57 protein-coding genes (2 of these 57 cut by a window edge) are annotated in these 55,751 nt (G+C 63.7%); 17 read left to right on the top strand and 40 right to left on the bottom strand.

Translation table 11 applies throughout. The features are described 5' to 3' along the window. Positions 1-403, bottom strand: the 5' portion of a protein-coding gene (rsmD, locus tag FQ746_RS18365) for a 16S rRNA (guanine(966)-N(2))-methyltransferase RsmD (protein WP_144111006.1). The gene continues 212 nt to the left of window position 1, outside the view; only the first 403 of its 615 coding nucleotides appear in the window; the start codon lies at positions 401-403; the stop codon falls past the left edge of the window. 237 nt (positions 404-640) lie between these two features. Between rsmD and ftsY the strand changes: the two genes are divergently transcribed. After that, on the top strand, positions 641-1,852 hold the full coding sequence (gene ftsY, locus FQ746_RS18370; RefSeq protein WP_144111008.1) for a signal recognition particle-docking protein FtsY: 1,212 nt from the start codon (positions 641-643) through the stop codon (positions 1,850-1,852). 71 nt (positions 1,853-1,923) lie between these two features. Here ftsY and maiA read toward each other — a convergent pair whose 3' ends face one another. Continuing rightward, positions 1,924-2,568, bottom strand: a complete 645-nt coding sequence (maiA, locus tag FQ746_RS18375) for a maleylacetoacetate isomerase (RefSeq protein WP_144111010.1) — start codon at positions 2,566-2,568, stop codon at positions 1,924-1,926. A gap of 28 nt (positions 2,569-2,596) precedes the next feature. After that, positions 2,597-3,295, bottom strand: coding sequence for a fumarylacetoacetate hydrolase family protein (locus FQ746_RS18380; RefSeq protein WP_144111012.1), 699 nt, complete (start codon positions 3,293-3,295; stop codon positions 2,597-2,599). Between the two features lie 354 nt (positions 3,296-3,649). Between FQ746_RS18380 and ybiB the strand changes: the two genes are divergently transcribed. Further along, positions 3,650-4,621: a DNA-binding protein YbiB gene (ybiB, locus tag FQ746_RS18385; RefSeq protein WP_144111014.1), complete on the top strand. Its 972-nt coding sequence runs from the start codon at positions 3,650-3,652 to the stop codon at positions 4,619-4,621. Between the two features lie 66 nt (positions 4,622-4,687). Here ybiB and FQ746_RS18390 read toward each other — a convergent pair whose 3' ends face one another. After that, entirely contained in the window at positions 4,688-5,071 is a 384-nt protein-coding gene (locus tag FQ746_RS18390; protein ID WP_144111016.1) for a nuclear transport factor 2 family protein, read from the bottom strand. 43 nt (positions 5,072-5,114) lie between these two features. Next, positions 5,115-5,678: an acyloxyacyl hydrolase gene (locus tag FQ746_RS18395; protein WP_144111489.1), complete on the bottom strand. Its 564-nt coding sequence runs from the start codon at positions 5,676-5,678 to the stop codon at positions 5,115-5,117. 362 nt (positions 5,679-6,040) lie between these two features. On the opposite strand from FQ746_RS18395, the gene rpoH reads away from it, so the two are divergent. The 5 genes from rpoH (at position 6,041) to cydX (ending at position 10,433) form a co-directional block, all read left to right on the top strand. Next, positions 6,041-6,976, top strand: a complete 936-nt coding sequence (rpoH, locus tag FQ746_RS18400) for an RNA polymerase sigma factor RpoH (RefSeq protein WP_144111018.1) — start codon at positions 6,041-6,043, stop codon at positions 6,974-6,976. 302 nt (positions 6,977-7,278) lie between these two features. After that, positions 7,279-7,539, top strand: a complete 261-nt coding sequence (cydP, locus tag FQ746_RS18405; protein ID WP_144111020.1) for a cytochrome oxidase putative small subunit CydP — start codon at positions 7,279-7,281, stop codon at positions 7,537-7,539. Next, complete coding sequence (locus FQ746_RS18410; protein ID WP_144111022.1) at positions 7,529-9,133, top strand: cytochrome ubiquinol oxidase subunit I; 1,605 nt, start codon at positions 7,529-7,531, stop codon at positions 9,131-9,133. Before cydP ends, FQ746_RS18410 begins: the two co-directional genes overlap by 11 nt. A gap of 31 nt (positions 9,134-9,164) precedes the next feature. Then, on the top strand, positions 9,165-10,301 hold the full coding sequence (cydB, locus tag FQ746_RS18415) for a cytochrome d ubiquinol oxidase subunit II (protein ID WP_144111024.1): 1,137 nt from the start codon (positions 9,165-9,167) through the stop codon (positions 10,299-10,301). A gap of 12 nt (positions 10,302-10,313) precedes the next feature. Next, positions 10,314-10,433, top strand: coding sequence for a cytochrome bd-I oxidase subunit CydX (gene cydX, locus FQ746_RS18420; protein ID WP_144111026.1), 120 nt, complete (start codon positions 10,314-10,316; stop codon positions 10,431-10,433). A gap of 62 nt (positions 10,434-10,495) precedes the next feature. Here cydX and nagE read toward each other — a convergent pair whose 3' ends face one another. The 5 genes from nagE to FQ746_RS18445 are packed head-to-tail and all read right to left on the bottom strand — an operon-like array spanning position 10,496 to position 17,870. Further along, the gene (gene nagE / locus FQ746_RS18425; protein ID WP_144111028.1) at positions 10,496-12,307 is read right to left on the bottom strand and encodes an N-acetylglucosamine-specific PTS transporter subunit IIBC; all 1,812 of its coding nucleotides are present in this window, start codon (positions 12,305-12,307) and stop codon (positions 10,496-10,498) included. A 31-nt stretch (positions 12,308-12,338) separates the two neighbouring features. Then, a complete protein-coding gene (gene ptsP / locus FQ746_RS18430) occupies positions 12,339-14,963 on the bottom strand; it encodes a phosphoenolpyruvate--protein phosphotransferase (protein WP_144111030.1) in 2,625 nt (874 codons plus the stop codon). 11 nt (positions 14,964-14,974) lie between these two features. Then, positions 14,975-15,982 (bottom strand): SIS domain-containing protein, encoded by a 1,008-nt coding sequence (locus FQ746_RS18435; RefSeq protein WP_144111490.1) that lies wholly within the window; start codon positions 15,980-15,982, stop codon positions 14,975-14,977. Then, the gene (gene nagA / locus FQ746_RS18440; protein ID WP_144111032.1) at positions 15,975-17,078 is read right to left on the bottom strand and encodes an N-acetylglucosamine-6-phosphate deacetylase; all 1,104 of its coding nucleotides are present in this window, start codon (positions 17,076-17,078) and stop codon (positions 15,975-15,977) included. The genes FQ746_RS18435 and nagA overlap by 8 nt, the downstream gene beginning before the upstream one ends. Positions 17,079-17,135: 57 nt before the next feature. Continuing rightward, positions 17,136-17,870 carry a GntR family transcriptional regulator gene (locus tag FQ746_RS18445; RefSeq protein WP_144111034.1) on the bottom strand — a complete coding sequence of 245 codons (735 nt, stop codon included), beginning with the start codon at positions 17,868-17,870 and terminating at the stop codon, positions 17,136-17,138. Positions 17,871-18,243: 373 nt separating this feature from the next. Here FQ746_RS18445 and FQ746_RS18450 point away from each other — a divergent pair, with 373 nt between their 5' ends. Continuing rightward, the gene (locus tag FQ746_RS18450) at positions 18,244-19,170 is read left to right on the top strand and encodes a helix-turn-helix domain-containing GNAT family N-acetyltransferase (protein ID WP_144111036.1); all 927 of its coding nucleotides are present in this window, start codon (positions 18,244-18,246) and stop codon (positions 19,168-19,170) included. 40 nt (positions 19,171-19,210) lie between these two features. Here FQ746_RS18450 and FQ746_RS18455 read toward each other — a convergent pair whose 3' ends face one another. From FQ746_RS18455 to FQ746_RS18480, 6 genes are all read right to left on the bottom strand, one after another. Beyond that, positions 19,211-20,026 carry a MetQ/NlpA family ABC transporter substrate-binding protein gene (locus FQ746_RS18455; RefSeq protein WP_144111037.1) on the bottom strand — a complete coding sequence of 272 codons (816 nt, stop codon included), beginning with the start codon at positions 20,024-20,026 and terminating at the stop codon, positions 19,211-19,213. A gap of 244 nt (positions 20,027-20,270) precedes the next feature. Further along, entirely contained in the window at positions 20,271-20,888 is a 618-nt protein-coding gene (locus tag FQ746_RS18460) for an SCO family protein (RefSeq protein ID WP_144111039.1), read from the bottom strand. A 5-nt stretch (positions 20,889-20,893) separates the two neighbouring features. Next, positions 20,894-21,799, bottom strand: coding sequence for a heme o synthase (gene cyoE / locus FQ746_RS18465; RefSeq protein ID WP_144111041.1), 906 nt, complete (start codon positions 21,797-21,799; stop codon positions 20,894-20,896). 5 nt (positions 21,800-21,804) lie between these two features. Next, positions 21,805-22,914, bottom strand: a complete 1,110-nt coding sequence (locus tag FQ746_RS18470) for a COX15/CtaA family protein (protein WP_144111043.1) — start codon at positions 22,912-22,914, stop codon at positions 21,805-21,807. Between the two features lie 33 nt (positions 22,915-22,947). Continuing rightward, entirely contained in the window at positions 22,948-23,628 is a 681-nt protein-coding gene (locus FQ746_RS18475; protein ID WP_144111045.1) for an SCO family protein, read from the bottom strand. A 70-nt stretch (positions 23,629-23,698) separates the two neighbouring features. Beyond that, positions 23,699-24,415, bottom strand: a complete 717-nt coding sequence (locus tag FQ746_RS18480) for an SURF1 family protein (RefSeq protein ID WP_144111047.1) — start codon at positions 24,413-24,415, stop codon at positions 23,699-23,701. 111 nt (positions 24,416-24,526) lie between these two features. Here FQ746_RS18480 and FQ746_RS18485 point away from each other — a divergent pair, with 111 nt between their 5' ends. Continuing rightward, a complete protein-coding gene (locus FQ746_RS18485; RefSeq protein ID WP_144111049.1) occupies positions 24,527-24,736 on the top strand; it encodes a twin transmembrane helix small protein in 210 nt (69 codons plus the stop codon). 119 nt (positions 24,737-24,855) lie between these two features. Here the strand turns inward: FQ746_RS18485 and FQ746_RS18490 are convergent, their stop codons facing one another. The 8 genes from FQ746_RS18490 to FQ746_RS18520 form a co-directional block, all read right to left on the bottom strand. Further along, the gene (locus FQ746_RS18490) at positions 24,856-25,713 is read right to left on the bottom strand and encodes a cytochrome c oxidase subunit 3 (protein ID WP_144111051.1); all 858 of its coding nucleotides are present in this window, start codon (positions 25,711-25,713) and stop codon (positions 24,856-24,858) included. Between the two features lie 133 nt (positions 25,714-25,846). Further along, positions 25,847-26,008: a DUF2970 domain-containing protein gene (locus FQ746_RS18495; protein WP_144111491.1), complete on the bottom strand. Its 162-nt coding sequence runs from the start codon at positions 26,006-26,008 to the stop codon at positions 25,847-25,849. Positions 26,009-26,183: 175 nt separating this feature from the next. Then, entirely contained in the window at positions 26,184-26,822 is a 639-nt protein-coding gene (locus tag FQ746_RS18500) for a cytochrome c oxidase assembly protein (protein ID WP_144111053.1), read from the bottom strand. A gap of 42 nt (positions 26,823-26,864) precedes the next feature. After that, positions 26,865-26,999: a cytochrome oxidase small assembly protein gene (locus tag FQ746_RS35035; protein WP_222105887.1), complete on the bottom strand. Its 135-nt coding sequence runs from the start codon at positions 26,997-26,999 to the stop codon at positions 26,865-26,867. Between the two features lie 28 nt (positions 27,000-27,027). Further along, the gene (gene ctaD, locus FQ746_RS18505; protein WP_144111055.1) at positions 27,028-28,641 is read right to left on the bottom strand and encodes a cytochrome c oxidase subunit I; all 1,614 of its coding nucleotides are present in this window, start codon (positions 28,639-28,641) and stop codon (positions 27,028-27,030) included. Positions 28,642-28,684: 43 nt separating this feature from the next. After that, on the bottom strand, positions 28,685-30,352 hold the full coding sequence (gene coxB, locus FQ746_RS18510) for a cytochrome c oxidase subunit II (protein ID WP_144111057.1): 1,668 nt from the start codon (positions 30,350-30,352) through the stop codon (positions 28,685-28,687). A 68-nt stretch (positions 30,353-30,420) separates the two neighbouring features. Beyond that, positions 30,421-30,894 (bottom strand): DUF2244 domain-containing protein, encoded by a 474-nt coding sequence (locus FQ746_RS18515; RefSeq protein WP_144111059.1) that lies wholly within the window; start codon positions 30,892-30,894, stop codon positions 30,421-30,423. Positions 30,895-31,213: 319 nt separating this feature from the next. After that, positions 31,214-32,179, bottom strand: a complete 966-nt coding sequence (locus FQ746_RS18520; protein ID WP_144111061.1) for a methyltransferase domain-containing protein — start codon at positions 32,177-32,179, stop codon at positions 31,214-31,216. An 84-nt stretch (positions 32,180-32,263) separates the two neighbouring features. On the opposite strand from FQ746_RS18520, the gene FQ746_RS18525 reads away from it, so the two are divergent. Further along, positions 32,264-33,076: a ComF family protein gene (locus tag FQ746_RS18525; protein WP_222105888.1), complete on the top strand. Its 813-nt coding sequence runs from the start codon at positions 32,264-32,266 to the stop codon at positions 33,074-33,076. A gap of 32 nt (positions 33,077-33,108) precedes the next feature. Beyond that, a complete protein-coding gene (gene trmL / locus FQ746_RS18530; RefSeq protein WP_144111063.1) occupies positions 33,109-33,579 on the top strand; it encodes a tRNA (uridine(34)/cytosine(34)/5-carboxymethylaminomethyluridine(34)-2'-O)-methyltransferase TrmL in 471 nt (156 codons plus the stop codon). On the opposite strand, the gene FQ746_RS18535 is transcribed toward trmL, so the two are convergent. The 5 genes from FQ746_RS18535 to FQ746_RS18555 all read right to left on the bottom strand — a co-directional run bounded on the left by FQ746_RS18535 (position 33,552) and on the right by FQ746_RS18555 (position 36,562). Beyond that, positions 33,552-34,100, bottom strand: a complete 549-nt coding sequence (locus FQ746_RS18535) for an O-acetyl-ADP-ribose deacetylase (protein ID WP_144111065.1) — start codon at positions 34,098-34,100, stop codon at positions 33,552-33,554. The genes trmL and FQ746_RS18535 overlap by 28 nt on opposite strands. 111 nt (positions 34,101-34,211) lie before the next feature. Next, positions 34,212-35,210: an NAD(P)H-dependent glycerol-3-phosphate dehydrogenase gene (locus FQ746_RS18540; protein ID WP_144111067.1), complete on the bottom strand. Its 999-nt coding sequence runs from the start codon at positions 35,208-35,210 to the stop codon at positions 34,212-34,214. Between the two features lie 22 nt (positions 35,211-35,232). After that, positions 35,233-35,703 (bottom strand): protein-export chaperone SecB, encoded by a 471-nt coding sequence (gene secB, locus FQ746_RS18545; RefSeq protein WP_144111069.1) that lies wholly within the window; start codon positions 35,701-35,703, stop codon positions 35,233-35,235. Positions 35,704-35,879: 176 nt separating this feature from the next. After that, positions 35,880-36,140 (bottom strand): glutaredoxin 3, encoded by a 261-nt coding sequence (gene grxC / locus FQ746_RS18550; protein WP_144111071.1) that lies wholly within the window; start codon positions 36,138-36,140, stop codon positions 35,880-35,882. Continuing rightward, on the bottom strand, positions 36,137-36,562 hold the full coding sequence (locus tag FQ746_RS18555; protein ID WP_144111493.1) for a rhodanese-like domain-containing protein: 426 nt from the start codon (positions 36,560-36,562) through the stop codon (positions 36,137-36,139). The genes grxC and FQ746_RS18555 overlap by 4 nt, the downstream gene beginning before the upstream one ends. 137 nt (positions 36,563-36,699) lie before the next feature. On the opposite strand from FQ746_RS18555, the gene gpmA reads away from it, so the two are divergent. From gpmA to FQ746_RS18570, 3 genes are all read left to right on the top strand, one after another. Further along, the gene (gpmA, locus tag FQ746_RS18560; RefSeq protein WP_144111073.1) at positions 36,700-37,446 is read left to right on the top strand and encodes a 2,3-diphosphoglycerate-dependent phosphoglycerate mutase; all 747 of its coding nucleotides are present in this window, start codon (positions 36,700-36,702) and stop codon (positions 37,444-37,446) included. A 291-nt stretch (positions 37,447-37,737) separates the two neighbouring features. Then, positions 37,738-39,330, top strand: a complete 1,593-nt coding sequence (locus tag FQ746_RS18565; protein WP_144111075.1) for a S41 family peptidase — start codon at positions 37,738-37,740, stop codon at positions 39,328-39,330. 105 nt (positions 39,331-39,435) lie between these two features. Continuing rightward, complete coding sequence (locus FQ746_RS18570) at positions 39,436-40,194, top strand: HesA/MoeB/ThiF family protein (RefSeq protein ID WP_144111077.1); 759 nt, start codon at positions 39,436-39,438, stop codon at positions 40,192-40,194. Between the two features lie 131 nt (positions 40,195-40,325). Here the strand turns inward: FQ746_RS18570 and ptsP (FQ746_RS18575) are convergent, their stop codons facing one another. The 7 genes from ptsP (FQ746_RS18575) to FQ746_RS18605 all read right to left on the bottom strand — a co-directional run bounded on the left by ptsP (FQ746_RS18575) (position 40,326) and on the right by FQ746_RS18605 (position 47,983). Beyond that, positions 40,326-42,074, bottom strand: coding sequence for a phosphoenolpyruvate--protein phosphotransferase (gene ptsP, locus FQ746_RS18575; protein ID WP_144111079.1), 1,749 nt, complete (start codon positions 42,072-42,074; stop codon positions 40,326-40,328). Positions 42,075-42,366: 292 nt separating this feature from the next. Beyond that, complete coding sequence (locus FQ746_RS18580; protein ID WP_144111081.1) at positions 42,367-42,636, bottom strand: HPr family phosphocarrier protein; 270 nt, start codon at positions 42,634-42,636, stop codon at positions 42,367-42,369. A gap of 95 nt (positions 42,637-42,731) precedes the next feature. Further along, positions 42,732-43,259 carry a PTS sugar transporter subunit IIA gene (locus tag FQ746_RS18585; RefSeq protein ID WP_144111083.1) on the bottom strand — a complete coding sequence of 176 codons (528 nt, stop codon included), beginning with the start codon at positions 43,257-43,259 and terminating at the stop codon, positions 42,732-42,734. A 238-nt stretch (positions 43,260-43,497) separates the two neighbouring features. After that, entirely contained in the window at positions 43,498-44,454 is a 957-nt protein-coding gene (gene gshB / locus FQ746_RS18590) for a glutathione synthase (protein WP_144111085.1), read from the bottom strand. A 113-nt stretch (positions 44,455-44,567) separates the two neighbouring features. After that, positions 44,568-45,857, bottom strand: coding sequence for a glutamate--cysteine ligase (gene gshA / locus FQ746_RS18595; RefSeq protein ID WP_144111087.1), 1,290 nt, complete (start codon positions 45,855-45,857; stop codon positions 44,568-44,570). 235 nt (positions 45,858-46,092) lie between these two features. Continuing rightward, positions 46,093-47,601, bottom strand: a complete 1,509-nt coding sequence (locus FQ746_RS18600; protein WP_144111089.1) for an ammonium transporter — start codon at positions 47,599-47,601, stop codon at positions 46,093-46,095. 43 nt (positions 47,602-47,644) lie between these two features. After that, a complete protein-coding gene (locus tag FQ746_RS18605; protein ID WP_144111091.1) occupies positions 47,645-47,983 on the bottom strand; it encodes a P-II family nitrogen regulator in 339 nt (112 codons plus the stop codon). A gap of 420 nt (positions 47,984-48,403) precedes the next feature. On the opposite strand from FQ746_RS18605, the gene FQ746_RS18610 reads away from it, so the two are divergent. Beyond that, positions 48,404-48,661, top strand: coding sequence for an accessory factor UbiK family protein (locus FQ746_RS18610; RefSeq protein WP_144111093.1), 258 nt, complete (start codon positions 48,404-48,406; stop codon positions 48,659-48,661). 130 nt (positions 48,662-48,791) lie between these two features. Further along, positions 48,792-50,414, top strand: coding sequence for a YifB family Mg chelatase-like AAA ATPase (locus FQ746_RS18615; protein ID WP_144111095.1), 1,623 nt, complete (start codon positions 48,792-48,794; stop codon positions 50,412-50,414). Positions 50,415-50,747: 333 nt separating this feature from the next. On the opposite strand, the gene FQ746_RS18620 is transcribed toward FQ746_RS18615, so the two are convergent. Continuing rightward, positions 50,748-51,434: a hypothetical protein gene (locus FQ746_RS18620; RefSeq protein WP_409932408.1), complete on the bottom strand. Its 687-nt coding sequence runs from the start codon at positions 51,432-51,434 to the stop codon at positions 50,748-50,750. A gap of 191 nt (positions 51,435-51,625) precedes the next feature. Here FQ746_RS18620 and FQ746_RS18625 point away from each other — a divergent pair, with 191 nt between their 5' ends. After that, positions 51,626-52,156: a peroxiredoxin family protein gene (locus tag FQ746_RS18625; protein WP_144111097.1), complete on the top strand. Its 531-nt coding sequence runs from the start codon at positions 51,626-51,628 to the stop codon at positions 52,154-52,156. A 100-nt stretch (positions 52,157-52,256) separates the two neighbouring features. Here the strand turns inward: FQ746_RS18625 and FQ746_RS18630 are convergent, their stop codons facing one another. The 3 genes in view from FQ746_RS18630 to FQ746_RS18640 are tightly spaced (at most 52 nt apart) and all read right to left on the bottom strand, a layout consistent with a single transcriptional unit that may run on beyond the window. Beyond that, complete coding sequence (locus tag FQ746_RS18630) at positions 52,257-53,606, bottom strand: sigma-54-dependent transcriptional regulator (protein ID WP_144111099.1); 1,350 nt, start codon at positions 53,604-53,606, stop codon at positions 52,257-52,259. A 7-nt stretch (positions 53,607-53,613) separates the two neighbouring features. Further along, positions 53,614-55,602: an ATP-binding protein gene (locus tag FQ746_RS18635; RefSeq protein WP_144111101.1), complete on the bottom strand. Its 1,989-nt coding sequence runs from the start codon at positions 55,600-55,602 to the stop codon at positions 53,614-53,616. Positions 55,603-55,654: 52 nt separating this feature from the next. After that, on the bottom strand, positions 55,655-55,751 hold the end of the coding sequence (locus FQ746_RS18640) for a dicarboxylate/amino acid:cation symporter (protein ID WP_144111103.1). Its footprint extends 1,184 nt past the window's final position; 97 of the gene's 1,281 nt are visible here — the last part of the coding sequence; its start codon lies beyond the right edge, outside the window; the stop codon is at positions 55,655-55,657.

The raw sequence follows: 55,751 nt of genomic DNA on the forward strand, positions 1-55,751 counted from the left end.
CCACGTCGAACGAGCCGGGCGCGAGGCTCGCCGCCAGCCTCAGGCCGTCGGCCTCGACGATTTCGATACTGCGTGCCGCGAGCCGCTCCTGATTGGCGCGCAACTGGCGGGCCGCGCGGGCATTGCGCTCGACCATCACCACTCGCGCCGCGCCGCGCGAAGCCGCCTCGAAGCCGAGCGCGCCGCTGCCGGCGAACAGGTCGAGACAGCGCTGGCCGTCGAGACTCTGACCGAGCCAGTTGAACAGCGTCTCGCGCACCCGGTCGGGCGTGGGGCGCAGGCCGTCGAGATCGAGCACGGGTAACGGAGTGCGCTTCCAGTCGCCGCCGATGATACGGATGGCGTGCGGCTTGCCGCCTTTGGACGAAGCGCCATGGGCGCGTGATGGTGCGTGACGGGGCATGCAGTTTCGATGAAGTGGATGAAATCCGGCCTCGATACGGGCAGATCGGAGCGCCAACGTTACCACAGGGGCGTTGGGCGTCCAGCCTGGCCGTTCGGCCTATAGGCCGGCTGACGGCGCGCCTGATAAAATGTGCCGCTTCCAGCGCCTTGCATCCCGCATTGCAACGCTGCCTGCCGCACCCACCGGGCCCGTCCCGGCCGCGCGCATCGGCGCGCGCACTCACCACGCCAGAACATGTTCAGCTTTTTCAAACGATTCAAGGGTTCGAAAGAGTCCGACACCGCGCCGGACGAAGCGCAAACGGCGCCGGAAGCTCTGGCGCCCGAGCGCGTCGTCGAATCGCCGGCGGCGCCTCTTGCGCCTCTTGCGCCCCTGCCACCCGTCGCGCCGGTCGCCGCTCCCATCGCTCCAGCGCCCGAATTCGAGCCGGACGGATTCGTGCCGGACGACGAAGAACTCGAGCGGCAAGCCGTCGAATCGGTCGAATTGGTCGAATCCATTGAATCCGTTGAAATCCTGCCGCCGCCGCTGCAGGACGCGGGCGCAAAACGCTCGTGGCTCACGCGCCTCAAAACGGGGCTCTCCAAAACCAGCTCGAATCTGACCGGTATTTTCGTCGGCACGAAGATCGACGAGGACCTTTACGAAGAGCTGGAAACCGCGCTCCTGATGTCCGACGCCGGGGTCGACGCCACCGAGTTCCTGCTCGAATCGCTGCGCGAAAAAGTGCGCACCGAACGTCTGTCCGATCCCCAACAGGTCAAAGCGGCACTGCGCGCGCTGCTCATCGACCTGCTCAAGCCGCTGGAAAAGTCGTTGATGCTCGGGCGCGCCCAGCCGCTCGTCATGATGATCGCCGGCGTCAACGGTGCCGGCAAAACCACTAGCATCGGCAAGCTGGCCAAACATCTGCAGAGTTTCGACCAGTCGGTGCTGCTGGCCGCCGGCGACACGTTCCGCGCCGCGGCCCGCGAGCAGTTGGCCATCTGGGGCCAGCGCAATAACGTCACGGTGGTATCGCAGGAAAGCGGCGACCCGGCCGCGGTGATCTTCGACGCAGTAGGCGCGGCGCGCGCGCGCAAGATCGACGTGATGATGGCGGATACCGCCGGCCGCTTGCCGACCCAGCTGCATCTGATGGAAGAACTGCGCAAGGTGAAGCGCGTAATCGGCAAGGCGCAGGACGGCGCGCCGCACGAAGTGCTGCTGGTGATCGACGCCAACACCGGCCAGAACGCGCTCACCCAGGTGAAGGCGTTCGACGACGCGCTCGGCCTCACCGGTCTGATCGTCACCAAGCTCGACGGCACCGCGAAGGGCGGCATTCTCGCGGCGATTGCCCGGCAGCGGCCGATTCCGGTGTATTTCATCGGCGTCGGCGAGAAGGTGGAGGACTTGCAGCCGTTCAGCGCGGAAGAATTTTCGGACGCGTTACTTGGCAGCTAAGTCCGCCCGCTCGTGGGATTGCGACAAAAAAGGGGCGCTCATTCGAGCGCCCCTTTTCATTCATCGCTGCGTCACTCCGCGTCGGGCTGCGCGCCGGGCGCGGCTTTGGCGAACGCGTCGATCTGCATCGCGTGATCGTAAATACGCTGGATCGTCGGGTACTTCGCCGTGTCCACCTTGAACCGCTGCGCGTTGAACACCTGCGGAATCAGGCACGCGTCGGCGAGCGTCGGGGTGTCGCCGAAACTGAGCTTGCCGGTCCGTGCGCTGCCTGCGAGCCGCGCCTCGAGCGTCGCAAAGCCTGCCTCGACCCAATGCCGGTACCACGCGTCCTTCGCATCGTCGTCCACATGCAGCGTGTGTTTCAGATACTTCAGCACGCGCAGATTGTTGATCGGATGGATTTCGCACGCCACCTGCAATGCCAGCGAACGAATATAAGCGCGATCGGCCGGCGTGCCCGGCAGAAGCGACGGCTCGGGATGCGTCTCGTCCAGATACTCGATGATCGCGAGCGACTGCGGCAACGCCTCTTCGCCGTCGATGAACGTCGGCACGATGCCGTCCAGATTCACCGCGCGATACTCGGGTTTGAGTTGCTCGCCGCCATCGCGCACGAGATGCACGGGCAAGCTCTCGTACGGCAGGTTTTTCACGTTCAGCGCGATGCGCACGCGGTACGACGCCGAACTGCGGAAGTAGGTATAAAGCTTCATGTTTTTCGATCTCCTCCGATGCCGTCCTTCAGACGACGCGCACGCTGAGCTCGCCCAGACCGTCGACGCCGCCCTTCATCAGATCGCCCGCCACCACGGCGCCGACGCCCTCCGGCGTGCCGGTGAAGATCAGATCGCCCGGCTGCAATTCGAATAACGTCGACAGATACGCAATCGTCTCGGCCACCGACCAGATCAGTTGCGACACGTCCGAGCGCTGCTTTTCAGCACCGTTCACCGACAGCCAGATCGCGCCTTGCCCGACGTGGCCGACGCTCGCCACGGGATGAATCGGGCCGAGCGGCGCCGAGTGATCGAAGCCCTTGGCGGTGTCCCATGGACGGCCGAGTTTCTTCGCTTCCGCCTGCAGGTCGCGTCGCGTCATGTCGAGGCCCAGCGCGTAGCCGTACACGTGATCGAGCGCGCTCTGCGCCGGAATGTCCCGGCCGCCTTGGCCGATTGCTGCCACCAGTTCCATCTCGAAGTGGACGTTTTTCGATTGCGACGGGTACGGGAACTCGCCGGTGGCGCCTGGCGCGACGTACAGCACGGCGTCGGCGGGCTTGCCGAAGAAGAACGGCGGTTCCCGGTCGGGATCGTGTCCCATCTCGCGCGCGTGCGCCTCGTAATTACGGCCAACACAGTAGATACGACGCACCGCGAATTGCTCGCTCGAACCCACCACCGGCACTGCGACGACTGCCGGCGGGGCAAACACGTAACTCATCCCGTTCTCCGTTATTGATGGATCCCACCGGCGCGGCGGGAAAGCGTCGAGTTTAACGCGCGGCAAAGGCGCGTGCCCGCGAGTCGGGTGCGAGTCGGGTGCGAGTCGGCGCGTGAGCCGGGCGTGAGCCGGGCGTGAGCCGGGCGTGAGCCGGGCGTGAGCCGGGCGTGAGCCGGCACGTGGCTGCGCAGGGCGGCCCGATCGCCGATCCCGGCCAGCGCCCCCCGGCGCCGCGCCAACGAATCGCCGATCCGCTGGAGATGCGATACTCACGTGGATCCGCTTCCCATGAATGCCGTGGCCGGCCGCACGATCTCCCGATCGCGACCCGTCGCCCGCCCCCACTTGCGCCCGATGACCGACTCTCCCGACTCCGCCTCCGCTTTCCCCTGTGCCCGCTTCATCAAGGAAATCGGCCGTGGCCCGAACGGCGCGCGCGCACTCACCGCCGACGATACTCGCGAGCTTTACAGCGCGATGCTCGACGGCCGCGTCGGCGATCTCGAACTCGGCGCGGTGCTGCTCGCCTATCGCGTGAAAGGCGAAACGGCCGACGAACTCGCGGCCATGCTCGGCGGTGCACACGCTTCGTTCGACCCTGTGCACTCGCCTCACGGCCCGTTCCGGCCGGTGTCGATCCCGAGCTATAACGGCGCGCGCAAGCAGCCGAACCTGGTGCCGCTGCTGGCGCTGCTGCTCGCGCGCGAAGGCGTGCCGGTGCTCGTGCATGGCGTGACCGAAGATCCCGGCCGCGTGACCAGCGCCGAAATCTTCACGCATCTGCGAATTCCGCAGGCGCGCGCGCATGCCGAGATCGAAGACGGCCTGGCCGAGCGCCGTCTGGCCTTCGCGCCGATCGACGTGCTGGCGCCGAAGCTCGCCCGGCTGCTGTCGCTGCGTCGGCGGATGGGCGTGCGCAACTCGACGCATACGCTGGTGAAAATTTTGCAGCCGTTTGCGCCGGCAGGATTACGGCTGGTGAATTACACGCACCCGCCCTATCGGGACAGTCTGACGCAACTGTTCAACACTCACCTGGACGCCGCCGCGGGCGGCGCATTGCTCGCGCGTGGGACTGAAGGCGAGGCGGTCGCCGATACGCGGCGCCAGGTGCAGGTGGACTGGTTGCACGACGGCGTCTGCGAGACGCTGGTGGCGCACGAACGCTCGTCGGCGGATGCGCCGGAGGTGGAGTTGCCCGAAGCGCGCGATGCGCCGACCACCGCGCTATGGATCGCCGCCGTGCTGCGCGGCGAAGCGCCGGTGCCGAGCGCGATTGAAAGGCAGGTGGAATTGATCGTCGATGTGGCGAGAATAGCGGGCTGAACCGCGTCGCGGGCTAGCGGGCCGCCGATTCCCTCCTGGACAGGCCGTCAGGACCGCCCTTCCAGCTCATTCGATCGCGCAGCGTGTCGCTTGCCATGCGATCAGCCGCCATTGCCCGTCGTGATGAAGATGCACCGCCGTATAGGCAATCGGAAACAGCAGCGCTCCGTTGTTGGTTTCCATCTCGATCAGCACCCGGCCGGTCACGACGCACGTCTCGCTGCCCGCCGGCAACACGTCCTGGGTCTGAACCTCGATCTGACGATAGCGCCGGCGGCCCCCGCTGATCCCGTCGATGAACTGCCGCTTCGTCTCACGCTTGCCGCTCGTGTGGACGTAGCTGACGTTGTCCGCGAGCAGTGTGTCGAGCAGGGCAGCGTCGCCGTCGACCATCGCACGAAAACGCTCCCGCTCGAGTCCGCGAATCGCTTCGATCAGTTTTGCCGCCATCGCTCAGCCCCTTGCACCGGCGGGCCGTTGGCGGCTGCGGTGATCAAAAGTTGTATTGCAGATATAGCTCGTGGAAATTTATACCAGGATTGGGCTCTTTGATACCGCCGTTGGAAATATGCTGGAACCGGTAGCCGACCTGATACTGCTGGTGATTCCCGATCTGCAGCCCGACACCCGCAGTCGGCGTGAACTGGAACGCCGTGGCGTAGGTGTAGTCGGAAGCGATGCGGGGGCTGGTGAGAAGTCGCACCCCCACGCCCGCCTCGATGAACGGACGGACCGATCCCGTCGCCCGGATGAAGCGAATGAGCGGTGTCACACCGAATTCGCCGATGTTGTCGTGCACATTGCCTTCATCGGTATGCCACCAGGCGGCATGTGCCTCGCCGATCAGCGAGAAATGCCATGCGCCGATTTGCCACCATGTCAGATCCGGGTCCCACGCAAGCCCGAGATCGAGCTTCTTGACGTGGTGATCACCCGTGCCGCCGGTCACCTGAAACCCGAACTGGTCCGCTGAAGCCGTTCCCGAGGCCGCGCACAGGAGGGCGGCGATTGCGCCAGACAGAGCCAGACCACGAAAGCCATTCTTTTTGTTGTCCATCAAAGCCCCGAACTCGCCGAAAGTTGAACAATCTGTAACAGTTTTCCCTATTTTAAAGACAAACTGGAATTGGCGGATCGTGGGAAGAAATGTATTTTTTAGCAATTACTCACTTCGAAAACAGAAAATATCGGTCATTTATCTTGATGAAGGCGGTTTGTTAGGTAAATTGTACGCATCACACGGCGACAGGAGAAGGAGCGTAAGATGGCTATCGGAACTGAAATTTCAATAGGAATTTTCGGAACTTGGATGGCCCTACAGCCTCTAAGTATTAGCACTCGGTAAATCAGAGTGCTAACATCCAACGCTGGAGTCGTTACCTGAGTACGCTTTTGTCTGATTCCAAAGGAGTTTTCCACGTGAGCCATGCAATGACCCTTCCGAGTATTCTGAGCCCGTCGTCGGCTAAGGCCGCTTCGGCAGGTGCACTGGCGCTCTCGCATTCCTCGCTGCTGCCCGGTCAACTGGGCAATATCGACGCCTACATCCAGGCCGTTAATCGGATTCCGATGCTGACGCCGGCAGAAGAACGCCAGTTCGCCACCGAATTTCGCGAGCAGGACAACCTGCAGTCCGCACGCCGCCTCGTCCTGTCGCATCTGCGGCTGGTCGTTTCCATCGCGCGCAACTATCTGGGTTATGGACTGCCGCACGCCGACCTGATCCAGGAAGGCAACATCGGCCTGATGAAGGCCGTCAAGCGCTTCGATCCGGAGCAGAACGTGCGTCTGGTGTCGTACGCAATGCACTGGATCAAGGCTGAGATCCACGAATACATTTTGCGCAACTGGCGGATGGTGAAGGTCGCCACCACCAAAGCGCAGCGCAAGCTGTTCTTCAACCTGCGCAGCCACAAGCAGGGTTTGGGCGCCTTCACGCCGGACGAGATCGAAGGTCTCGCGCAGGAACTGAATGTGAAGCGCGAAGAAGTATCCGAGATGGAAACGCGTCTGTCCGGCGGCGACATCGCGCTGGAAGGCCAAGTGGAGGACGGCGAAGAATCGTATGCGCCCATCGCCTATCTGGCCGACTCGCACAGCGAGCCGACCGCGGTGCTGGCTTCGCGGCAACGCGACAAGCTGCAAAGCGACGGCATCGCGAGCGCGCTGGACGCGCTGGACGCCCGCAGCCGCCGCATCATCGAGGCACGCTGGCTGAAGGTGGAAGACGATGGTTCGGGCGGCTCCACGCTGCACGAACTGGCCGACGAATTCGGCGTGTCGGCCGAGCGTATCCGCCAGATCGAAGCCAGCGCCATGAAGAAGATGCGCGGTGCGTTAGCCGAGTACGCATAACTCGGAGCACCAAGCCTCAAAAAAGCCCCGCCCTCGCAAGAACGGCGGGGCTTTTTTCGCCCCGCGGCCGCGCCTTCGCGCCAGCCCACGCCTTAGTAGCCCATGCGGTTCAAACAGTCGTTTCTTGACGTATCACAAACCACCTATCAATACTGTTTGAACAGGATCGATTTCGCGACCGAATGTCGCAGCGACGCGCCCATCGGCGCCGGGTCCTGCTCCTAGAATCGGTATGCATTCGCCAGACCCGAAACCGCCTGGCGCCGCCGGATTCACCGGTATGAAGTCACCTTCGACCGATCATGACCATCGCCATCAAGCGTAGTAACGCGCCCCGCCCGAGCCTGCGTCGACGTCTCGCAGGCTGGGTGCGTGGCCCCACGCTGGCCCGCGACATCGCCATCGTCCTCGCCATCAAATTCGTTTTGCTGATGGCGCTCAAGTACACGTTTTTCAATCATCCGCAGGCGGACCATATGTCGCTGCCGCCTGAACAGGTCGCGCAAGCGCTCCTGTCCGTACCTGTCGCGCATTCGTCCCAAGGTGATCGCCATGCCCGTTAGCGAAGTCGTCGAACTCTCGCGTCTCCAGTTCGCCATCACGGCGCTCTATCATTTTCTCTTCGTGCCGCTCACGCTCGGTTTGTCCTGGCTGCTCGTCATCATGGAGTCGGTCTACGTGATGACCGGCAAGCCCATCTACAAGGACATGACGCAGTTCTGGGGCAAGCTGTTCGGCATCAACTTCGCCATGGGCGTGACCACCGGACTGACACTGGAATTTCAGTTCGGCACCAACTGGTCGTATTACTCGCACTACGTCGGCGATATTTTCGGCGTGCCGCTCGCGGTGGAAGGCCTGATGGCGTTCTTCCTAGAATCCACCTTCGTGGGCCTGTTCTTCTTCGGCTGGAACCGGCTCTCGCGCGTCCAGCACGTGATGGTCACGTTCCTCGTCGCACTCGGCTCGAACCTGTCGGCACTGTGGATCCTGGTCGCCAACGGCTGGATGAACAATCCGGTCGGCGCGACGTTCAACTACCAGACCATGCGCATGGAACTCGACAGCATCTTCTCCGTGCTGTTCAACCCGGTCGCGCAGGTCAAGTTCGTGCACACGGTCTCGGCCGGCTACGTCACGGCGTCGATGTTCGTGCTCGGCATTTCCTCGTGGTATCTGCTCAAGCGGCGCGATACCGAGTTCGCGCTGCGTTCGTTCGCGATTGCCGCCGGCTTCGGTCTCGCTTCCACGTTGTGCGTGATCGTGCTCGGCGACGAATCCGGCTACCGCACCGGTGAAGTCCAGCAGGTCAAGCTCGCGGCGATCGAATCCGAATGGGAAACCGCGCCCGCGCCGGCACCGTTCACGATCATCGGGATTCCCAACCAGAAGGAAGAGCGCACCGACTACGCGATCCGCATTCCGTACGCGCTCGGCATTATCGCGACCCGCTCGATCGACGAGCCCGTGGTCGGGCTGAAAGACCTGATGGCGCACAACGAAGTGCGCATCAAAAACGGCATGCTGGCCTACGCGGCGCTGCAAAAACTCAAGCAGGGCGACGTCACGGACGAAGCCAAAGCCGCGTTCGACGCCCACAAGCAGGACCTCGGCTACGGTCTGATGCTCAAGCAGTTCACGGCCAACGTCACCGACGCCACGCCGGAGCAGATCGCCCAAGCCGCCAGGAAAACGATTCCGCCGGTCGCGCCGGTGTTCTTCTCGTTCCGCCTGATGGTGGGACTCGGCATGCTGTTCCTCCTCACCTTCGTGCTGGCGTTCTACTTTTGCGCGCAACGCTCGCTGTTGCTGGAAAAGCGCCGCTGGTTCCTGCGCTGGGCCTTGTGGGCAATTCCGTTGCCGTGGCTCGCCGCCGAGTTCGGCTGGATCGTCGCCGAGGTGGGCCGTCAGCCATGGACCATCGCCGGCATTCTGCCGACCAACCTGTCGGCCTCCAGCCTGCAACCGCGCGACCTGTACCTGAGTATTGCGGGCTTCGTGGTGTTCTACACGGTGCTGTTCATCATCGAAATCACGCTGATGTTCAAGTACGCGCGGCTCGGCCCGTCGTCGCTTCACACGGGCCGCTATTACCACGAGGTCGAGCAAAAGAGCGCGCCGCTGAATGCGCCGCTGCCGACTCACCCCGCCGCCTGACCGGCACCACAGCGTTCAAGGGAAAATCATCATGGATTATGCAACCCTCAAACTGATCTGGTGGGTGTTGATCGGCACGCTGATCATCGGCTTCGCGCTCACCGACGGCTTCGACATGGGCGCGGCGATTCTGCTGCCGTTCATCGGCAAGAGCAACGACGAGCGGCGCATCGTCATCAATACGGTCGGCGCGACGTGGGAAGGCAACCAGGTCTGGCTCATCACGGCCGGCGGCGCGATGTTCGCCGCGTGGCCGCTGGTGTACGCCGCGTCGTTCTCCGGCTTCTACTTCGCGATGCTGCTGGTGCTGTTCTCGCTGTTCTTCCGGCCGGTCGGCTTCGACTATCGCGGCAAGCGCGACGATCCGCGCTGGCGCACCGCGTGGGACTGGGCGCTGTTCGTCGGCGGCTTCGTGCCGGCGCTGGTGTTCGGCGTGGCGTTCGGCAACCTGCTGCAAGGCGTGCCGTTTTCATTCGATACCGATCTGCGCGTCACCTACCACGGCGGCTTCTTCGCGCTGCTCAACCCGTTCGCGGTGCTGTGCGGACTCGTGAGCGTGGCGATGCTGGCCGCGCACGGCGCAGCTTTCGTGAAGATGAAGACCGACGGCGTGATCAACGCGCGCGCCTCGTTCGCGCTGCGCGTCGCGGCGTCGAGCGGCGTCGTGCTGTTCGTCGCGGCCGGTGCGCTGATCGCGACGCTGATCGGCGGCTACCAGATCGTCGATGCAGCGCCGCTCGACACGGTCGCCAATCCGCTCATGAAGAACGTGATCGGCGCGCCGGGCTTGTGGCTCGCCAACTACGCGACCTATCCGTGGATGGTCGTCGCGCCCGTCGCGGGCCTCGCAGGCGGCGTGCTCGCCCTGTTGCTCGCCCGTTCGCGCTTCGAAAAGAGCGCGTTTCTCTCGACCTCGCTGATGGTGATCGGCGTGATCCTGACGGCCGGCTTTTCGATGTTTCCGTTCATCATGCCGTCCTCGCTCGATGGCCGCAGCAGCCTCACCGTGTGGGACTCGACCTCCAGCCGCATGACGCTGCAGATCATGCTGGTGGCGGTGGCCATTTTTCTGCCGCTCATCCTCATCTATACGAGCTGGGTGTATCGCGTGATGCGCGGTAAAGTCACCGCCGCCGCGCTCGAGGAAAACCATCATTCGATGTATTAACCGGAGTTTGCGATGTGGTATTTCACCTGGATTCTTGGGATTGGTGTGGCGCTGGCGTTCGGCATCGTCAACGTCATGTGGCTGGAGTCGAACGCTTCGAATGGCGCGGAGAAGCGCAGTAAAGCCCGTTGAAATAGCGACGACATAAAAAAAACGGCACCTTGAATTCAAGGTGCCGTTTCTGTTTCAACGCATCACGCAGGTAAAGGCGCGGCGCCGCCGGTACTGCTGCCGACTGGCGTCAGGCGTGTCGACAGTTGCGCTGCGTAACGCGGCGCTGCTTCACCGACCACGACATGGAACGTATCCGCCGCGACCCACGCGGTATCGAGCGAGGCCAGACGTTGCCGATCCACCGCCGAAGGATCGCGCACCACGAGCCGCAAACGCGTCGCGGCGACTGCATCCAGCGACACCACGTTGCCCGCGCCGCCGAACACGGCGAGCCAACGCAAGGGCTCGGGATCGAGCGGGCCAACACCAGCGCCAGCGCCCTGCTGCAAGCCGGCAGTGTTTGCCACCGGCGTGTCGGCGGCAACAGCGACAGTCGCAACGGGCGCCTTCACCGCCTCACCACCACCCTGTGCGATCACCGTCCGGATTTCGTCCGCGATGATGTCCGCTTCCGGCCCGATGATCACCTGCACGTTCTTCGCATCGCGCTTGAGCACGCCGCGCGCGCCGGCCGACTTGAGTTCGCCTTCCGACACCTTGCCCGAATCGACCACCGACAGACGCAGACGCGTCGTACACGCATCCACCACCGACAGATTCGCGGCACCGCCCAACGCCGCGATATAACGCTGCGCACGCGGCAGCGCCAGACCCGCGACCGGCGAGCCGACACCAGCGGCGCCGGACGCATCCGGCGTACCGGTCTGCTCGTCGGCCGACACCGGCTCGCGGCCCGGCGTCGCCATGTTGAACTTGCGGATGAAGAAACGGAACAACCCGTAATACACGACCATGTACACGAGACCGATCGGAATCGCCCACCAGCCGCGCGTCGACAACCCGTAGTTCAGCACGTAGTCGATCGCACCCGCCGAGAACGTAAAGCCGAGGTGAATGCCGAGCGCCGAACAGATCGCCAGCGACAGCCCAGTGAGCAACGCGTGAATCACGTAGAGCACCGGCGCGAGGAACATGAAGCTGAATTCGATCGGCTCGGTAACGCCCGTCAGAAACGACGTCAATGCCATCGAGAACAGCAAACCGCCGACCACCGCGCGGCGTTCCTTGGGCGCTTCGTGGAACATCGCGAGACACGCGGCCGGCAGGCCGAACATCATCACCGGGAAGAAGCCCGTCATGAACGTGCCGGCACTCGGATCGCCCGCGAAGAAGCGGTGCAGGTCGCCCGTCACGGCCGCGCCGCCCGGCGGCGTGAACGTGCCGAACACGAACCACGTCAGCGAATTCAGAATGTGATGCAGCCCGGTGACGAGCAGCAACCGGTTCAGCACGCCGAACACGAACGCGCCGAGCGCCCCGGCGGTGGTCAGCCAGTGACCGGCCGTATCGATCACGCCCTGCACCGGCTGCCAGACATAGCCGAACACGATGCCGAGCGCGAGACACACCACGCCGGTGACGATCGGCACGAAGCGTTTCCCTCCGAAGAACGCGAGGTAGTCGGGCAGCTTGATGTCCTTGTAGCGGTTGTACAGCAGCCCCGCGACGATCCCCGCCACGATCCCGGACAGCACGCCCATGTTGAGCTTGTCGTTGATGTCCTTCATCACCGCGATCTCGACCAGATAACCGATCGCGCCGGCAAGACCCGCCACGCCGTTATTGTCTTTCGCGAAGCCGACCGCCACGCCGATCGCGAACAGCAGCGGCAGGTTGTCGAAGATTGCGCCGCCCGCATCGGCGATCATCTTGATGTTGAACACATCGGGCTGACCGAGGCGCAGCAGCAGACCGGCAACCGGCAGCACCGCGATCGGCAGCATCAGCGCGCGACCCAGCCGCTGAATTTTCAGAAACGGATTTCCATCCATCGTTATCTCCAATCCTTGTCTTGTTGTGAATTCAATCCAGCGGCCAGGTCGTGCGGCTCAGCGCGCGCACGGCCTGTGCCGACTCGAGCGCCAGCGCATCCTGAGCACGTTGACGACACAGCTGATAATCGAGATTGCGCACGCGCGCCTTGATACCCGGCACGGACACCGGATCCACCGACAACTCGGTGATGCCTAGCCCGACGAGCAAGGGCATGGCGAGCGGATCGCCCGCCAGCGCACCGCACACGCCGACCCATTTGCCATGTTGGCCCGCGCCGTGGACGGTCGCGGCGATCAGCCGCAGCACGGCCGGGTGCAAGCCGTCTGCCTGCGCGGCCAGATCGGCCTGACAGCGGTCCATCGCCAGCGTGTATTGCGTCAGATCGTTGGTGCCGATCGACAGAAAATCGGCGTGTCGCGCGAGTTGATCGGCCAGCAGCGCGGCCGACGGCACCTCGATCATCACGCCCACTTCGATGGGCTCCGTGCGCCCCGACTCGCGCGACAACTCGTCGATGCGCTGGCGAATCCGGATCAACTCACCCACGTCGGTCACCATCGGCAACAGAATGCGCACGGCGCCCAGCGGCCGCACCGCCAGCAAGCCGCGCAACTGCTCGTCGAGCAGATCGGGGCGCACCTGCGCGAGACGGATACCGCGCAGACCGAGCGCCGGGTTCGGCTCGGGCGGCAGCGTCAGGTAATCGACTTCCTTATCCGCGCCGACGTCGAGCGTGCGGATGATCGCCGTGCGTCCGCCCAGCGCATCCACGATCGACTGATAACTCTGACGATGCTCGTCCGTACTCGGCGCCGACGCGCGGTGGATGAACAGCAGTTCGGTGCGCAGCAGACCGACGGCATCGGCACCGTGATCGACGGCGGTCTTCGCGTCGTCGAGCGTGGCGATATTGGCCGCGACTTCGATCGCGCGGCCATCGGTGGTCGCCGCTGCCTGTTGCGATGTGCGGCGGTTGGCTTCGCGCACGTCGGCGAGACGCGAACGCTCCACCCGCGCGCGCTCGATGTCGGGCCCGGTCGGCGCGAATTCGAGCCGGCCGGTCGTCGCGTTCACGACCACCTCGGTGCCTTCGGGAATGGCATGCAGCGCATCGCCGATGGCGACCAAAGCGGGGATGCCGGCTTGCCGCGCGAGAATTGCCGCATGCGAAGTGGCACCGCCGCGCGCCATCACGAGCGCGGTCACCCGCGTGCGATCCAGCGACGACAGGTCGGACGGCGTGAACTCGTCGGCGGCCAGCACGGCTTCTTCGGGCAGCGTGCGCGCCGCAGAGTTCGTGTAACCCAGCGCGCGCAGTACGCGCTTCTCGATATCGCGCAGATCGGCGGCGCGTTCAGCCAGCAACGCGTCGTCGATGTTCGCGAGGATCGCGGTCTGCGCGCGGATCGATTCGCGCCACGCGAAGCCCGCGCTCTTGCCGAGGCTGATCAGATCGCGCGCGGCGTCGAGCAGCGCGGGGTCTTCGAGCAGCACGCGATGCACGGCGAAGATGCCGGCTTCGCCTACCGCGCCGCGCTGCGACGCATCGCGCACGACCGTGTCGAGATCGGTGTCGACGGTTGCGATGGCTTTGTCGAGCAAGCGGCTCTCGGCCGCGGACGTGCCGCCCGCCTGCTCGGGTGGATCGAGATCGGCGTCGTCCCAGCGCAGCAGTTTGCCGACCGCGATACCCGGCGATGCGCACACGCCTGCGAGCGTGTTCGGCGCGGGAGCTTGCGCGGCTGCCGGCGGCGTCATGGTCGCGTTCGAGGACGGCGGCGATGGCGGCGATGGCGGCGCAAGCGATGCGGTACGCGCCGGTTTCGTCTCGACTTCACCGTGCGCTTCACGCGTCAACTCATGCGCGATGGCATCGATCGCGGCCTGCGCTTGCGGCCCGACACCGAGCAGTTCGACCGTCGCGCCTTCGCCCGCGCCCAGGCCGAGCAAACCGACCACGCTTTCGATCGCCGCCTTGCGGCCTTCGTAGCGCACTTCGACGCGCGCATCGAAACCGCGCGCCGCTTCACGCGCACGCGCCGCCGGCCGGGCATGCAGCCCGCCCGCCTGGACCAGCACGACCTGACGGCGTGCTTCTTCGGTGACATTGGTGGCGCTCGCGCGACGCGACGCCTCGGCCTGCGCACCATCGCGAGCGCGCAGCACCAGCAAGGGCGTGTTCCCGGCCAGCACGCGCGCGCCTTCGACGCGCTCGACAATCTCGAACGCATCCGAATTGGCGATGGCGATCACCGAAATCAGACTCGGCGCGTGCAAAGCAATCTGGTCCTGATCGAACTCGATCAACACCTGGCCCGCGCGCACGTGCTCGCCTTGAGCGACCATCGGCGCGAAGCCCTTGCCGTTCAGCTCGACCGTATCGATGCCGATATGCAGCAGGATTTCCGCACCTTCGGCCGTAGCCAGCGTCACGGCGTGACCGGTGCGCGCAAGATGGGTAACGGTGCCGTCGCAAGGTGCGACGAGCCGCCCTTCGAGCGGATCGATGCCGATACCGTCGCCGAACATGCCGCCCGAAAACACCGGGTCGGGGACGTCGGCAAGCAGCACGACCGGACCGGTCAGCGGGGCAAGCAGCACTACATGGCCTTCGGAATGGCTCTTCAAGCGGGACTCCTCGACACGTCTCATCGGCTTTCTCGTCAGTGAGTTTCGGTGACTTTGTTGAGATGGCGCGGCGCGTCGGGATTGCGCCCGCGCGCGGCAGCGAGGCCGGCGGCCATCACGTAGAAAGACAGGATGGCGCCGATCGGATCGAGCGCCGCGTGAGCCGTGTTCGCGAGCGGCAGCGTGGCTTCGGGCACGTCGTCCGGCGCCGCGAGCAACACGCGCGCGCCGCGCGCCTGCATGTCGCGGGCGAGTTGCAGCAGACCGGCCTGTTCAGGTCCGCGCGGCGCGAACACCAGCAACGGATAGTCGCGATCGATCAGCTCCATCGGACCATGCCGCACTTCCGCGCTCGAAAACGCTTCGGCCTGAATGCCGGAGGTCTCTTTCAGTTTGAGCGCCGCTTCCTGCGCGATGGCGAGGCCCAGACCGCGGCCGATCACGATCATTCGCTCGACGCCGCGCAAGGCTTCCACCGCCGCCGACCAGTCGAGCCGGCCCGCCACGCGCAGTGCGTCGGGCAAGGTGTTCAATGCGCCGAGCAGCGCGGCGTCGTTCTGCCAGTGCGCAACGAGTTGCGCGCCGATCGACAGCATCGCGATATAGCTCTTGGTGGCGGCGACGCTGAGTTCGGGACCGGCAACCAGCGGCAGATCGAACTCGCACGCGTCGGCGAGCGGCGAGCCCGGCACGTTCACCGCGGCCACCGTCAGCGCGCCGGCGTTGCGCAGCGCCTGCATCGTGCCGATCAGGTCCGGGCTCTTACCCGACTGCGAGAAAGCCAGCGCGAGCTGATCGCGCACCTGCAACGGTGCTTGCTGCAACGTCGCGACCGACATCGGCAACGACGCCACCGGCACACCTAGCCGGCTCATCGTCAGGCTCGCGAAATAACTGGCAGCGTGGTCCGAACTGCCGCGCGCGACCGTCAACGCGACATGGCGCGGCTGCTGCGCGAGCTTCGCGGCCAGCGCCTCGACGCGCGAGGTGTCCGTGAGTTGCGCGGCGACCGTCTCGGCGGACGCCAGCGCCTCGTTAAGCATGTTCGACAATTGCTTCTCCTTCGACGTAAGTTGCACACAGCGCCAGTTCGCGATCGAACACGACCAGGTCGGCCCACGCGCCGCGGGCAATGCGGCCGCGGTCTTCGATGCCAAGATAGTCGGCGGCGTAACGCGACAAACGGTTCGATACGTCGGCCATCGGCAAGCCGAGCGACACCAGATTGCGCAGCGCCTGATCCATCGTCAGCGTGCTGCCGGCAAGCGTGCCGTCGGCGAGACGCACGCCGCCGAGACACTTCGTCACGTGCTGGCTGCCGAGGCGATATTCGCCGTCGGGCATGCCGGTGGCGGAAGTGCTGTCCGTCACCACGTACAGACGCGGAATCGCGCGCAGCGCGGTGCGGATCGCGCCCGGATGAACGTGCAGCAGGTCAGGGATGATTTCGGCGTATTCGGCATGCGCGAGCGCGGCGCCGACCAGTCCCGGATTGCGATGGTGCAGCGGCGACATGGCGTTGAACAGATGCGTGAAGCCGCAGGCGCCATGCTTGAGCGCGGCGACGGCGTCGTCGTAGGTGCCGAGCGAATGGCCGAGCTGCACGCGCACACCGCGCGCCGCCATCTCCGAAATGATGTCCATGTGACCGGCGATTTCGGGCGCCAGCGTGACCACGCGGATCGGCGCGATCGACAGATACTTCTGCACTTCTTCCAGCACCGCCGAGACCGCCGCGTCCGGCTGCGCGCCGAGTTTGCCGGGGTTGATGTACGGACCTTCCAGATGCACGCCCAGTACGCGCGCGCCGCCGGGTGTGCGCACCCGCGCGAGATCGCCGAGACCGGCGACGACGCTCATCAGTTCGTCGCGCGGCGCGGTCATGGTGGTGGCGAGCAGGCTCGTCGTGCCGTAGCGAGCATGCGTGCGCGTGATGGTGTGAATCGCGTCGCCCGCTTCCATCACGTCGGCGCCGCCGCCGCCGTGCACGTGCAGGTCGATGAAGCCCGGCAGGATGTACGGCGAATCGTTCGTCGACGGATCGACGGGGTCGCCGGTCAGCGCAACGATGCGGCCGTTTTCGTATTCGAGCGTGCCGTGAATCCAGCCGTCGGAGGTGAGTATGTTTCCGTTGAGCATGAGTCTCTCTGGTAAGACGTGATGCGAATAGGGGCGAACGAGGCGTGGCTCGCCGGGTCAGGTCCGCAGTTCAGCCACGAAGTCGTAGTAATCGTCGCGACAGTACGTGTCCGTGAGTTCGATTGCGCGCTGGTCGGCGCTATAACCGATACGGGTAATGACCAGCAGCGCCGAGCGTGGTTCGACATCCATCAACGTTGCGATCTCGCTCGACGCGTTGACCGCGCGAAAGTGCTGCAACGCGCGCACGACCGCCGCGCCGCGTTGTTCCAGATAACTGTAGAGCGAGATGCCGATAGCCTGCGGCTCGGGCACAACGGCCACCGGTAAGGCCGAGTGCTCGACCGCCATGACGATGCCGTCCGCGCGCCGCAACCGCCGCAAACTCGCGACCGCCGCGCCTGGCGACAAGCCCAGGTGAACGAGTTCGTCGCGATTCGCCGCGCGGATCTCGCGCTCGAGCCAGACGGAGTCCGGCTGGAAACCTCGTTGCTGCATCTTCTTCGTGAAACCGGTGAGCCGCGAAAGCGGATCTTCGACACGCGGCGTGATGAAACTGCCTGCGCCACGCGCGCGCCGGATCAAGCCCTGCTCGACCAGCAATTCGATGGCCTTACGCGCCGTAATGCGCGACACGCCGATCGCGTCCGACAACGTGCGCTCCGAAGGCAGTGCCTCGCCCGCCGACCACACGCCGCAGTGAATTGCAGTAGCCAGATTGCGGGCGAGTTGCAAATAGAGCGGCGTAACGTTGCGAGCGTCGGGCGTCAGCGCGGACCAGCGTGTCTCCATGGGGCTCCACCGGACGAATGGGGTGAGTACGACCAAAAAAAACGAGAGCCCATTATATAACCACAACAATACCAGTCAACCACCGCATTCCGTTTTGGTATGATGTTTCTCAAAGTCTTACTGGACGGCCTTTACAGCCCTATTCGCCCAGCTTTTTCACAACAAAGAAACACTCGGTATTTACCCTGACTGGTCTGGTATAAAAACGAATTTCAGGACGACTGGTATTCATCCATGACTAACACTCGCCTTACGGTAAATACCTGTCGAATACCAGTTTGCGAACCCGGTGATTCGCCTGTGCTTTTTTAAAAGAACCCCTTCCCATATAGTGCTGTGTACTAAACGATCAAAAATTTCGAGAGAGCCGCAGGTGACCGATTCCGAAGCGCTAAAACGCGCACATGCCGTCCGTCATTTCAATCGTTTTTACACGCAGTACATCGGCGCGCTCCATGAGGGCCTGGCCAGCAGCGAATTCTCGCTGACGGAAGTGCGCGTGCTGCACGAGTTGCATCGCAAGGACGGCCAGACCGCGTCGGCACTCGGGCGCTCGCTGGGACTCGACAGCGGTTATCTCAGCCGCCTGCTGACCAGCTTCGAGCGGCGCGACCTGATTACCCGCCGCCCGTCCGAAACGGATGCGCGACAGTCGCTGCTAGGTCTCACCGAACATGGCCGGACGGTATATGTCCCGCTCGATAACGCGGCGCTGTGCGAGGTCTCGGCATTGCTCGAAGGCCTGAGCGCACTCAGCCAGGAACAGATGATCGTCGCGATGAAGTTGATCGAGCGCATGCTCAATCCGGCGCCGAGAGTCGGGGCCGTGACGTTGCGGCAGCCGCGCGCAGGCGAGTGCAGCTGGCTCGTCCACCGGCAGGCGCAGTGGTTCGCCGCGAAGTATGGTTGGGGCGCTTCGTTCGAAGGATTGCTGGCGCGCATCGTCGCCGATTACACGCAGCGCGACGACTCGCCGCGCGAGACGTGCTGGGTGGCCGATCAGGGCGGCATGGTGGTCGGCTCGGCGTGCGTCGTCGCGGTGTCGGCGACGGTGGCGGGCGTCAAGCTGTTATGGGTCGAACCGGACGTGCAGCGCTCCGGCATCGGTACGCAACTGCTCGGCGAGTGCGTGGGCTTCGCGCGCCGCGCAGGCTACACGAAGCTCACGCTGACCACGGCGAGCGTGCTGGATGGACTGCTGCGACTGTTCGAGCGCGCCGGGTTCCGGCAGGCGGGCAAGGCGCCCGCGCATCGCTTCGGTCAGGAGATGACGATCGAGCGCTGGGAACTGGACCTTTGAAGCGGCTGTTCCGTCGCGCCCGATCACGATCGCGCCGTCGTTAGAACGACGGCACCACCGCACCCTTGAACTGCGTCTTGATGAACTGACGCACGTCTTCCGACTGGTAAGCCGCCACGAGTTTCTTCACCCAGGGCTTGTCCTTGTCCTGCGCGCGCACGGCAATCAGGTTCGCGTACGGGCTGTGAATGCCTTCGAGCGCGATGGCGTCTTTGGTCGGCTGCAGACCGGCGGCCAGCGCGAAGTTCGTGTTGATCGCCGCGGCGTCCACGTCCGACAGCGAACGCGGCAGTTGCGCGGCGTCGAGTTCGACCAGCTTGATCTTCTTCGGATTGGTAGCGACGTCGAGCGGCGTGGCGTTATTGCCGTCGGTACCGGCGCCCGCCTTCAGCGTGATCAGGCCTTGCGTTTGTAGCAGCAGGAGCGCGCGATTTTCGTTCGACGGGTCGTTGGGCACCGCCACCCTGGCGCCTTGCGGCAGATCCTTCAGCGACTTCAGCTTCTTCGAATAGATGCCGAGCGGCGAGATATACGTGAGGCCCGCGCTGACGATCTTGTAGCCGCGCTGTTTGACCTGGCTGTCGAGATACGGCTGATGCTGGAAGCTGTTCGCGTCGAGATCGCCGGCGTCGAGGGCGGCGTTCGGCTGCACGTAGTCGTTGAATTCGACGACCTTCACGTTCAGGCCTTCGCGTTTGGCCACCTTGGTGACCACTTCCCAGATTTGTGAGTCCGGGCCGCCGATCGTGCCGACCTTGATGACCTTGTCGTCCGCATGTGCGCCGAGGCTGGCGACGAGCGTCGCGCTGGCGAGTGCGAGGGTAGAAAGGGCTTTGAGGATGTTTCTGCGCTGCATGTGATTCTCGCTTTTTCTGATCGATGTCAGATTGGGTGGAAGCCGGCGGCCGCTGCGCTCGTGACGCAGGGCCACCAACTGGACCGCCATGCTCTCATACGCCCTACAGGACGGGAAATATCAAAATCGAATAGGGATATGCCGGCTCGACGTCGATCGATCCTGACGGGGCGGCCATGAGAACAGTGGCGGGGAAATTCGAAGAACGGCCGCGCGGCAGACGCGCGCGGCGTTCGTTTGTCGCTCAGTCGAGCAACAGCTTGAAGTCGTGCACCCACGGCGTCGCGCCCTGGCCGTCGCGCGCGAAGAGTCGCAGTTTGCCGTCCGTGTCGAACACGAAGCTCGCCGCCGTGTGGTCCATCGTGTAGCTGTCCGGCGTTTTACCGGGCACCTTCGCGTAATACACGCGGAAGTCTTTGGTCACCTTGGTGAGTTGGGCCTGGTCGGCCGGATGCAGGCCGACGAACGTCGGGTTGAACGCCGACGTGTATTGCCCCAGCAAAGCCGGTGTATCGCGTTCGGGATCGACGGTGACGAACAGAACCTGCACGCGCTTCGCGTCGTCAGGACCGATTTGCTGCAGTGCCTGCGACAGTTCGGCCATGGTGGTCGGGCAGACATCCGGGCAATGCGTGTAGCCGAAGAACAGCACGACCACCTTGCCCTTGTAGTCCGCGAGTGTGCGGACTTTGCCCGTCGTATCCGGCAGCGAGAAATCACTGCCGAACTGCGTATTGCCGGTGATGTCGAGATTCGTGAAAGCCGGCGCCTGTTTGCCGCAACCGGCCAGAAGCGCGGCGCCGCCGAGGACACAGCCGATCACGGCGAGACGCGCCGCCCGCACGATGCGATGGTTGAGCATAGGTGTTACACGCCGATCACGGCGTGCACGTAGTGATCGACCAGCAGCGCGATGAACAGCAGCGAGAGGTAGACGATCGAATAACGGAACATGCGGCGTGCGAGATCGTCCGAATACTCCCGGTAGACCTTCCATGCGTACGCGAGGAACACCGCGCCTAGCAGCACCGCCGAGGCCAGATACAGCACGCCGCTCATGCCGGAGATGAACGGCATCATGGTGACCGCGAACAGGATCACGCTGTACAGAAGGATATGAAGTCGCGTGTACGCTTCGCCGTGAGTGTTCGGCAACATCGGCAGGCCGGCGTTTTCGTAGTCTTTACGGCGATACAGCGCAAGCGCCCAGAAGTGCGGCGGCGTCCACACGAAGATGATCAGCACGAGAATCCAGGCGTCGCCCGGCACGTGACCCGTGACCGCGGCCCAACCGAGCGCCGGCGGCATGGCGCCCGAAGCGCCGCCGATCACGATGTTCTGCGGCGTAGCCGGCTTGAGCAATAGCGTGTAGATGACCGCATAACCGACGAAGGTGGCGATGGTGAGCCACATGGTGAGCGGATTGGCGAACGTATAAAGCGTCCACATGCCGAGACCGCCGAGCACCGCCGAGAACAGCAGAATTTGCGGCGTGGTGATTTCGCCGCGGGCCGATGGCCGCCACGAAGTACGGCGCATCTTGGCGTCGATTTTCTGCTCGACGAGGCAATTGATAGCGAACGCCGCACCGGCCAGCAGCCAGATACCGATGGTGCCGCCGATGAGCGGCGTCCACGGCACCATGCCGGGCGTCGACAGGAACATACCGATGACGGCGCAGAACACGGCGAGTTGCGTGACGCGCGGCTTGGTCAGCGCGAAATACTGGGAGACCCGGCTACCGGGCGTTTGGGGGAGAGTTGTGCTGTCCATGTGGGTCACGCTGGCGCGGCGTCGCGCGCGGGAAACAGGGCGCGGCCGGGACGGCTATAAGCGATCCGAAAGTTTAACATAACGAGCAGAAGCAGCAGGATCGCGGCCCCCCCGTTATGGGCGACCGCAATGGGCAAAGGCCATTGCAAAACGATGTTCGACAGACCGGTGACGAACTGGATGATCACCACCAGCAGGACGCCGTTGGCGGGCCGCCGCAGCGACTCGAACCGGCGCACTTTCAGCGCGAACCATAACAGATATGCGACGACCACGACGGCAAACGTGCGATGCGTCCAGTGGATCGCCACCAGCGCGTCCTGGGTGATCATGTCGCCGTCGCCGTTCATGCCCAGCGCGCGCCACAGGTGGAAGCCGTGCGCGAAGTCCATCGGCGGAATCCATTGGCCGTTGCAGGTCGGGAAGTCCGTGCAGGCGAGCACCGCGTAGTTGGTGCTGACCCAGCCGCCCAGCGCGATCTGCAGGATCAGCAGCGCCAGACCGGAGAGCGCGGCGGCGCGCCAGCGAGCGGCGTCGGGTTCGATCACCGGCAACGGCGTTTGCCTCGCCGCCAGCCAGCCGAGCATGCCGAGCAGCGCGAGCCCGAGCAACAGGTGCGTCGTGACGATCACGGGTTGCAGTTTCAGCGTTACGGTCCATGCGCCGAACGCGCCTTGCACCAGAATCAGCATCAGCAACGAAGTCGGCCACCACGGCGACACGTTCAGCGGCCGGCGCTTGATGCGCGCGGTCCACGCAATCAGCATTTGCGCGATGATCAGCACGCCGATCGCCATTGCGAAGTAACGGTGGATCATTTCGATCCACGCTTTGGTCATACTGACCGGGCCGGTGGGCATCAACTGGTGTGCGGCGCTGATCGCCGCGTGCGCAACGAACGGCGACGACGTGCCATAGCAGCCTGGCCAGTCGGGACAGCCGAGGCCCGAATCGGTGAGGCGCGTGAAGCCGCCGAACATCACCAGGTCGAGCGTCAGGAAGGTGGTGAGCCAAACCAGCTTGCGGAATTTATCGTCGTCCGCCTTGACCCACACATAGGACAGCGGCAGCAACGCAATACACAAGCCGATCAGGGCGAGTTGCAGTACGAACATCGTGTTTGTCTTACCTTGTTTGCAGCACCGGCATCAGCCGATGCTCGACCATTTGAGCAGCCTGGTCACATCGCCCTTGATCTTGCTCGGGTTCGGGTCTTTCGGAAAACGCATCATCAGATTGCCGTTCGGATCGACCAGATAAAGATGGTCGGTCGTGCTCGTGCCGGCGTCGGCAGGCAACCACGTCGCGAGCCGGGCCGGATCCGCGACGAGCATCTGCGTGTCGGGGTAGGCGGTTTGTATCACATTCGATACCTTCCCTGCATCGGTACGCAGCCACACCTCCACGACGCGCTCGCGTTCCGGGCCCTGCGCTGCGCGGATTTGCCGCATGAAGTACAGCTTCGTGACGCAGGCTTTGTCGCACGCGCTGCCGTCCACCGAGATCATCAGCCAGCGGCCGCGTAGCGACGCGAGCGCGAGCGGCTTGCCGTCCTCGCCGGTCACCGTGAGGCCGTCCGGAATCGGACGTTGCGGTTCGACCAGGGTGCCGTAACTCGTGCTGCCGCCGTTCGGCTTGATCACGTAATACGTGAAATAGGACACGGCGATCGGAGCGGCGCAGATCAGCGCGAGCAGCAGCAGAATCCAGCGGCCGCGCTCCCACGAACCCTTGCCGTTCGGTTGGCCGGGAATCGCTTTCGACGCGGCGGGTTTGCCGTCTGCGGACGAGCGGGGGGAACGGGGCGATCGGGGTGATTGCGTCGACACTACGGAACCTCTTTCGTTGATTGCGCGGCGCGCCCGCGCAGCTTTCTGGCGGCGCGCTGCGGACCCTGGGTCACACGCCGGGAGCATGCTGTTTTTTCGCGGCACGGCGGGCGGCGTACAAGCCGAAGCCTAGCGCCGCGAGCGCCATGCCCCACCATTGAAACATGTAGCCATAGTTGCGCTCGACGCCCGTGGTCGGCGCGGGCCAGTCGCGCACCAGCCGGTCGCCGTCGTCGCTCGTCTGCTGGATCACAAACGGCTGCAGCGGCAAACCGGTTTCCGCGGCATAGGCGGCAGTGTCGAGATTCTGACGGATCGTCTGATGCGCCGCCGATCCGCCCTGCCCCAACTCGAACGCGCGCGATGCATCGGCACGCGCGATGCCTTCTATCGCAATCTCGCCGCTCGGCGTGGTGTACGGCTCGATGGTCTCGCGGTTGCTCACGTTGCGCGGCAGCCAGCCGCGATTGATCAGCACATAACCGCCGCCCGCCAGCTTGAACGGCATCACGACATAGAAGCCGGGTTGATCGTTGTACGGACGATTGTCCAGATAGACGACCTTGTCGGCGACGAAACTGCCCCGCACCGTGACACGATGAAACTCGATGTCCTTCAACTCGACCGGTGTGTTACCCACGGACTGCGCGGGTGCATTCTCGAACTGCGTGATATGCGCTTCGAGCGCTTCTTTCTGGTGTGCACGGTCGCGCTGCCAGAAACCCAGGCGCACGGTCACCACGATCACCAGCAGAATCAACAGCGCGGGGACCAGACGAAACTTCATCGAACCGTCTCCGGCAACACCGCTTGCTCTGCCTGGAAGCAGCGCCGCAGGCTCACGCGCGGTGAGATAATAAACGTCTTGCCCCGGCGCTTCCTGGTTTCGGTTGGTTCCATGCACATTCTCGTTCCCATCGCCTTCGTCCTGATCATCGCCAGCATGGTGTCGGCGCTGTACTTCATGATGCACGACAAGGGCAAAACCAAGCGGATGGTGTGGTCGCTCGCCATGCGGGTCGGGCTGTCGATTTCCCTGTTCCTGTTCATCCTGTTCGCACACTGGATGGGCTGGATCCAATCGACCGGCATTCCTTACGGTCGCTGATTCCAACCGCACCGCAACTCACGCGTCCATCAAACAAAACGCCGCCCTGACAGGGTCGAGGGCGGCGCTGCAGGGTTACCGTCTGCTGCGCGACTGCGCTTTCGCGCAGAGCGATTGCGTCAGAGCCAGTACACGACGACGTACAAGCCGAGCCACACCACGTCCACGAAGTGCCAGTACCAGGCCGCCCCTTCGAACGCGAAGTGATGCTCCGGCGTGAAGTGCCCGCGAATCATCCGCACCAGGACGACTGCCAGCATCGTGCCGCCGAGGAACACGTGAAAACCGTGGAAGCCCGTCAGCAGGAAGAACGTCGAACCGTACACGCCCGACGACAGCGTCAGGTTCAATTCGTTATACGCGTGGTAATACTCGAAGCCTTGCAGGAACAGGAAGCACACGCCGAACACCAGCGTCGCGGCCAGCCAGCCAATCGCCTTCCTGCGATGATTTTCCCGCAGCGCGTGGTGCGAGACGGTCAGCGTCGCGCCCGACGACAGCAGCAACGCCGTGTTGATGGTCGGCACCGGCCACGGTTGCATGGAGTTGAACGTCGACACCAGCGCTGCGGGACCGTTGTTCGGCCACACCGCCGAAAAGTCCGGCCAGATCAGCTTGTAGTCGAGGCTGCCGAGTTCGTGCAGCGCAATTTCACGCGCATAGAACAGTGCGCCGAAAAACGCGCCGAAGAACATCACCTCCGAGAAGATGAACCAGCTCATGCTCCAGCGGTACGACTTGTCGACGTTCTTGCCGTACATGCCGCCTTCCGATTCGGCGATCGCGTCGCCGAACCAGTGCCACAGCGTGAAGAGCAGCCACAACAAACCGACGATGACGCCGAGCGGCGCCCATTCGTGGTCGTTGATCCACGCGGCCAGCGATCCGAGCATGACCAGCAAGCCCGTGGCAGCGCTGATGGGATGCCGCGACGGATGCGGTACGAAGTAGTACGGGCTCTCGTTTTGACCGCTCATTCTTGATTCTCCACTTCAGTCCAGTTGTTCCGGAAGCTCCGGCTGTATCCTCGGCGGCGCGTCGATACCGCACCGCTTCACTCTTATCTTTTGCTGACTGCCTGGCGACCTGCTCGACGACCCAACCGACAACTCAACCGACGACTGCGCGAACGATCAGAATCAGCACCACGATGAAAATCGCTGCACTGATCAACGCGGCGGCCACGACATGCAGCGGGTTCAATTGTGTGGCATCCGCTTCGAGGTCCGCACGCTTGCGTACGCCGAAGAACGACCAGAACACGGCGCGCATCGACTGACCGAAGCTGGCCTTGCGTGGGGCGCCCGTGCGTGGGGCGCCCGTGCGCGGAGCGCCCGTGCGCGGAGCGCTGTTGCTTGCGCTGCTTGCCTGGTCGCTGCCGTCGTTGCTACCGTTATCGCTCATCACCGTTCTGTTCCTTCGCCCGCAGCGGCGTACGTCGTCGCCGTCACGCGGGATTGGCGCCGGTTGCCGCCGTCTTGCTCAAGGCGTTCGTACTCGCGTTCGTACTCGTGCCCGCACTGCCGGCAGTCGCCGCCGTAGGCGTGTTCAGTTCGAAAAACGTGTATGACAACGTGATCGTCTTTACGTCCTTCGGCAACTTCGAATCGACGACGAACACCACCGGCAGCCGCTTCGTCTGATTCGCAGTCAACGTCTGCTGCGTGAAACAGAAACATTCGATCTTGCGGAAGTACTCGGTCGCCTGCTTCGGCGCGTAACTCGGAATGGCCTGCGCCTGGATCGTGCGAGCCTGCTGGTTGCTCACCTCGTACATCACCGTCGTCACCTCGCCCGGATGCACGTCGAGACTGCGCTGCTCCGGCTTGAAACCCAGTGGGCCGCGCGCGTTCGCGTCGAACTCGATCGAAATCGTGCGGCTCATGTCGACCTGCGTGTTCTTCGCCTCGCGCTCGGTCGCGTCGCGCTGGACCAGATTGTTGATGCCCGTAATCTGGCAGATCGCGCGATACATGGGCACCAGGGCAAAGCCGAAACCGAACATCATCAGCGCGACGACGAACAGCTTGATCATCATCGGCCGGTTGAAAGAGCGATCGGCGTGAGCCGGCGGTTGCGTCGACATCTGAATCCTCAGGAAACCTGCGAACCCGACGCGAACATCGCGTCAGGTGAACCACGCCTGCTTGATGATGACGCTGGCGAAAAAGGCCGCCGCGATCAGCAGCATCACGAAGCCGATTCGCCGGTTGCCCGCGCGAATCTGCTCGGGCGTCCGTCTTTCCGGTGCGTTGCGCGTCATGCTCGAACTTGATGGATCGGTGTGCCGCTCATTCGACCGTCGGCGGGTTTTCGAACGTGTGGAACGGAGCCGGGCTCGGCACGGTCCACTCGAGGCCGGTTGCGCCGTCCCACGGCTTATCGCCGGCTTTCTCCAGTTCGCCACCGCCGCGATACGCCGGCAACGCCACCGCGAACAGGAAGTACACCTGCGCGAGACCGAAGCCGAACGCGCCGATCGAAATAACCTGGTTCCAGTCGGTGAACTGCGCCGGATAGTCGGCGTAACGACGCGGCATGCCGGCGAGGCCGACGAAGTGCATCGGCAGGAACGCGAGGTTGAAGAAGAACATCGACGCCCAGAAGTGGATCTTGCCGCGCGTCTCGTTGTACATCCAGCCGGTCCACTTCGGTGCCCAGTAGTACCACCCGGAGAACAGCGCGAACAGCGAGCCTGCCACCAGCACGTAGTGGAAGTGCGCGACCACGAAATAGGTGCCGTGATACTGGATGTCGAGCGGCGCCATGGCCAGCATCAGGCCCGACAGACCGCCGAACGTGAACACCAGCAGGAAGCCGACCGCGAAGAGCATCGGCGTTTCGAAGCTCAGCGAGCCGCGCCACATCGTCGCCACCCAGTTGAACACCTTCACGCCCGTGGGCACCGCGATCAGCATGGTCGCGTACATGAAGAACAGCTGGCCGGTCACCGGCATGCCGGTCGCGAACATGTGGTGCGCCCAGACCATGAACGACAGGATCGCGATGGACGAGGTGGCGTACACCATCGAGCTATAGCCGAACAGCGGTTTGCGCGAGAACGCCGGGATGACCTGCGAGACGATGCCGAACGCCGGCAAGATCATGATGTACACCTCGGGGTGCCCGAAGAACCAGAAGATATGCTGGTACATCACCGGGTCGCCGCCGCCGGCCGCGTTGAAGAACGACGTGCCGAAGTGCCGATCGAACAGCACCATCGTGATCGCGCCCGCCAGCACCGGCATCACGGCGATCAGCAGATACGCGGTGATGAGCCAGGTCCAGACGAACATCGGCATTTTCATCAGCGTGAGGCCGGGCGCGCGCATGTTCAGGATCGTCACGACGATGTTGATGCCGCCCATGATCGACGACGCGCCCATCAGGTGGACCGCGAAAATTGCGAAGTCCATGCCCGGGCCCATTTGCGTGGACAGCGGCGCGTACAGCGTCCAGCCTGCCGCCGTCGCGCCGCCGGGCGCGAAGAACGAGCCGACCAGCAACACCGCGGCCACCGGCAGCAGCCAGAAGCTGAAGTTGTTCATGCGCGCGAACGCCATGTCCGACGCGCCGATCTGCAGCGGGATCATCCAGTTCGCGAAACCGACGAAGGCCGGCATGATCGCGCCGAACACCATGATCAGGCCATGCATGGTGGTCAACTGGTTGAAGAACTCGGGACGCATGATCTGCAACCCGGGTTCGAACAGCTCGGCACGGATCATCAGCGCCATCACGCCCCCGGAGAGGAACATGGTGAACGAGAAGATCAGGTACAGCGTCCCGATGTCCTTGTGATTGGTGGCGTACAGCCAGCGGCGCCAGCCGTGCGGTGTCTCGTGAGCATGGTCGCCATGCACGTGTTCGTGGCCTGCGGTTACATCGTGTCCGATGCTAGACATGACAATCTCCTAATGCAAATACTGCGCTGCTGACCATGAACCGTCAGGCCGCCGGGCTGATCTGAACTCGCCGGGCTTCTTTTGCGTCGCTGCCGCCGGTGATGGTTTCCGGTCTCTTTAAAATAATGTGATCTTCGGCGATGCCCGCTGCTTTCAGCGCATCGCGCACGGCTTCGGCGCGGCCCTTCGCGAGCTTCGCGTTGGTGTCGGCGGAACCGGTGGCGTCGGTGAAGCCCGACAACGTGAATTTCGCGTCCGGATGCGCCTTGGCATAAGCAGCGGCCGCGTCGACCGCCGCTTGGGCGTCAGCGGGCAACGTGCTCTTGCCGGTTTCGAAGTAGACGCTGGCCGGCAACGCGGCTTGCGGTGCCGCGGCGCCTGAAGCGGCATTCGCTGCTGTGTTGTCTGATGCTGCCGCAGGTTCCGCGCCCGACGCCGCGCTCGCCGCCGCGCTCGCCGTTGCGCCGCTCGCGACTGCACCTGTGCCCGCACCTGCACCCGCATCGGCCAGATGGTTGCCGCCTTCGGGCAGCTTGCCGTTACGGGCATCGGCCACCTGTTTGGGTTGCAGGATGTCGCCGGTGTGGTTGCCCCACGAGTTACGTTCGTACGTGATGACCGAGGCGATTTCCACGTCGTTCAGCGTCGGCGCCCACGACGGCATGGCGTTCTTGCCCTTCAGCACGATGCTGACGTGCTCGGCAATCGCGCCATTGGCGACCTTGCTGCCGTCGAGCGCTGGAAACGCACCCGCGCCCTTGCCGGTCGGCTGGTGGCAGACCGCGCAATTCGATGTGTAGACCTTGCCGCCGCGCTCCATCAGTTCGGCCATCGTGTAGGTCTTGTTCGGATCGTCCTGGCCGGCGGCCATTTTCTTTTTCTGCGTATCGACCCACTTCGCATAGTCGTCGGTCGACAGCACTTCGACGACGACCGGCATGAACGCATGTTCCTTGCCGCACAACTCGGTACAGAAACCGCGGAACGTGCCGACCTTGTCGGCCTTGAACCAGGTGTCGCGCACGAAGCCCGGAATCGCGTCCTGCTTCACGCCGAACGCGGGCACGTACCACGAGTGCACGACGTCGTTCGCCGTGGTGATGATGCGGATTTTCCGGTCGACCGGGACGACCAGCGGATTGTCGACTTCCTGCAGATAGGTGGTGGAGATTGGCTGGCGGCCATCGGTTTCGGCACGCGGCGTAGCCAGGGTGGACAGGAAGTTGATGCCCTCGCCCGGGCCCTTGACGTAGTCGTAGCCCCATTTCCACTGGTAGCCGGTGACCTTGATGGTCAGGTCGGCGTTAGTGGTGTCCTTCATGGCAACGACGGTCTTGGTGGCGGGCAGCGCCATCAGCACGACGATGACGAACGGGACGATGGTCCAGATGATTTCGACGGTCGTGCTTTCGTGGAAATGGGAAGCTTTGTGTCCTTTCGATTTGCGGTGCGCAAACATCGAATAGAACATGACTGCGAACACGCCGACGAAGATCACCGTGCACAGGATCAGCATGAACGTGTGGAGGCTGTAGAGCTCCTCAGCGATTTTGGTCGCAGGCGGCTGGAGATTGATCTCGTTGACGGCAGGGCCGCCCGGAACATCGCCCACTGCCAGGGCTGCACCGGCGAACAGCAGACCGCTCGTCGCCAGCACGCCCATCAGGGCTCGCTTGATTGTTTTCATAGCTTCCTTACCCAAAAATTCCATACAAACCCTCGACCCCGCTGGCAGGCTGCCCCGCGCTCCCCTTGTGCCGCACGCGCGTCCTGACGCGTCTAGCACCGCATGAGCCACATACGCAGTTCTCCTGCGAACTGCGCGCGCCGATACTGCGCGAGATGTTGCCCGATCATGATCGTCTGACCACGCGACACCAGTCGGATCTGGTCACGCGGGGTGTCGCCCGGTTCGATCCGCACCCAGCGCGGATTGAATTCGAACTGCGTGAGCCGCTCCGCACTCACCTGTTCCACGACGAGCCGGTTCTGGAATAACCGGATACGTTCGTAATCCACAGCATGCCGCGCGTAAATGGCAAACGCGATACCGACCGCCAGCAACTCGATACCGGTGAAGGGCAACACCAGCCAGGCGCCGACCAGAACCAGCATGAAAGCAATTGCCAACGAGAACAGTGCTAGCGAAACGTACAAACAGACGAACTGCCGGGGCGACATGGAGCAATTGCGCTTCATCGTCCAGTCTTTGAGCACTGGTTCCGACTCTGCCAGCAGATCTGAAGCGTCCATCGCTGTCTCCGTGCGAATCGCTGCTTTGATCAGGCTTACGGCCTTTGCTTGCGCCGTTCCGCCACTGCTTGCCCGCTCCTGCTTACTACGCCGCCACGCTACTCGTGATGCAGCCCCGTGCCTCGGGCCTGCCGCCGCGGAAATTGCGGGAACTCCGGGCGACAAACTGACGCATTATAGGCGCGATCCCAAGCATCCACAAGCAAGCCCCGATCGGCCCGCAACCCAGACGTGGCGCGCCTCCGCGCCATTTTGACGCAACTTCCGAGGCACTTTTGAAGCGGTAATTTCAGACATAACAGATGTCGTCTTTCCGGCTTCAACGATTCCTCGAAGAACCCCGTCCGATGTCCTCGATCCGCACGATTCCATGACCGTCCGCGGTGGTGCGCGGCACCGCTTTCCAGGCGTGGCCGTAAATCACTTCGAAGGTCAGCGCAAGCGTGCCGTCAGCGCGCCGGCGCGCTTCCAGCGCCGCCAGCAACGCGCGGTGCAGACGTCGCGCATTCGCGCCGGACGCCCCCTCGCGCTCGAACGGATAGGCGCCCCAGCGGCGCACATCGGCCAGCAGCGACTCGGGCGATTTATAAGTAATGGTGAGCGTTTCCTGGTCCATGACCGGAATCTCGAAACCGCTCTCCACCAGCATGTCGCCGAGATCGTGCATGTCGACGAAGTCGATCACGTGCTTCTTCGCGGCAACGCCGTGCGCGGCCTCGACTTCGGCATACGCACCGCGCAACTCCTTCAGCGAATCGGGGCCCAGCGTGCTGAACATCAGCAGACCGTTCACCTTCAGCACGCGTTGCCACTCGGGAAACACGAGGTCGGGACGCGAGTGCCAATGCAGTGCGAGGTTGGACCAGATGAATTCGAACGCGCTGCCGGCAAACGGGAGCGCCGAGAAATCGGCCTGCGCGAAACGCGGACCGCGTGCGCCGAGCGCCCGGCCGAGCGTGGCGGGCAGATAGCGCCGCCAGCTCGTGTCGCCCGCGTCGTGCTGGAGCGCGCGGCTCAGCATGCCGTGCGACAGATCGGTGCCGAACACCGGTGCCTCGGGAAAACGCTCACGCAGAGCCGGCACGTCTTCGCCGGCGCCACAACCCGCATCGAGCACGCTGGCAGGCGTCACCTTGATGAAATCGAGCCGTTCGCGCATGCGTTGCGCGATCTCGCGCGGCAGGAACGCGACGTCGTCGAAGCGGGTCGCGCGGCGGTCGAAAATTCGCCTGAGGCGCCGTGAATCATTGGCCGGTCGGCCAGATTGAGCGGTTGTTGGGGACATGGGTGTCGTGCTGGCGTGGAGCCCGAAGTATACTCGTTCGCCTCCGTCCAACCATCGGGAAAGGCCTTGACGGGCGGTCACACCATGCGATTTGCCACAGTTTGCGTTTCTGCCTGCGATGGGATCGCGCATCTTGCGCGGGGTCTCGCGCCGGGTCTTCCACCCACTCTTCGCCCGGCATGGCCATGCGTGCTGCATACCCTGCTGCCCAACCTGTGCGCACTCTGCGGCAATTTGTCTCGCCAGACGCTTTGCACAGCCTGCGACAGCGCGTATTGGAACGAAAGCAGACTGCGTTGCACGGTCTGCGCGTTGCCGCTTTCCAGCAGAGGGCGTCAATCGGGCGGCGCGTCCCATCGTTGTACCGACTGCCGCGCCGAGCCGCCGCCTTTCGATGCGACCTTCGCACTGGCAGATTACCGGGCGCCGCTCGATACGCTGGCAATCGGCCTGAAGTTCGGCGCGCGCTTGAGGCTAGCGCGCGATTTTGCCCAGCGTCTCGCGCGGCAAGCGGAGGACTCATGGCAACAGGCGTCCGACCGGCCCGACGTAATCGCACCGGTGCCGCTCGCCCGCCGGCGGCTCGTCGAACGCGGTTATAACCAGGCATGGCAGATTGCACGGCCGCTGGCTCGCGCGCTAACGGTGCGCAGCGATGCGCGCCTCGTGCGCCGGGTCGTCCATACCGCGCCGCAGTCGCGGCTCGATCTGGCCGCGCGCCGGTTGAACGTCGGACGCGCGTTCGAAGTCGCGCGCCCGGTTCACGGTCTGCATGTCGGCATCGTCGACGATGTGATGACCACCGGCGCCACGCTCGAAGCACTGGCGCGCACGCTCAAGGCAGCCGGCGCGCGGCGCGTGACCAATTTCGTCGCACTGCGCACACCGAAAAATTAGTCCCCCTCGAAATCTCAGAACCCGAAATCACCATGTTCAATGTCGTTCTCGTCGAACCGGAAATCCCGCCGAACACCGGCAATGTGATCCGCCTGTGCGCCAATACCGGCGCGCGTCTCCATCTGATCGAGCCGCTCGGCTTTCCGCTCGACGACGCCAAACTGCGCCGCGCGGGGCTCGATTATCACGAGTACGCACAGATGAACGTGCATGCCGACTGGGCCGCGTTCGTCGCCAGGGAGTCACCCGATCCCGCCCGCATGTTCGCATTCACCACACGCGGCTCGGGGCGTTTTCACGAGCATGCGTTTCAGGACGGCGACTGGTTCGTGTTCGGCGCGGAGACCCGCGGTCTGCCCGATACCGTGCTCGACGAGTTTGCCAACGCACAACGCGTGCGCCTGCCGATGCGGCCGGGCAATCGCAGCCTGAACCTGTCGAATACGGTGGCGATCGTGGTGTTCGAGGCGTGGCGTCAGACCGGCTTCGAAGGCGGCGCCTGACGGCGCGTCAATTCGCTCTCGTAGAGCGCCAGCATCGCGCTATCGAAGCAGGCGAACACGACTTGCCCGAGTTGCGGTGTCCGCGGCAAGGTGTCGAGCACGGCGTCCACTGCGATCCGGACCGCTTGCGCCGCCGGAAACCGGTAGATACCGCAACTGATCGCGGGAAACGCAATGCTCCGGCAATTCGCGTCGCTCGCGATTTCCAGTGAGCGCCGGTAGCACGACGCGAGCAGTTCAGCCTCGCCGTGCGCGCCGCCCTGCCAGATCGGGCCGACCGCGTGAATCACCTGACCGGCCGGCAACGCGTAGCCACGAGTGATCCTGGCATCGCCGGTCGCGCAGCCGCCGAGCCCTTCGCATTCGCGCAACAGCGCCTGCCCCGCCGCGCGATGAATCGCGCCATCCACCCCGCCGCCGCCCAGCAGCGAGGTATTCGCGGCATTGACGATCGCATCCACGGCGAGCGTCGTGATGTCGACGACGCGGGCCTCCAGCGTGCAACGATTAAAAGTGAGCATGGCAGTCTCCCGAGTCGGAACGTCGATAGGACGTGGACAGCGGCGAGGCATAGCCGTTCAGCCGGTTAGCGCGACGCGCGCTGAACGGCTTCGTGACAGTTCGAACCGGACCTATTCGGCTTTGGAATCGCGCCGCAGCAAGGCGCTCACGGCGTCACGCGGCGCCACGCCATCGAACAGCACGGCGCAAACCGCTTGCGTGATCGGCATGTCGATGCCATGAGCCCTTGCGATCGACAACACCGCCTGAGCACACCGCACGCCTTCGGCGACATGGCCGAGGGCGCCGAGCACTTCGTCGAGCGTGCGGCCCGCGGCGAGTTGCATGCCAACCGTCCGGTTGCGCGACAGGTCGCCGGTCGCGGTCAGAATCAGGTCGCCCAAGCCAGTCAGCCCGGTGAACGTTTCCGCGCGGCCGCCGAGCGTCACGCCGAGCCGCGACATCTCCGCGAGACCGCGCGTAATCAGCGCCGCCCGCGCATTGAGACCGAGCCCGAGGCCGTCGGCAATGCCCGTGGCGATTGCCAGAATGTTCTTCACCGCGCCGCCCACTTCCACGCCGACGATGTCGTCGCCGGTATAGATGCGCATCGCGTCATGATGAAACGCACTCACCGTGCGTTCGCGGCACGTGGCGGACCGGCTCGCGATGGTCAGCGCGACCGGCAGGCCCTGCCCCACTTCGCGCGCGAAGCTCGGCCCGGACAATGTGCCGTTGCTGCGATGCGCCGGCAGCTCGGCCGCGACCACCTGATGCGGCAACAACTGCGAGTCCGCCTCGAAGCCCTTGCACAACCAGACGATGTGCGCCGGCACTTTGCCGGCCGCTCGCATGGTCTGGAACAGCGCGCGCAGACCGGCGACGGGCGTGGCGACGACGCACAGGTCGTGCTCGCCCAGCGCGTGATCGAGCGCGGTGTTCAGATCGGCTTCATAGCGAAGCGCTGCCGGCAGCACAACGCCCGCGAGATAGCGGGCGTTTTCGTGCGAAGCGCTGAGTTGGGAGACGAGCGCGGGTTGCCGCGCCCACAACACCGTGTCGTGCCGGGTGGCCAGATGGCCGGCGAGGGCCGTGCCCCATGCGCCGGCACCGAGAACAGCGACCTTCATGACCGGCACCGCGTGCGACGCGTCAATGCGTGACGCCGTTTTGCGCCGCTGCTTCCTGGCCGCCGATCTGCGCGAGACGTTGCTCGTACAGCGCCTGGAAGTTGATTTCGGCGAGGTGGATCGGCGGGAAACCGGCGCGGGTGATGGCGTCGGCAATGTTGGAGCGCAGATACGGGAACAGGATGGTCGGGCAGGCAATGCCGACCAGCGGGTCGATCTGTTCGGCGGGGATGTTGCGGATGTCGAAAATGCCGGCTTGCTTGGCTTCGATCAGGAACGCGACCTTGTCCGACACCTTGGCCGTGACGGTACCGGTGACGAGGATTTCGAACACGGTGTCGGCGAGGCGCTCGGCCTTCACATCGACTTCGACTTCGACCGACGGCATTTCCTGCTCGAGGAAAATGCCCGGCGAATTCGGCTGCTCGAGCGACATGTCCTTCAGATAGATGCGCTGGATGTTGAAGAACGGCTGATTATTCTCGTCGGACATGATGATGTAATTCCCTGATAGCTATATGGCGACGGCCCTTGAGCGCCAAGGTCCGCCAGATCGTTGCGGCGTGCGGCTCCCTGAAGGGTCGGCCGCGCGCCGGCTGGTTTCTTCACACGTTGCTTGACACCTTGCTTCACGCACCTGCTGCTGCATGCGCCGGCTGGCGCGTGCGCTCAGGCGGCGTCGAGTAGCGGCATCAGACCGCCCGCGCGGTCGAGTGCGGACAGGTCGTCGTACCCGCCGACATGCGTCTCGCCGATGAACACCTGCGGCACCGTACGACGACCGGTTCGGGTCATCATCTCTTCACGGCGGGCGGGGTCCTTGTCGATAAGGACTTTTTCGACGTTCTCGACGCCGCGCGACTTTAAAAGACGTTCGGCCATCTGGCAATACGGGCACACCTGGGTGCTGTACATGATGACTTTGTTCACTTTGCGGCTCCTTGTTTCACGACCGGCATACCGGCCTTCTGCCAGGCGTCGACACCGCCCTCCAGAACATGGACTTCGGCATACCCTGCATCCTGCACGATACGCGCTGCCTTGTTGGAGTGCTGGCCAGTCTGGCAAACCAGCAGCACCGGGTTGGTCTTGTTCTTCACGAGTTGCGCGACTTTGGCCTGCAATTCGGCGAATTCGAGGTGCCGTGACGCGGGCAAATGGCCCTTGGCGAAGTCGGCCGACGGTCGCAGGTCGATGACAGCTGCATTACGCCGGTTGATCAGTTGGGTCGCTTCGGCGGCCGACAGGCCACCGCGGCCACGCCGGCTGATCGTCGGCCACAGCAGCAACCCACCGGAGATGAGGACGACTGCGATCAGTACAAGGTTTATGTAATCAGTGAAAAACTTCACGGAAAATCCGCCGAAAAAGAGAGAAATCGAAAAGGGCAATCCAGCCATTATAAAATAACCGTCTGATGCGATGGCGACGCTCCTCCAAAGGACCCTCGCAACCCGCGAACGCTTCCTCACTACCGACCGGCAATCTCATGTACAAACTCGTTCTCATCCGCCACGGCGAATCGACGTGGAACAAGGAAAACCGCTTCACGGGCTGGGTCGACGTCGACCTGACCGAGCAGGGCAATCGTGAAGCGCAGCAAGCGGGCGTGCTGCTGAAAGAGTCGGGCTACACGTTCGACATCGCCTACACATCGGTGCTCAAGCGCGCCATCCGCACGCTGTGGCACGTGCAGGACCAGATGGATCTGATGTATCTGCCGGTCGTGCATTCGTGGCGTCTGAACGAGCGTCATTACGGCGCGCTGTCGGGTCTGAACAAGGCGGAAACCGCCGCGAAATTCGGCGACGACCAGGTGCTGGTCTGGCGCCGCAGCTACGACACGCCGCCGCCCGCGCTCGATCCGTCGGACGAACGCACCGCCTACGCCGATCCGCGCTATGCCAAAGTGCCGCGCGAACAGTTGCCGCTCACCGAGTGCCTGAAAGACACCGTCGCGCGCGTTCTGCCCATGTGGAACGAGTCGATCACGCCGGCCATCAAGTCGGGCCGCAAAGTCGTGATCGCCGCACATGGCAACTCGATCCGCGCGCTGGTCAAATATCTGGACGGCATCTCGGACGACGACATCGTCGGCCTGAACATTCCGAACGGCGTCCCGCTCGTGTATGAACTCGACGAGAACCTGAGGCCGATCAAGCATTACTACCTCGGCGACCAGGAAGCCATCGCGAAGGCGCAAGCCGCCGTCGCGAAGCAGGGCAAAGCCGGCTAAAAGACTGCAAACCCCAGTTCGCGAACCCGCATCACGTTGCATCGGCCGGCGCCTCGTGCCGGCCGATGCAACGCTACTCCTCCCGCCTCCCTCTTCCAGGCCGCTTCGGCCGCATTCATTCTGTTACCGCACATTACTTCGCCGGATCGCCCGAATCTCACGAACCAGGCGCGCGACGTGCTGTCGAATCACGATTGCCGCGACGGGCCCTGAGTGGCCGGTCGTGCAGTTATACTTGTCCGTCCCCATCTCTATCGACGCTGCCACGCGCTTCCGACCGCAACAGACTCTATGCGAAAGAACCTGAAAAATATCGGCCTGATTGCCGCGGGCCTTGCTACTGGTGTTTTTGCCACTCTGCAACTGTCCGCTTCGGCCCAGCAACCCGCCAGTGCCGCTTCTAACGCGGTCGCGCCGCTCCCGCTGGACCAGCTCAGGCTCTTTGCCGAAGTGTTCGGGCAGATCAAGCATGAGTACGTTGAACCGGTCGACGACAAAAAGCTGCTCACCGCCGCAATCAAGGGCATGGTATCGAGCCTCGACCCGCATTCGTCCTATCTCGACAAGACCGATTACGAAGAACTGCAGGAGCAGACCAAGGGTCGCTTCGCCGGTCTCGGCATCGAAATCTCCGCAGAAGACGGCCTGATCAAAGTCATCTCGCCAATCGAAGACACGCCCGCGTTCCGCGCCGGCATCCGTCCGGGCGACCTGATCACCCGCATCAACGACAAGCCCGTGCGCGGCATGACACTCGACCAGGCCGTCAAGCAGATGCGTGGCGACCCCGGCACCAAGGTCACCCTGACCATCTTCCGCAAGACCGACGACCGCACGTTCCCGCTCACGGTGGCACGCGCCATCATCAAGGTCCAGTCGGTGAAGATGAAGATTCTCGCGCCGGGTTACGCCTACGTGCGTATCACCAGCTTCCAGGAACGCACCACGCCCGATCTGGCCGCCCGACTGCAGGACATCGCGCGTCAGCAGCCGAACCTGAAGGGTCTCGTGCTCGATCTGCGTAACAACGGCGGCGGTCTGCTGCAAAGCGCGGTCGGCGTCGCGGGTGCCTTCCTGCCGCCGAACTCGGTGGTTGTCTCCACCAACGGACAGATTCCGGATTCGAAGCAGGTGTATCGCGACACTTACGAGAACTACCGTCTGCAATCGTTCGACAGCGACCCGTTGAAGGACGAAGCGCCCATCTTCAAGACCGTGCCGATGATCGTGCTCACCAACGCCTACTCGGCGTCGGCATCGGAAATCGTCGCGGGCGCGCTGCAAGATCAGCATCGTGCGCTGATCGTCGGCAAGACCACGTTCGGCAAGGGTTCGGTGCAAACCGTGCGACCCATGACGGCGGACACCGCGCTGCGTCTAACCACCGCTTACTACTACACGCCGAGCGGCCGTTCGATCCAGAACAAGGGCATCCGTCCTGACATCGCAGTCGACCAGTACGCCGAAGGCGATCCGGACGACGCACTCGTCACGCGCGAAGTCGACTACTCGAACCACCTGGCCAACACGCAGGATCCGAACGAGAAGAAGGAAGCGGAACAGCGTGAACAGGAACGCATGGACCAGTTGCGTCAGCTCGAAGAACAGAACGACAAGAAGACGCCCGAACAGCGTCAGAAAGATCGTGACCGCAAACCGGTCGAGTTCGGTTCAGCCGACGACTTCATGCTGCAACAAGGCTTGAACAAGCTGGAAGGCAAGCCGGTTCAGGAATCGAAGTCGTTGACCGAGCGTCGTCTGGCGCAGAACAAGCCGGCGACGTCGGCCTCCGCGCCGGTCGCCGTCAAGCCGACGCAGCCGGTGCCGGGTGCGTCGGGTCCGGTGGACGCAGCACCTGCTTCGGCACCTGCTCCGCAGAAGTAATTAGTTCGTCCCCCGTCGGTCTTCGCAGCGCAAGGCGTCGTGAAGACCGACCATCAGCATCCCGCTTCGCGCGACTAAAATAACAAGCTCACCCCGCGCCCCGCCATGAACGACGATCAACTCCTCCGCTACTCCCGCCATATCCTCGTCGACGAAATCGGCATCGAGGCGCAACAGCGCTTTATCGATGCGCATGCAATCGTCGTCGGTGCCGGTGGTCTGGGTTCGCCTGCCGCGATGTATCTCGCGGCGGCGGGTGTGGGCCGCCTGACGCTGGTCGATGCCGATACGGTCGACCTGACCAACCTGCAACGACAGATCCTGCACGTCAGCGCATCGGTGGGACGCAAGAAGGTGGAGTCGGGCCGTGACGCGATCGCGCAGATCAACCCGGAAGTCACAGTGCACGCGGTGGCCGAGCGCGTCGACGACGGGTGGCTCGACCGTGAAGTGCCGCAAGCCACCGTCGTGCTGGATTGCACGGACAATTTCGCGACGCGCCACGCCATCAATCGCGCGTGCGTGAAGCATGGTGTGCCGCTGGTGTCGGGCGCGGCGCTGCGCTTCGACGGCCAGATCAGCACGTTCGATTTCCGCGACGCCGCGTCGCCGTGCTACGCGTGCATCTTCCCCGAAGATCAACCGTTCGAGGAAGTCGCGTGTTCGACGATGGGCGTATTCGCGCCGACGGTCGGCATCATCGGCTCGATGCAGGCGGCCGAGGCGCTCAAGGTGATCGGCGCAATCGGCACGCCGCTGGTGGGCCGCCTGACGATGCTCGACTCGTTGCGCATGGAGTGGAACACGATGCGCATCGCACGTCAGCCGGATTGTCCGGTGTGCGGCAAAGCGCATCGCAGCTAACGGCGCTACCGCTGCTACTGCTACTGCTACTGCTACTGCCGCCACTGCCGCTCACACGTCGAAACAAAAAAACGCCGCACGGGTTTTTCTTCCCGATGCGGCGTTTTTCTTTGTTTGAATCTCGAACTAGCTCAAGCCAGCATCACCCGTTTCAGCGCAGCCTGTACCTCTTCCGGCTCATAAGACGCCAGCACGTCGGCCACCGGTTTCTCCAGCGTCTTCAGATGCGAACGCAGCACTTCCTGCTTCACCACCAGCAACTGACTCGGATGCATCGAGAACTCGGTCAGTCCCATGCCGAGCAGCAGACGCGTCAACGCCGGATCGCCCGCCATCTCGCCGCACACCGACACCGGCACTCCCGCGCGCTTCGCCTCGCGCAGCGTGAACGCGATCAGATGCAGCACCGCCGGATGCAGCGGGTCGTACAGATGCGCGACCGCGTTGTCCGCACGATCGATGGCCAGCGTGTACTGGATCAGATCGTTCGTGCCGATCGACAGGAAATCGAGGCGCTTGAGAAACAGCGGCAACGCAATCGCGGCCGCCGGAATCTCGATCATTGCGCCGACCTGCACATTCGGATCGTAGGCAATGCCGGCATCGTCCAGTTGACGCTTGGCTTCGCGAATCAGATCGAGCGTCTGGTCGATCTCCTGCGCGTGCGCCAGCATCGGAATCAGGATCTTCACCGTGCCGAACACCGACGCCCGCAGAATCGCCCGCAATTGCGTAAGGAACATCTGCGGCTCGGACAGGCTCCAGCGAATCGCGCGGAGCCCCAGCGCGGGGTTGGCGGCGGTTTCGTAACCGTCGCCGCCGCTCATCGAGTCGAGCGGCTTGTCTGCGCCCACGTCGATCGTGCGGATGGTCACTGGCAGACCGTTCATCAACTCGGCCGCGCGGCGATACGCGCCGAACTGCTCTTCTTCTTCGGGCAGCCGGTCCTTGTGATTCATGAACAGGAATTCCGTGCGGAACAGACCCACGCCGGTCGCGCCCGAGTCGATTGCCGCGCGCGCGTCTTCCGGCAGTTCGATGTTCGCGCACAGTTCGATACGCGTGCCGCACAGGGTTTGTGTCGGCGAAAACTTGAGCCGTTGCAGCTTGCGCTGCTCGAGCGCTTTCTCGCTTTGACGGTACGAATATTCTTCGAGCACGATCGGCGCCGGATCGACGATCACGATGCCGTGATCGCCGTCGACGATGATCAGATCGTCCTGACGGATCAGCGCGCTCGCATGCTGCACACCGACCGCCGCCGGAATGCCCAGACTCCGCGCGACGATCGCCGTGTGCGAGGTGCGCCCGCCCAGATCGGTAACGAAGCCCTGGAACGTCTGCGTCTTGAACTGCATCATGTCGGCGGGCGCAATGTCGTGCGCGACCACGATCATCTCGTCGCACGCACCGTGTACGGCGTCGCCAAGACCCGGCGATGCGCCTGCCAGTGCCTTCAGCACGCGCTCCACCACCTGCTCGATATCGGCTTTGCGCTCGCGCAGATATTCGTCTTCGATGTCGTCGAAATGGCGCGACAGGCGTTCGAGCTGTTCGGTCAGCGCCCACTCGACGTTGTAGCGTCGCGTGCGGATGAGGTCGATGGTTTCCTGCACGAGCATCGCGTCGTTCAGGATCATGGAATGCACGTTGATGAACGCGCCCATTTCACTCGGCGCGTCGGCGGCGAGATCGGCGCGTAATGCGTCGAGTTCCTGGTGCACGAGTTGTTGCGCCGTGCGAAAGCGCTCGACCTCGCTCTCTATTTGCGCGGGTTCGATCAGATAATGGTCGACGTCGAGTGCAGCCGGGGCGATCAGATAAGCGCGCCCAATGGCGATACCGCGTGACACGGGAATTCCATGCAGCGTGAAGGACACGCGCCCCTCCTCTAGTTGTGTGATGCCGCGGCAATCCGCTGCAGTGCTCAGACTCGCGCAATCATTATAAATTCCGCACTCATCGCGCGGAGAGCCAGGCTGTGTGCGGCGCAGCACGAGTTTGTCTCCCACTCTTTCTATCGCTCCATGCCTACGTTCCGTGCTGGACGCGCGAATTGTCTGTGCAGCACCGCACGTATTCAAGCCATATTTATCCGGCCATTGTCCTGCGCTAAAAAAAACGCCGCGGTTAAACGCGGCGCTCTTTTTGGGCAATGCAATGGCGCGCGATTTACTGACCTTCGCCGAATTTATCGGCAATCAGTTTCAGCAATGCGTCCATCGCGTCTTTTTCGTCGGCGCCTTCTGTTTCGATCAGCACCGTGCTGCCGATACCCGCGGCCAGCATCATGACACCCATGATGCTCTTGGCGTTGATGCGACGGCCGTTACGGCTCATCCATATCTCCGACTGGAAGCTGCCCGCGAGTTGGGTCAACTTGGCCGACGCGCGCGCGTGCAGCCCCAGCTTGTTCACAATGGTCGTTTCCTGTTGCAGCATTTATTGATCCGAAGGTCCGAAGCGCGGGTAAATGTCGTAGTGAAAAATCAAACCGCAGACAAGCAATGACGAGACGACCAGAAAAGTCTGGCCGCTCACAGACCGGGCGAGCCGGCCTTCTGCGTCAAATCCGCTTCCGGCGGCAGGGCCGGCAGGCAATCGCCCGCCACTGTTTCGGGCGGCAAAGCCGGCAGACAGTCGCCGGACCCCGATGCGGGCGCGACCGGCGCGGGCGTTGCCGGTCCAATGGCATGCACGCCTTTGGTGGCGCCGGCCAGCGCCTTGTCCACCAGAATGTCGAGCGGTGTCGCGCGATAGCAGACGGCCCGCACCAGCATCGGCAGATTGACGCCGCAGAGCACCCGTACGTCCGGCAGCGAAGCGAGCCGTCCGGCGATATTCGCCGGCGTGGCGCCGAACATGTCGGTCAGCACGAGTGCGCCGTTTTCTTCCCTGAGACGCTCGATCTCGGCGTTCGCGAACGACACCATCTTCGCGGGATCGCAATCCGGCGATACGTCGATCACGCCGATACGCGCCGGCAAGCCACCGTAAATGTGCGAAATACAGTCGCGCAACGCGGTGGCGAACGGAGCGTGCGCAATGATCAGAATGCCTGCCATGTCAGCCTTACTGCAAAGATCGGCCCCGAACCGTGGACCGGGATGTTGCCCGGATCCCAGGCGCCCTCGACCGGCCGTGGGTCGTGAGGGCTGTGGAACGTACCATCCGACGAGCGGGCATTGTAGCAGGCTCGTTTTTGCGTCCAACCGGCTGTCCTGGCGGCTACTGCCTGCGTGACGCGGATTGACTACACAGTTTGGGGGTCACGGCCGGCATTCAAGGCCTCGATCTCCTGCGTCAGGCAGCCGCGCGCTCGAGGGCGTCGACGAACATCGCGGCGACGTCGAATCCGGTCTGATCCATGATTTCGCGGAAACAGGTCGGGCTCGTCACGTTGACTTCCGTCAGGCACTCGCCGATCGCGTCCAGCCCGACCAGCAGCAGACCGCGCGCGGCCAGCACGGGCGCGAGCGTATCGGCGATCTTGCGATCGTGCTCGGTAAGCGGGCGCGCCACGCCCAGCCCGCCGGCCGCGAGATTGCCGCGCACTTCGTTACCCTGGGGAATACGTGCGAGCGAGAACGGCACCGCCTCGCCGCCGATCAGCAGAATCCGTTTGTCGCCGTCTTTAATGTCGGGGATGAACTTCTGCGCCATCACCGAGCGTTCGCCGTCGTGGCTGAGCATTTCGATGATCGAACCCAGGTTCATGCCGTCGGCCTTCACACGGAACACGCCCATGCCGCCCATGCCGTCGAGCGGCTTGAGGATCACGTCGCCGTGCTGCTCGTGAAACGCGCGCAGACGCGCCGCGTCGCGTGTCACCAGCGTCGGCGTGACGAACTGCGCGAATTCGCCGATTGCCAGCTTCTCCGAATGATCGCGAATCGCCTGCGGCTTGTTGAAGATGCGTGCGCCGCCGCGCTCGGCCAGTTCCAGCAGCCACGTGGACGTGACGTACTCCATGTCGAACGGCGGGTCCTTGCGCATCACCACGGCGGCGAAGTGCTTGAGCGACAGCGGCGCGGGCCCGTCGGCCGCGTACCAGGTGTCGCGATGCAGGTCGGTCACGTCGCCGACGATCGCGATGCGCTGCACGTTCGCTTCGACGTCGCCGCCGGTCCAGGCGAGATGCTTCGGCTCGCACACGTACACCGTGTGACCGCGGCGCGCGGCCTCGGCGATCATCGCGTAGGTCGAGTCTTTGTAGATCTTGAATTGCGGGAGCGGATCGGCGATGAAAAGAATGTCCATGAGAATTCCGGTTCGCCCTGAGGGCTAGCCCCCAGAACTTGTCTTGGTTCACGAATACAGTCGGCAGAGACGACGATGGCGGCACGCGGCCGCCATCGCTCAACTCCCGCAGCTTAAACCTGGATGGCTTCCGGGTCGGTCTTTTCCAGCTCGACCGAAGCGGCCAGCAACCCCAGGCGCGCCACGACGCCATACATATAGAAGCGGTTCGGCGGCGCCGCGCCGGGTTTGGCGTGGGCGTCCGGCAAGGCCGTGTGCTCGAAGCCGAGCGGCACGAAGTGCATGCCGGGCGCATTCAGATTCTGATCGCGTTCGCGGCTGCCATGTACGCGATAGAAACCACCCACCACGTAGCGGTCGATCATGTACACGACCGGCTCGGCGACTTCTTCGCCGATTCGCTCGAACGTGTACACGCCTTCCTGGACGATCACGTCGTGCACTTCGAGTCCGTCTTTGGTCGCCGCCATCTTCGCGCGTTCGCGCTTGGTGAGCGCGGCCACTTCCGACGCGTCGTGCACGGTCATCACACCCATGCCGTAGGTGCCCGCGTCGGACTTGATGACCACGTAAGGTTTCTCGGAGATGCCGTACTCGCGATACTTCTTCGCGATTTTCTTGAGCACGCCGTCGATCGCGTCGCTGAGCGCTTCCTCGCCGGTGCGCTCCTGAAAGTCCACGCCTTCCACGTGTGCGAAGTACGGGTTGATCATCCACGGGTCGATGTCGACCATCTTGGAGAACTTCTTCGCCACGTCGTCATAACACGAAAAGTGCGTCGATTTCCGCCGAACCGCCCAACCCGCATGCAGCGGCGGCAACAGATACTGCTCGTGCAGATTTTCCAGCACTGGCGGAATGCCGCCTGAGAGATCGTTGTTCAGCAGGATCGAACACGGGTCGAAATTCTTAAGTCCCAGGCGTCGCGGCGTACGCTCGAGCGGCTCGATGACGAGCTTCTGACCGTCGGACAGCGCGATGGTCACCGGTCCGACGATGTTTTCGTCGAGCGTGCCGAAGCGCACGTTCAGACCGGCCTGGCGCATGATCGCGGCGAGCCGGGCGACGTTTTCGAGGTAGAACGCGTTGCGGGTATGGCGCTCGGGAATGACCAGCAGGTTCTTCGCGTCCGGGCAGATCTTTTCGATCGATGCCATTGCGGCCTGCACGGCGAGCGGCAACACTTCCTGCGGCAGATTGTTGAATGCGCCGGGGAACAGATTGGTGTCGACCGGCGCGAGCTTGAAGCCCGCGTTACGCAAGTCGACCGAGCAATAGAACGGCGGCGTGTGCTCCTGCCATTCGAGCCTGAACCAGCGTTCGATGGCGGGCGTGGCGTCGAGGATCTTCCGCTCGAGATCGAGCAGCGGGCCGTTTAACGCCGTAACTAGGTGCGGAACCATTGATCACTCGCAGACTGGAGAAAAAAGATTGTAGAGCAAATGCTTTGCCCATTTGGGGACGGTTTCTCCATTCGCAAGCTGATGCGAATGCATTCTCGCTATCGCGCCGATAGGCGGGGAAATCGACTGTTAGCCGGAAAGCAGCAAGAAAAAAGCCCGCCATGAAGGCGGGCCAAAATCGCTGCGCTTGATTCAGATCCGCAAGCCTTGGAACTTGCAGGAGAATCCGTGAAGCTTATTCGACGTGTTCGCCATGCAGGCTCACGTCCAGGCCTTCGCGTTCTTCTTCTTCCGTCACACGAATGCCCATCACCATGTCGATGATCTTCAGCAGGATGTAGCTCACCACGCCGCTGTAGACCAGCGTCGTCAGAACGCCCTTGGCTTGCAGAACGATGCTGCCGTCCGCGCCGCCGATGTCCTTGACCGCGAACACGCCCGTCAGCAACGCACCCACGATACCGCCGATGCAGTGCACGCCGAACGCGTCGAGCGAGTCGTCGTAACCGAGCTTGTGCTTGAGCCACGTTGCCGACCAGAAGCAGACCACACCGGCCACGATACCGATCACCAGCGAACCCGTCATGCCGACGAAGCCCGAAGCCGGCGTAATCGCCACCAGACCTGCCACGGCGCCCGACACGATACCGAGCACCGACGGCTTGCCCTTGGCCGCCCATTCGGCGAACATCCAGGCGAGTGCTGCAGCAGCCGTTGCGATCTGCGTTGCGAACATTGCGAAACCGGCACGGCCGTCAGCCGCCACTGCCGAACCCGCGTTGAAGCCGAACCAGCCCACCCACAGCATCGCGCCACCAATCAGCGTGAGCGTCAGGTTGTGCGGCGCCATCGCTTCCTTGCCGTAGCCGACACGCTTGCCCAGCACCAGGCAGCAGACCAGACCGGCGATACCGGCGTTGATGTGCACCACCGTGCCGCCTGCGAAGTCGAGGATGCCAGCCGTTGCCAACCAGCCGGTCGGTTCCCAGACCATGTGCGCGATCGGCGAGTAGACGATGATCGACCACAGCGTCATGAACACCAGCATTGCCGAGAACTTCATGCGGTCAGCAAATGCACCGGTGATGAGCGCCGGCGTGATGATCGCGAAGGTCATCTGATAGACGAAGTAGACCGTTTCGGGGATCGTCGGAGCCAGGTGGCTGACGGTCAGCGTCGTGGCCTTGTCGCCCTTGATGTAGTTCATGCCCGACATGAAGACGCGCGAGAAGCCGCCGATGAACGAGCCGCCCGGCGTGAAGGCGAGGCTGTAGCCCACCACACCCCAGACGATCGTGATCACGCAGGTGATCGCGAAACTTTGCATCAGCGTCGCCAGCACGTTCTTCTTGCGGACCATGCCGCCGTAGAACAGTGCCAGACCCGGGATCGTCATGAACAGCACGAGCGCGGTGGAGGTCAGCATCCAGGCGGTGTCACCCGAATTGATCTTCGACGAATCGACCGAGAACGGCGCGGTCGGTGCTGCGGGTGCGGCGGCGGCTGCCGCGGATGCGTCTGCTGGTGCCGAGGCGGCTGCGTTAGCGGTGCCTGCCGTAGCGGCATCCGGCGTCGCCGAGGCCGCTGCGGGTGCCGATGCGTCCGGCGCCGGCGCACTGGCCGTCGTATCGGATGCGGCGGCCGAGGCGGCTGCGGGGGCGGAAGCGTCGTCCGCGAGGGCGGCGCCGATACCGCCCGCGAGCAGCGAACCGGCCATCAGCAAGGACATCAATAATTTGCGCATCTTCGTTTCCTCTTATCGCTATCTGTGTCGCTATCTTTTGTTATTACAAAGCGTCCGCGCCGGTCTCCCCGGTGCGAATCCGGATAACCTGTTCGATCGCCGTGACAAAAATCTTGCCGTCGCCGATCTTGCCCGTGCGTGCCGCGCGCTCGAGCGCCTCGATCGCCTGGTCGACGATGTCGTCCGAGACCGCGGCCTCGATCTTCACTTTCGGCAGGAAATCGACCACGTATTCGGCGCCGCGATACAGCTCCGTGTGACCCTTCTGACGACCGAAACCTTTGACTTCGGTCACCGTGATGCCCGAGACGCCGATCGCCGATAAGGCTTCGCGCGCCTCATCGAGCTTGAACGGCTTGATGATTGCGGTAATGAGTTTCATGAAATCCCTCGCTAAGTTGCGTAAACCCGTTGCGTAACCCGTTTTGCGTACCCGTAACCCGTTCGCGTGGTCTCGTTTGCCTACCGGCAATTTGTGCTGGTAGTGCGCGCCGGGCAGTAACAGCAACTCGCATGCCATGTTGAGTGGGGTGACGCACCGACCGCGTCGCCAAACGGGCCCGAACCGGCGGCAAGCAGGCCCCGGGCGCCCCTGGCCGAACGGCCAGCGTCGGCGGGACGCAGTGGCGCGGCTTTTGGATCGTTGCTAGAGTGTCCGCACGCTTCGATCAGGCGGCTGCGCACCAAAGGGGCTCATGCGCCGATGGCATCCCGAAGGCCATGCACCAAAGCGACCCATTCGCCAGAACAAAGCACAGACGTAACGATACATGCACAATTTTTGTGCACCAAAGGGAACACCATGAAACAACCCAACGATGTCTTCAACGACTTTCAGGCCCGCATGAGCGAGCTATTCAAGAATTCGCCGGCCAAAGACGTCGAACGTAACGTCAAGGCCATGCTGTCGCAGGGCTTCTCGAAGCTGGACCTGGTGACGCGCGAGGAATTCGATACGCAGACGCAGGTGCTGGTGCGCACGCGCTCGCGTCTGGAAGAACTCGAGCGCCGGGTCGCCGAGCTCGAACAGAAGCTGCCGGTGACGACTTCGACGTCCTGACAGACGTCGACGCGCAGCGCTCGCGCTGCGTCGTGCTGCACATCACTGGCAAGCGAGCCGTGACGTCATCAGCGTTTTAGGAGACGCGCGCGGCCTGGTCTGCGCCCCGTGCGTCCGACGGGGAAAAATCATGTCGCTAGCCGTGGTGCGCAGTCGCGCGCCGGCCTCTGGCCGCGCGCCCGAAGTAACGGTCGAGGTTCACCTCGCCAATGGATTGCCCTCTTTTTCGATCGTCGGTCTACCCGATCTGGAAGTGCGCGAAAGCCGCGAGCGCGTGCGCGCGGCCCTGCAGAACTGCGGCTTCGACTTTCCGGTCCGACGTATCACCGTCAATCTCGCCCCCGCCGATTTGCCGAAGGAATCCGGTCGTTTCGATCTGCCGATCGCGCTGGGCATTCTCGCGGCGAGCGGCCAGATTCCCGTCGAAGCCCTGCTGCATCGCGAATTCGCCGGCGAGTTGTCGTTGACCGGCGCGCTCAGGCCCATGCGCGGCGCGTTCGCGATGGCCTGCGGGACGGCGCGCGAAGGCGGGGCGGTTCGACGTGGGTCGGTTTCGGCCTCGTTAGGGTTCGGCGAGTCTGGTGAGACCGGTGAGTCTCATGAACCTGGCCCGCGCACCGGTAACGCCCGCACGCCTCAGCTATACCTGCCGGCGGCCAGCGCCGCGGAAGCCGCGTTGGTACCGGGCGTCGATGTCTATGGCGCGAACGATCTCCCGTCCCTCTGCGCCCATCTGGCCGATGCGCCCGACGGCCGGCTCTATCCGGTCGTCGCACCCGACGTCGCCGCTATCACACCTCTCCCCGGCCCCGACATGCGTGACGTGATCGGCCAGCGCGGCGCGCGCCGGGCACTCGAAGTCGCCGCCGCGGGCGGTCACCACGTCCTGTTGATCGGGCCGCCGGGCGCGGGCAAATCCATGCTCGCCGCACGCCTGCCCAGCCTGCTGCCGCCGATGACGGACGACGAAGCGCTCAGCTCCGCGGCGCTGCTATCCGCCAGCCGGAACGGTTTCAGTCCGGCGCAATGGCGGCAGCGACCGTTTCGCGCGCCGCATCACTCGTCGAGCGCGGCGGCGCTGGTCGGCGGACGCAATCCGCCCCAGCCCGGAGAGATCACGCTGGCCCATCTCGGCGTGCTGTTCCTAGACGAGTTGCCCGAATTCGACCGTCACGTGCTGGAAACACTGCGCGAACCGCTGGAGGCTGGCCGCATCACCATCTCGCGCGCCGCCTGGCAAGCCGACTTCCCGGCCGCCTGCCAGCTGATCGCCGCGATGAACCCCTGCCCGTGCGGCTGGCGCGGCGACCCGGGCGGCCGCTGCCGCTGTTCGCCGGAGAATGCCGCGCGCTATCTGCGCAAGCTGTCCGGTCCGTTGCTGGACCGGATCGACATCCAACTGGAGATTCCGGCGCTGACCGCCGCCGAATTGACCGCTCGCAGCACCTCTACAGCGGAGTCGAGCGCCGCGATCGCAAAGCGGGTCGGCGCGGCGCGCGAACGGCAATTGAACCGGCAGGGCAAAACCAATCGGGAACTGGACGGCCGGGAGGTGGATGAAGTCTGCCGCCCCGACGCAGCCGGCGAAGTCTTACTGCGCGAAGCGGGCGAACGCTTCGGCTGGTCGGCGCGCGCCTACTATCGTGTGCTGAAGGTTGCCCGGACGATTGCCGATCTTGCGGGGGCTGCCATGCCGAGCGCCGCTCAGGTCGGCGAGGCCATTCAATACCGTCGCGCTTTCGGGTCGGTATAAAGAGAAAAACACGCTGTCAAGACTTGACTTATACACACTCGCGCGTTCCTGATAGATTTTGAAACAACTGAAAGGTCTGCGTCACCCTGCCTGTAAAGGCCATTGATTTTATTATGTTTTTTAAGCCAGCCGCAGCGGCGGCTTTCTGACAGAATGCCCACCGGTTGGGCATTTCGGGCAAAAGAAGACGAGTTCTCAACAGAGTTATCCACAGGCAGGTTGGGGGAAACAAAAACCTCAACGTAAACCGTGAATTAGCTCGTGATGCTGCGAAGGAACTTTCACTGTGCGCCGGTCTCGAGACGACCTCGAATCGGCCAAAAATACCGCCGATTAAAACAGTTGGAACGACGAAAAAAACTGGTCGACCTGCTCCTGCTGGAGCGGTTTCGACGCGATGATCGCCGCTTCGTAGACATGCCGTCCATGCACCACGAGTCGGGCATAGACCGTCCGCGCTTCATGCTGTGAGCCCGCGGCGCCGCTCACTTTCATTTCCAGCCCCGGCACCTGGCCGCCGGCTGCGAGCGGAATCTGCACGGGATGCGCTTCCGGCGCTGCGCCGACATTGCGGGCAAGGCCAGTCCGCAAGAAATCGAGTACGGCCTGCTGGGTGGCGGCGTCGTCGCCCGGCAATAGCACCGTACCTACCGCGAACACGGCGTCGCCGGCTTCGGCGGTCTGCATGGCCATCTGCATCGGTTTGCCGCCGATCTGAACAACCCGTTGATCGTTGCCTGGCCTGGCAGGCAGGTCGACGGTGTAGGCGTTGTCGTTGTTCATCACCGTGCGCCAGTCGAAGGTCGGCGAACACGCTGTGAGGGCGGCGCCCAGCGTCAGCAGGCCGACTGCGTGTGCGGCTGAACGAGCGGCTAAACGAGCGGCAAACCGGACTCGCGAAGCGGGACGCAAAGAGCGCAAAGAGTGCGAAGAGCGGATCGAGCGCGGAAAACACACGACGTTACGGAACACGGAGCGGAACAGAGGAAGGAACACAGAACGGACCAGGTAACGAAACATGAGCAGAACCGGCGGACACGAAAAGCCGCCATTATCCGCTGGCACCTCGCTCACTGTCGTGCCCCGCGAATCGGGCTACAATGGCGGCGCTGCATAGCACCGGGCGTGACGAGTTTCCATTTCAGCCCCGGCGCACTGTCCCGCGCGTTCTGCGCGACCCGAATTTCAGGTTCCGTTTTCGAGGTTCCGTCATGAGCTCCACCCCGTCTCCCGCCGCCCGGCGCGCCAATCCGCTGCACTACGTGATCATTGCCGTCGTGGCCGTCGCGCTCGCCATCGCCGGCTATTTCGCGTTCGCGGGCCAGCAGCGCGTGCCCGACGCCACCTTCACGTTGCTCTCGGGCCAGAAAGTCTCGACTGCCGATCTGAAAGGCAAGGTTTACCTGGTCAACTTCTGGGCGACCAATTGCGATACCTGCATGCAGGAAATGCCGCAGATGGTTCAGACCTATAACCGCTTCAAGGGCAAGGGTCTCGAATTCGTCGCGGTCGCGATGAACTACGATGCGCCGATGTACGTGACCAACTACACGCAAACCCGCAAGCTGCCGTTCAAGGTCGCCATGGACGACGGTTCGGCCGCCAAGCAGTTCGGCAACGTGCAGCTCACCCCCACCACCTTCCTCGTCGCCAAAGACGGCACGATCCTCAAGCGCTACGTCGGCGAGCCGCAATTCGCGGAACTCGATCAACTGCTGGAAAAAGCGCTCAACGCAGCCTGATTCCGGTTCGACTTCAACACGCGGCTCGAACACGCTTCAACACAGCTTCAACGGACATCGACGCGTCGGCAAACTTTCTCACCGCCGGCGCGGCCCGTCTTCAGCGTTCCCCATCCCCTTTGGCCGCAAGGCCATATCGTTTGATCTTCTCGTACAGCGTGGCCTTGCCCAGTTGCAGCTTGTCGGCAGCCACCGCGACCGAGCCGCCGCTCTGCTCCAACGCCTGCGCGATCACCGCCCGCTCGAACTGTTCGACACGCTCCTTGAGCGGCTGCGCCGCATCGGCCTCGTCGCCGAACGACATCACCGGATCTTCCGCCACGCCGAGCACGAACCGGTCGGCGGCATTGCGTAGCTCGCGCACGTTGCCCGGCCAGTCGCGTTGCATCAGGCCGGCCCGCTGACGATCCGTGAGGATCGGCGCGGGACGCTGGTAGCGCACGGCCGCATCCAGTAGAAAGTGTTCGAACAGCGGCACGATATCTTCGCGGCGCTCGCCGAGCGGCGGCAGCGCGATCGTCACGACGTTGAGCCGGTACAGCAGATCGCGCCGAAACGAGCCGTCCGCGACATGCTCGGCCATATCGCCCTTGGCTGCCGCCACGACACGGCAATTCACGCGAACCGGCTGATTCGAGCCGAGCCGTTCCAGCACACCGTCCTGCAGCACGCGCAGCAGCTTCACCTGCAGCGCCAGCGGCATGCTTTCGATCTCGTCGAGAAACAGCGTGCCGCCCGACGCATGTTCGAGCTTGCCGATGCGCCGTTTCGCGGCGCCCGTGAACGCACCCGGCTCGTAGCCGAACATCTCGGACTCGAACATCTGCTCGGGCAGCGCGCCGCAATTCACCGCGATAAACGGCTTGTCGTGCCGCGGCGACAGTTCGTGCAGACTGCGCGCGATCAACTCCTTGCCCGCGCCCGTATCGCCGTTGATCAGCACCGACGCGTCGGTCGGCGCGACGTTGGCGATGAGCCTTCGCACCTGTTCGATTGCCGGACTGCGACCGATGATGCGCGGCGCCACCGCGTGGTGTCCCGCCAGTTCGCGACGCAGCGCGAGATTCTCGAGCACCAGCTTGCGGCGCTCCAGCGCGCGCCGCACGGTTTCGATCAGGCGCTCGGAGGCGAACGGTTTTTCGATGAAGTCATACGCGCCGTCGCGCATGGCCTGCACGGCCATCGAAATATCGCCATGGCCGGTGACGAGAATCACCGGCACGTCGGGTGCGCGTTCGTGGCACTGCGCCAGCAGGTCGAGTCCGCTCGCGCCCGGCAAACGAATGTCGCTGACGATCACGCCGGAAAAATCGGCGCTGATCAGCTTCGCCGCCGACTCGACCGACGCGTGACCGACCACCTCGAAGCCCGCCAGTTGCAGGCTCTGCACGCTGGCGCGACGCACGAGTTCGTCGTCTTCGATATACAGCACCTCAAAGCCCTGGTTCATTTCGTTTTCATCCGGTTCTGGAAACCGTCGTCAACGGGTCCGGTGTGGGGCTCGCCGATGCGCGGGCGCGGCGCAACGTCAACACGAACGACGCGCCGCCGTCGGGCGCGGTACGCGCCACCAGCGAGCCGCCGCAATCGCGCGCTATCGACGACGAGATGGCGAGACCAAGGCCGAGCCCCTGGCCCATTTCCTTGGTCGTGAAGAACGGTTCGAACAGGCGCGGCAACACGTCTTCGGCGATCCCCGGGCCGTTGTCGTCGACCGATATCGCGAGGTCTTTATCGCCGGCTTCGATGGCAATGACGATACGCGGTTGCACGACACCAGCAGTCGCATCGAGCGCATTGCCGAGCAGATTGATCAGCACCTGTTCGAGCCGCAGATCGTCGCAATGGGCGATCAGTTCCGGATGATCGTCGGCGAGATCCAACGCGGCGGGCTCGCCCTGCACCTGCGTTTGCGTGTCCCGCAACGTGAACGCCAGCTCGACACCTTGCAAGCGCTTCTGCAGCAAGGCGACCACGTTGCGCAACGCGCGCACGACCGGCGCTCGCGCACTGCGCGGTCGCGCGCGGCCGACGAACAGCTTCAGCTGATTGGTGATCTTGCCCATCCGCTCGGTCAACGCCGCGATGGCTTCGAGGTTGTCGCGCGCCGACGCATGATCGCCGCGCTCCAGAAACACACGCGTGTTGTCAGAGAAACCGCGCAACGCGGCCAACGGCTGATTCAGCTCATGCGTGATGCCAGCCGCCATCTGCCCGAGCGCGGCCAGCTTGCTCGCCTGAATCAGTTCGTCGTGCGCATCGCGCAATTCCTGTTCGGCGCGAGTGCGCTCGACCACTTCGCTATGCAGGCGTTCGTTCGCCTGCGACAGGTCCGCGGTGCGCTCGGCCACCCGGCGATTGAGTTCCGCGTAGGCCTTCTGCAACAGCGCGCGACTGCGCATCACCTCGCGCACTCGCGCGCGCCGCATGCGCCAGTAAAACGCCAGCAGCACCAGCGACACATAGCCGAAACCCGTGGCGATGGTCGCGTTGCGCGCATCGGCATCGACCGGACTGACCGGCGACATCGTGATCAGATGCCAGTCCGGCTCGCCCATGCCGCGCCGCGACACCAGATAGCGCGGGGCATAACGCCCGCCGCCGATGCGCACGATCTGCGCGTTGCCTTCCAGCGTGCGCTCGATCGTCATTGGTAACGGCGCGATGGGCTGTTGCGCGTATTGCCGCGCCTGATAGATGGAGTCGGCGACCTGACCGGTGAGCGGCCGGATCGTGTGATATTTCCACGCCGGCATCGACGACAGAAACACCACGCCGTGGTCGTCGGTGACGACCAGCGGTTCGGACGCGTCCGCGCCCTGAAACCATTCGAGATCGAGCTTGACGACCGCCACGCCGACGATCTTGCCCGCACGCCGCACCGGCTGCGAGATGTAATAACCCGGCGCCTGCGAAATGGTGCCGATGCCGAAGAAGCGGCCCACGCCGCCTTTCATCGCATCGAGAAAATACGGCCGGAACTGGTAGCCCGCGCCGATGAAACTGCCCGGCCCTTGCCAGTTGCTGGCGGCCACGCAATAGCCGTTGGTCGGGATGATGTAGGTGACCGTCGCGCGTGCGTGACGGTTCAGGTCTTCGAGGTAGAGATTGGCACGCGCGACGTTGGCGGGGCTCGGGTCGACCAGCACGTCCTGCACGATCGGATGCTCGGCCAGCAGATACGGCAGCGACTCGTAGCGCTCGAGCGTGCTTTTCAAAGCGTTGGTGGTGCGCGCCACGCGGGCGCCGGCGTTGCTGCGCAAGTTGTCGATGCCGTTCTGCCACGCCACGCTATACGTGAGGCCGCACGCTGCCGCGAGCCCGGCGACGAGCGCGAAGAGAACGAGCAAACGACGCGTCACGTTGGCAAAATCCGGTCGATGAGGATCGGCCATTGTGGCATAAGGCGGCGCGCCGTCGGCGCGCGTGCTCGCCGTGGCTTTCATACGCGATGACGAACAGGTGACCGGATGGCCGGCGCGCAGCGTCTTGACCCGCTTAAACGTTGGCTGGCTCTTTGAGCGCCGCCTCGCCGCGCAGCGCGGCGTTCAGCTTGTTGCGGTCCAGTTCCTTTTCCCAGGCCGACACCACGACC

Origin of the sequence: Paraburkholderia sp. BCC1886, from assembly GCF_900996245.1 — a bacterium.
Classification (GTDB): Bacteria; Pseudomonadota; Gammaproteobacteria; order Burkholderiales; family Burkholderiaceae; genus Paraburkholderia.

What these genes read in the sequence shown, in the direction of transcription:
- ftsY (WP_144111008.1), top strand. Translation starts at nt 641, where the DNA reads ATGTTCAGCTTTTTCAAACGATTCAAGGGTTCGAAAGAGTCCGACACC.
- maiA (WP_144111010.1), bottom strand. Translation starts at nt 2,568, where the DNA reads ATGAAGCTTTATACCTACTTCCGCAGTTCGGCGTCGTACCGCGTGCGC.
- FQ746_RS18380 (WP_144111012.1), bottom strand. Translation starts at nt 3,295, where the DNA reads ATGAGTTACGTGTTTGCCCCGCCGGCAGTCGTCGCAGTGCCGGTGGTG.
- ybiB (WP_144111014.1), top strand. Translation starts at nt 3,650, where the DNA reads ATGACCGACTCTCCCGACTCCGCCTCCGCTTTCCCCTGTGCCCGCTTC.
- FQ746_RS18390 (WP_144111016.1), bottom strand. Translation starts at nt 5,071, where the DNA reads ATGGCGGCAAAACTGATCGAAGCGATTCGCGGACTCGAGCGGGAGCGT.
- FQ746_RS18395 (WP_144111489.1), bottom strand. Translation starts at nt 5,678, where the DNA reads ATGGACAACAAAAAGAATGGCTTTCGTGGTCTGGCTCTGTCTGGCGCA.
- cydP (WP_144111020.1), top strand. Translation starts at nt 7,279, where the DNA reads ATGACCATCGCCATCAAGCGTAGTAACGCGCCCCGCCCGAGCCTGCGT.
- FQ746_RS18410 (WP_144111022.1), top strand. Translation starts at nt 7,529, where the DNA reads ATGCCCGTTAGCGAAGTCGTCGAACTCTCGCGTCTCCAGTTCGCCATC.
- cydB (WP_144111024.1), top strand. Translation starts at nt 9,165, where the DNA reads ATGGATTATGCAACCCTCAAACTGATCTGGTGGGTGTTGATCGGCACG.
- cydX (WP_144111026.1), top strand. Translation starts at nt 10,314, where the DNA reads ATGTGGTATTTCACCTGGATTCTTGGGATTGGTGTGGCGCTGGCGTTC.
- nagE (WP_144111028.1), bottom strand. Translation starts at nt 12,307, where the DNA reads ATGGATGGAAATCCGTTTCTGAAAATTCAGCGGCTGGGTCGCGCGCTG.
- ptsP (WP_144111030.1), bottom strand. Translation starts at nt 14,963, where the DNA reads ATGAGACGTGTCGAGGAGTCCCGCTTGAAGAGCCATTCCGAAGGCCAT.
- FQ746_RS18435 (WP_144111490.1), bottom strand. Translation starts at nt 15,982, where the DNA reads ATGCTTAACGAGGCGCTGGCGTCCGCCGAGACGGTCGCCGCGCAACTC.
- nagA (WP_144111032.1), bottom strand. Translation starts at nt 17,078, where the DNA reads ATGCTCAACGGAAACATACTCACCTCCGACGGCTGGATTCACGGCACG.
- FQ746_RS18445 (WP_144111034.1), bottom strand. Translation starts at nt 17,870, where the DNA reads ATGGAGACACGCTGGTCCGCGCTGACGCCCGACGCTCGCAACGTTACG.
- FQ746_RS18455 (WP_144111037.1), bottom strand. Translation starts at nt 20,026, where the DNA reads ATGCAGCGCAGAAACATCCTCAAAGCCCTTTCTACCCTCGCACTCGCC.
- FQ746_RS18460 (WP_144111039.1), bottom strand. Translation starts at nt 20,888, where the DNA reads ATGCTCAACCATCGCATCGTGCGGGCGGCGCGTCTCGCCGTGATCGGC.
- cyoE (WP_144111041.1), bottom strand. Translation starts at nt 21,799, where the DNA reads ATGGACAGCACAACTCTCCCCCAAACGCCCGGTAGCCGGGTCTCCCAG.
- FQ746_RS18470 (WP_144111043.1), bottom strand. Translation starts at nt 22,914, where the DNA reads ATGTTCGTACTGCAACTCGCCCTGATCGGCTTGTGTATTGCGTTGCTG.
- FQ746_RS18480 (WP_144111047.1), bottom strand. Translation starts at nt 24,415, where the DNA reads ATGAAGTTTCGTCTGGTCCCCGCGCTGTTGATTCTGCTGGTGATCGTG.
- FQ746_RS18485 (WP_144111049.1), top strand. Translation starts at nt 24,527, where the DNA reads ATGCACATTCTCGTTCCCATCGCCTTCGTCCTGATCATCGCCAGCATG.
- FQ746_RS18490 (WP_144111051.1), bottom strand. Translation starts at nt 25,713, where the DNA reads ATGAGCGGTCAAAACGAGAGCCCGTACTACTTCGTACCGCATCCGTCG.
- FQ746_RS18495 (WP_144111491.1), bottom strand. Translation starts at nt 26,008, where the DNA reads ATGCGCGCCGTGTTCTGGTCGTTCTTCGGCGTACGCAAGCGTGCGGAC.
- FQ746_RS18500 (WP_144111053.1), bottom strand. Translation starts at nt 26,822, where the DNA reads ATGTCGACGCAACCGCCGGCTCACGCCGATCGCTCTTTCAACCGGCCG.
- FQ746_RS35035 (WP_222105887.1), bottom strand. Translation starts at nt 26,999, where the DNA reads ATGACGCGCAACGCACCGGAAAGACGGACGCCCGAGCAGATTCGCGCG.
- ctaD (WP_144111055.1), bottom strand. Translation starts at nt 28,641, where the DNA reads ATGTCTAGCATCGGACACGATGTAACCGCAGGCCACGAACACGTGCAT.
- coxB (WP_144111057.1), bottom strand. Translation starts at nt 30,352, where the DNA reads ATGGAATTTTTGGGTAAGGAAGCTATGAAAACAATCAAGCGAGCCCTG.
- FQ746_RS18515 (WP_144111059.1), bottom strand. Translation starts at nt 30,894, where the DNA reads ATGGACGCTTCAGATCTGCTGGCAGAGTCGGAACCAGTGCTCAAAGAC.
- FQ746_RS18520 (WP_144111061.1), bottom strand. Translation starts at nt 32,179, where the DNA reads ATGTCCCCAACAACCGCTCAATCTGGCCGACCGGCCAATGATTCACGG.
- FQ746_RS18525 (WP_222105888.1), top strand. Translation starts at nt 32,264, where the DNA reads ATGCGATTTGCCACAGTTTGCGTTTCTGCCTGCGATGGGATCGCGCAT.
- trmL (WP_144111063.1), top strand. Translation starts at nt 33,109, where the DNA reads ATGTTCAATGTCGTTCTCGTCGAACCGGAAATCCCGCCGAACACCGGC.
- FQ746_RS18535 (WP_144111065.1), bottom strand. Translation starts at nt 34,100, where the DNA reads ATGCTCACTTTTAATCGTTGCACGCTGGAGGCCCGCGTCGTCGACATC.
- FQ746_RS18540 (WP_144111067.1), bottom strand. Translation starts at nt 35,210, where the DNA reads ATGAAGGTCGCTGTTCTCGGTGCCGGCGCATGGGGCACGGCCCTCGCC.
- secB (WP_144111069.1), bottom strand. Translation starts at nt 35,703, where the DNA reads ATGTCCGACGAGAATAATCAGCCGTTCTTCAACATCCAGCGCATCTAT.
- gpmA (WP_144111073.1), top strand. Translation starts at nt 36,700, where the DNA reads ATGTACAAACTCGTTCTCATCCGCCACGGCGAATCGACGTGGAACAAG.
- FQ746_RS18565 (WP_144111075.1), top strand. Translation starts at nt 37,738, where the DNA reads ATGCGAAAGAACCTGAAAAATATCGGCCTGATTGCCGCGGGCCTTGCT.
- FQ746_RS18570 (WP_144111077.1), top strand. Translation starts at nt 39,436, where the DNA reads ATGAACGACGATCAACTCCTCCGCTACTCCCGCCATATCCTCGTCGAC.
- FQ746_RS18580 (WP_144111081.1), bottom strand. Translation starts at nt 42,636, where the DNA reads ATGCTGCAACAGGAAACGACCATTGTGAACAAGCTGGGGCTGCACGCG.
- FQ746_RS18585 (WP_144111083.1), bottom strand. Translation starts at nt 43,259, where the DNA reads ATGGCAGGCATTCTGATCATTGCGCACGCTCCGTTCGCCACCGCGTTG.
- gshB (WP_144111085.1), bottom strand. Translation starts at nt 44,454, where the DNA reads ATGGACATTCTTTTCATCGCCGATCCGCTCCCGCAATTCAAGATCTAC.
- gshA (WP_144111087.1), bottom strand. Translation starts at nt 45,857, where the DNA reads ATGGTTCCGCACCTAGTTACGGCGTTAAACGGCCCGCTGCTCGATCTC.
- FQ746_RS18600 (WP_144111089.1), bottom strand. Translation starts at nt 47,601, where the DNA reads ATGCGCAAATTATTGATGTCCTTGCTGATGGCCGGTTCGCTGCTCGCG.
- FQ746_RS18605 (WP_144111091.1), bottom strand. Translation starts at nt 47,983, where the DNA reads ATGAAACTCATTACCGCAATCATCAAGCCGTTCAAGCTCGATGAGGCG.
- FQ746_RS18610 (WP_144111093.1), top strand. Translation starts at nt 48,404, where the DNA reads ATGAAACAACCCAACGATGTCTTCAACGACTTTCAGGCCCGCATGAGC.
- FQ746_RS18615 (WP_144111095.1), top strand. Translation starts at nt 48,792, where the DNA reads ATGTCGCTAGCCGTGGTGCGCAGTCGCGCGCCGGCCTCTGGCCGCGCG.
- FQ746_RS18620 (WP_409932408.1), bottom strand. Translation starts at nt 51,434, where the DNA reads ATGTTTCGTTACCTGGTCCGTTCTGTGTTCCTTCCTCTGTTCCGCTCC.
- FQ746_RS18625 (WP_144111097.1), top strand. Translation starts at nt 51,626, where the DNA reads ATGAGCTCCACCCCGTCTCCCGCCGCCCGGCGCGCCAATCCGCTGCAC.
- FQ746_RS18630 (WP_144111099.1), bottom strand. Translation starts at nt 53,606, where the DNA reads ATGAACCAGGGCTTTGAGGTGCTGTATATCGAAGACGACGAACTCGTG.
- FQ746_RS18635 (WP_144111101.1), bottom strand. Translation starts at nt 55,602, where the DNA reads ATGAAAGCCACGGCGAGCACGCGCGCCGACGGCGCGCCGCCTTATGCC.